The sequence below is a fragment of the Pedobacter cryoconitis genome, from assembly GCF_014207135.1.
In the GTDB taxonomy this organism is placed as follows: Bacteria; Bacteroidota; Bacteroidia; order Sphingobacteriales; family Sphingobacteriaceae; genus Pedobacter; species Pedobacter cryoconitis_D.
Genome location: NZ_JACHCC010000005.1, coordinates 57,672 through 115,342, shown reverse-complemented (window position 1 = coordinate 115,342; position 57,671 = coordinate 57,672). Strand labels below are relative to the sequence as shown.

General features: G+C 39.8%; 55 protein-coding genes, 1 tRNA gene and 1 other RNA gene (2 of these 57 cut by a window edge). 26 read left to right on the top strand and 31 right to left on the bottom strand.

Annotated features, from left to right (window positions below):
* Positions 1-807 carry the 5' portion of a DUF4236 domain-containing protein gene (locus tag HDF25_RS10205; protein ID WP_184624654.1) on the bottom strand. 564 nt of this gene lie to the left of the window's left edge, so 807 of the gene's 1,371 nt are visible here — the first part of the coding sequence; it begins with the start codon at positions 805-807; the stop codon falls past the left edge of the window.
* Between the two features lie 232 nt (positions 808-1,039).
* Between HDF25_RS10205 and HDF25_RS10200 the strand changes: the two genes are divergently transcribed.
* Positions 1,040-2,530 (top strand): serine hydrolase, encoded by a 1,491-nt coding sequence (locus HDF25_RS10200; RefSeq protein ID WP_184624653.1) that lies wholly within the window; start codon positions 1,040-1,042, stop codon positions 2,528-2,530.
* A 100-nt stretch (positions 2,531-2,630) separates the two neighbouring features.
* On the opposite strand, the gene HDF25_RS10195 is transcribed toward HDF25_RS10200, so the two are convergent.
* The 4 genes from HDF25_RS10195 to HDF25_RS10180 form a co-directional block, all read right to left on the bottom strand.
* On the bottom strand, positions 2,631-3,653 hold the full coding sequence (locus HDF25_RS10195) for a hypothetical protein (protein WP_184624652.1): 1,023 nt from the start codon (positions 3,651-3,653) through the stop codon (positions 2,631-2,633).
* Positions 3,654-3,758: 105 nt separating this feature from the next.
* Positions 3,759-4,496, bottom strand: coding sequence for a tetratricopeptide repeat protein (locus tag HDF25_RS10190; RefSeq protein ID WP_184624651.1), 738 nt, complete (start codon positions 4,494-4,496; stop codon positions 3,759-3,761).
* A 134-nt stretch (positions 4,497-4,630) separates the two neighbouring features.
* On the bottom strand, positions 4,631-5,329 hold the full coding sequence (locus HDF25_RS10185) for a LytR/AlgR family response regulator transcription factor (RefSeq protein WP_184624650.1): 699 nt from the start codon (positions 5,327-5,329) through the stop codon (positions 4,631-4,633).
* Positions 5,329-6,993: a histidine kinase gene (locus HDF25_RS10180; protein ID WP_184624649.1), complete on the bottom strand. Its 1,665-nt coding sequence runs from the start codon at positions 6,991-6,993 to the stop codon at positions 5,329-5,331. Before HDF25_RS10180 ends, HDF25_RS10185 begins: the two co-directional genes overlap by 1 nt.
* A gap of 110 nt (positions 6,994-7,103) precedes the next feature.
* Here HDF25_RS10180 and HDF25_RS10175 point away from each other — a divergent pair, with 110 nt between their 5' ends.
* A complete protein-coding gene (locus HDF25_RS10175; protein WP_184624648.1) occupies positions 7,104-9,482 on the top strand; it encodes an outer membrane beta-barrel family protein in 2,379 nt (792 codons plus the stop codon).
* Between the two features lie 134 nt (positions 9,483-9,616).
* Here HDF25_RS10175 and ssrA read toward each other — a convergent pair.
* Positions 9,617-9,982: a transfer-messenger RNA gene (gene ssrA, locus HDF25_RS10170) on the bottom strand.
* A gap of 353 nt (positions 9,983-10,335) precedes the next feature.
* On the opposite strand from ssrA, the gene HDF25_RS10165 reads away from it, so the two are divergent.
* Positions 10,336-11,829: a serine hydrolase domain-containing protein gene (locus tag HDF25_RS10165; protein ID WP_184624647.1), complete on the top strand. Its 1,494-nt coding sequence runs from the start codon at positions 10,336-10,338 to the stop codon at positions 11,827-11,829.
* A 49-nt stretch (positions 11,830-11,878) separates the two neighbouring features.
* Positions 11,879-12,439 (top strand): hypothetical protein, encoded by a 561-nt coding sequence (locus tag HDF25_RS10160; RefSeq protein ID WP_184624646.1) that lies wholly within the window; start codon positions 11,879-11,881, stop codon positions 12,437-12,439.
* 58 nt (positions 12,440-12,497) lie between these two features.
* Here HDF25_RS10160 and HDF25_RS10155 read toward each other — a convergent pair whose 3' ends face one another.
* A complete protein-coding gene (locus tag HDF25_RS10155; protein ID WP_184624645.1) occupies positions 12,498-12,926 on the bottom strand; it encodes an SRPBCC family protein in 429 nt (142 codons plus the stop codon).
* 1 nt (position 12,927) lies between these two features.
* Positions 12,928-13,275, bottom strand: a complete 348-nt coding sequence (locus HDF25_RS10150) for an ArsR/SmtB family transcription factor (RefSeq protein WP_184624644.1) — start codon at positions 13,273-13,275, stop codon at positions 12,928-12,930.
* Positions 13,276-13,412: 137 nt separating this feature from the next.
* Between HDF25_RS10150 and HDF25_RS10145 the strand changes: the two genes are divergently transcribed.
* Positions 13,413-14,762: an MFS transporter gene (locus HDF25_RS10145; protein ID WP_260409354.1), complete on the top strand. Its 1,350-nt coding sequence runs from the start codon at positions 13,413-13,415 to the stop codon at positions 14,760-14,762.
* Positions 14,763-14,827: 65 nt separating this feature from the next.
* On the opposite strand, the gene HDF25_RS10140 is transcribed toward HDF25_RS10145, so the two are convergent.
* Entirely contained in the window at positions 14,828-15,715 is an 888-nt protein-coding gene (locus tag HDF25_RS10140) for a DUF3078 domain-containing protein (protein WP_260409353.1), read from the bottom strand.
* Between the two features lie 253 nt (positions 15,716-15,968).
* On the opposite strand from HDF25_RS10140, the gene HDF25_RS10135 reads away from it, so the two are divergent.
* From HDF25_RS10135 to HDF25_RS10110, 6 genes are all read left to right on the top strand, one after another.
* Entirely contained in the window at positions 15,969-17,546 is a 1,578-nt protein-coding gene (locus HDF25_RS10135; protein WP_184624642.1) for a family 16 glycosylhydrolase, read from the top strand.
* A 224-nt stretch (positions 17,547-17,770) separates the two neighbouring features.
* A complete protein-coding gene (locus tag HDF25_RS10130) occupies positions 17,771-18,154 on the top strand; it encodes a hypothetical protein (RefSeq protein WP_184624641.1) in 384 nt (127 codons plus the stop codon).
* A gap of 51 nt (positions 18,155-18,205) precedes the next feature.
* The gene (locus tag HDF25_RS10125; protein ID WP_184624640.1) at positions 18,206-18,799 is read left to right on the top strand and encodes a penicillin-binding protein activator LpoB; all 594 of its coding nucleotides are present in this window, start codon (positions 18,206-18,208) and stop codon (positions 18,797-18,799) included.
* 60 nt (positions 18,800-18,859) lie between these two features.
* Entirely contained in the window at positions 18,860-20,287 is a 1,428-nt protein-coding gene (locus HDF25_RS10120) for a COG3014 family protein (RefSeq protein WP_184624639.1), read from the top strand.
* Between the two features lie 21 nt (positions 20,288-20,308).
* On the top strand, positions 20,309-20,707 hold the full coding sequence (locus HDF25_RS10115; RefSeq protein ID WP_184624638.1) for a hypothetical protein: 399 nt from the start codon (positions 20,309-20,311) through the stop codon (positions 20,705-20,707).
* A 92-nt stretch (positions 20,708-20,799) separates the two neighbouring features.
* On the top strand, positions 20,800-20,961 hold the full coding sequence (locus HDF25_RS10110) for a hypothetical protein (RefSeq protein ID WP_184624637.1): 162 nt from the start codon (positions 20,800-20,802) through the stop codon (positions 20,959-20,961).
* 1 nt (position 20,962) lies between these two features.
* Here the strand turns inward: HDF25_RS10110 and HDF25_RS10105 are convergent, their stop codons facing one another.
* Positions 20,963-21,625 carry an NAD-dependent epimerase/dehydratase family protein gene (locus tag HDF25_RS10105; protein ID WP_184624636.1) on the bottom strand — a complete coding sequence of 221 codons (663 nt, stop codon included), beginning with the start codon at positions 21,623-21,625 and terminating at the stop codon, positions 20,963-20,965.
* 48 nt (positions 21,626-21,673) lie between these two features.
* Between HDF25_RS10105 and HDF25_RS10100 the strand changes: the two genes are divergently transcribed.
* Positions 21,674-22,120 (top strand): GNAT family N-acetyltransferase, encoded by a 447-nt coding sequence (locus HDF25_RS10100; protein WP_184624635.1) that lies wholly within the window; start codon positions 21,674-21,676, stop codon positions 22,118-22,120.
* Between the two features lie 55 nt (positions 22,121-22,175).
* Here the strand turns inward: HDF25_RS10100 and HDF25_RS10095 are convergent, their stop codons facing one another.
* Entirely contained in the window at positions 22,176-23,375 is a 1,200-nt protein-coding gene (locus HDF25_RS10095; RefSeq protein WP_184624634.1) for a pyridoxal phosphate-dependent aminotransferase, read from the bottom strand.
* A gap of 66 nt (positions 23,376-23,441) precedes the next feature.
* A complete protein-coding gene (locus tag HDF25_RS10090; protein WP_184624633.1) occupies positions 23,442-23,828 on the bottom strand; it encodes a DUF1573 domain-containing protein in 387 nt (128 codons plus the stop codon).
* A gap of 217 nt (positions 23,829-24,045) precedes the next feature.
* On the opposite strand from HDF25_RS10090, the gene HDF25_RS10085 reads away from it, so the two are divergent.
* The 3 genes from HDF25_RS10085 (at position 24,046) to HDF25_RS10075 (ending at position 28,393) form a co-directional block, all read left to right on the top strand.
* Complete coding sequence (locus HDF25_RS10085) at positions 24,046-26,469, top strand: thiamine pyrophosphate-dependent enzyme (protein ID WP_184624632.1); 2,424 nt, start codon at positions 24,046-24,048, stop codon at positions 26,467-26,469.
* A 137-nt stretch (positions 26,470-26,606) separates the two neighbouring features.
* Positions 26,607-27,578, top strand: coding sequence for a GlxA family transcriptional regulator (locus tag HDF25_RS10080; protein WP_184624631.1), 972 nt, complete (start codon positions 26,607-26,609; stop codon positions 27,576-27,578).
* 101 nt (positions 27,579-27,679) lie between these two features.
* The gene (locus HDF25_RS10075) at positions 27,680-28,393 is read left to right on the top strand and encodes a DJ-1/PfpI family protein (protein WP_184624630.1); all 714 of its coding nucleotides are present in this window, start codon (positions 27,680-27,682) and stop codon (positions 28,391-28,393) included.
* Positions 28,394-28,606: 213 nt separating this feature from the next.
* On the opposite strand, the gene aroC is transcribed toward HDF25_RS10075, so the two are convergent.
* The 13 genes from aroC to HDF25_RS10010 all read right to left on the bottom strand — a co-directional run bounded on the left by aroC (position 28,607) and on the right by HDF25_RS10010 (position 42,145).
* The gene (aroC, locus tag HDF25_RS10070; RefSeq protein WP_184624629.1) at positions 28,607-29,698 is read right to left on the bottom strand and encodes a chorismate synthase; all 1,092 of its coding nucleotides are present in this window, start codon (positions 29,696-29,698) and stop codon (positions 28,607-28,609) included.
* 26 nt (positions 29,699-29,724) lie between these two features.
* Positions 29,725-30,987 (bottom strand): 3-phosphoshikimate 1-carboxyvinyltransferase, encoded by a 1,263-nt coding sequence (gene aroA, locus HDF25_RS10065; RefSeq protein ID WP_184624628.1) that lies wholly within the window; start codon positions 30,985-30,987, stop codon positions 29,725-29,727.
* A gap of 70 nt (positions 30,988-31,057) precedes the next feature.
* On the bottom strand, positions 31,058-32,194 hold the full coding sequence (locus HDF25_RS10060; protein WP_184624627.1) for a chorismate mutase: 1,137 nt from the start codon (positions 32,192-32,194) through the stop codon (positions 31,058-31,060).
* A gap of 50 nt (positions 32,195-32,244) precedes the next feature.
* Positions 32,245-33,078 (bottom strand): prephenate dehydratase, encoded by an 834-nt coding sequence (locus tag HDF25_RS10055; protein ID WP_184624626.1) that lies wholly within the window; start codon positions 33,076-33,078, stop codon positions 32,245-32,247.
* A gap of 371 nt (positions 33,079-33,449) precedes the next feature.
* Complete coding sequence (locus HDF25_RS10050) at positions 33,450-33,860, bottom strand: hypothetical protein (RefSeq protein ID WP_184624625.1); 411 nt, start codon at positions 33,858-33,860, stop codon at positions 33,450-33,452.
* Positions 33,860-35,335: a hypothetical protein gene (locus HDF25_RS10045; protein WP_184624624.1), complete on the bottom strand. Its 1,476-nt coding sequence runs from the start codon at positions 35,333-35,335 to the stop codon at positions 33,860-33,862. Before HDF25_RS10045 ends, HDF25_RS10050 begins: the two co-directional genes overlap by 1 nt.
* A 10-nt stretch (positions 35,336-35,345) precedes the next feature.
* Positions 35,346-36,287, bottom strand: a complete 942-nt coding sequence (locus tag HDF25_RS10040; RefSeq protein WP_184624623.1) for a hypothetical protein — start codon at positions 36,285-36,287, stop codon at positions 35,346-35,348.
* A gap of 12 nt (positions 36,288-36,299) precedes the next feature.
* Positions 36,300-38,057 carry a type VI secretion system Vgr family protein gene (locus HDF25_RS10035; protein ID WP_184624622.1) on the bottom strand — a complete coding sequence of 586 codons (1,758 nt, stop codon included), beginning with the start codon at positions 38,055-38,057 and terminating at the stop codon, positions 36,300-36,302.
* A 30-nt stretch (positions 38,058-38,087) separates the two neighbouring features.
* Positions 38,088-38,825, bottom strand: coding sequence for a hypothetical protein (locus tag HDF25_RS10030; protein WP_221450887.1), 738 nt, complete (start codon positions 38,823-38,825; stop codon positions 38,088-38,090).
* Between the two features lie 2 nt (positions 38,826-38,827).
* The gene (locus HDF25_RS10025; protein ID WP_184624620.1) at positions 38,828-39,436 is read right to left on the bottom strand and encodes a hypothetical protein; all 609 of its coding nucleotides are present in this window, start codon (positions 39,434-39,436) and stop codon (positions 38,828-38,830) included.
* A 534-nt stretch (positions 39,437-39,970) separates the two neighbouring features.
* Positions 39,971-40,882 carry a sterol desaturase family protein gene (locus HDF25_RS10020; protein WP_184624619.1) on the bottom strand — a complete coding sequence of 304 codons (912 nt, stop codon included), beginning with the start codon at positions 40,880-40,882 and terminating at the stop codon, positions 39,971-39,973.
* Positions 40,872-41,939, bottom strand: a complete 1,068-nt coding sequence (aroB, locus tag HDF25_RS10015; RefSeq protein WP_184624618.1) for a 3-dehydroquinate synthase — start codon at positions 41,937-41,939, stop codon at positions 40,872-40,874. Before aroB ends, HDF25_RS10020 begins: the two co-directional genes overlap by 11 nt.
* The gene (locus tag HDF25_RS10010; protein ID WP_184624617.1) at positions 41,939-42,145 is read right to left on the bottom strand and encodes an RNA-binding S4 domain-containing protein; all 207 of its coding nucleotides are present in this window, start codon (positions 42,143-42,145) and stop codon (positions 41,939-41,941) included. The genes aroB and HDF25_RS10010 overlap by 1 nt, the downstream gene beginning before the upstream one ends.
* Before the next feature lie 95 nt (positions 42,146-42,240).
* Here HDF25_RS10010 and HDF25_RS10005 point away from each other — a divergent pair, with 95 nt between their 5' ends.
* Entirely contained in the window at positions 42,241-43,425 is a 1,185-nt protein-coding gene (locus HDF25_RS10005) for a proline dehydrogenase family protein (protein WP_184624616.1), read from the top strand.
* An 86-nt stretch (positions 43,426-43,511) separates the two neighbouring features.
* Here the strand turns inward: HDF25_RS10005 and HDF25_RS10000 are convergent, their stop codons facing one another.
* From HDF25_RS10000 to HDF25_RS09990, 3 genes are all read right to left on the bottom strand, one after another.
* Positions 43,512-45,020, bottom strand: a complete 1,509-nt coding sequence (locus tag HDF25_RS10000; RefSeq protein WP_184624615.1) for a catalase — start codon at positions 45,018-45,020, stop codon at positions 43,512-43,514.
* Positions 45,021-45,136: 116 nt separating this feature from the next.
* Entirely contained in the window at positions 45,137-45,472 is a 336-nt protein-coding gene (locus tag HDF25_RS09995) for a DUF962 domain-containing protein (protein WP_260409352.1), read from the bottom strand.
* Complete coding sequence (locus tag HDF25_RS09990; protein WP_184624614.1) at positions 45,473-46,111, bottom strand: HAD family hydrolase; 639 nt, start codon at positions 46,109-46,111, stop codon at positions 45,473-45,475.
* Between the two features lie 68 nt (positions 46,112-46,179).
* Here HDF25_RS09990 and HDF25_RS09985 point away from each other — a divergent pair.
* The 5 genes from HDF25_RS09985 (at position 46,180) to HDF25_RS09965 (ending at position 50,476) form a co-directional block, all read left to right on the top strand.
* Positions 46,180-46,253: transfer RNA gene (locus HDF25_RS09985), tRNA-Ile, on the top strand.
* Between the two features lie 433 nt (positions 46,254-46,686).
* Positions 46,687-47,268 (top strand): TetR/AcrR family transcriptional regulator, encoded by a 582-nt coding sequence (locus HDF25_RS09980; protein WP_184624613.1) that lies wholly within the window; start codon positions 46,687-46,689, stop codon positions 47,266-47,268.
* Between the two features lie 48 nt (positions 47,269-47,316).
* Positions 47,317-48,108 (top strand): SDR family NAD(P)-dependent oxidoreductase, encoded by a 792-nt coding sequence (locus tag HDF25_RS09975; RefSeq protein ID WP_184624612.1) that lies wholly within the window; start codon positions 47,317-47,319, stop codon positions 48,106-48,108.
* A 688-nt stretch (positions 48,109-48,796) separates the two neighbouring features.
* Complete coding sequence (locus HDF25_RS09970) at positions 48,797-49,348, top strand: ferritin (protein WP_184624611.1); 552 nt, start codon at positions 48,797-48,799, stop codon at positions 49,346-49,348.
* 84 nt (positions 49,349-49,432) lie between these two features.
* Positions 49,433-50,476 carry an NAD(P)-dependent alcohol dehydrogenase gene (locus tag HDF25_RS09965; RefSeq protein ID WP_184624610.1) on the top strand — a complete coding sequence of 348 codons (1,044 nt, stop codon included), beginning with the start codon at positions 49,433-49,435 and terminating at the stop codon, positions 50,474-50,476.
* Between the two features lie 131 nt (positions 50,477-50,607).
* Here HDF25_RS09965 and HDF25_RS09960 read toward each other — a convergent pair whose 3' ends face one another.
* Positions 50,608-51,585, bottom strand: coding sequence for a GlxA family transcriptional regulator (locus HDF25_RS09960; protein ID WP_184624609.1), 978 nt, complete (start codon positions 51,583-51,585; stop codon positions 50,608-50,610).
* A 139-nt stretch (positions 51,586-51,724) separates the two neighbouring features.
* Between HDF25_RS09960 and HDF25_RS09955 the strand changes: the two genes are divergently transcribed.
* The 4 genes from HDF25_RS09955 to HDF25_RS09940 all read left to right on the top strand — a co-directional run bounded on the left by HDF25_RS09955 (position 51,725) and on the right by HDF25_RS09940 (position 55,163).
* Entirely contained in the window at positions 51,725-52,147 is a 423-nt protein-coding gene (locus HDF25_RS09955; protein ID WP_184624608.1) for an SRPBCC family protein, read from the top strand.
* Between the two features lie 79 nt (positions 52,148-52,226).
* Positions 52,227-52,598 (top strand): DoxX family protein, encoded by a 372-nt coding sequence (locus tag HDF25_RS09950; RefSeq protein ID WP_184624607.1) that lies wholly within the window; start codon positions 52,227-52,229, stop codon positions 52,596-52,598.
* An 11-nt stretch (positions 52,599-52,609) separates the two neighbouring features.
* The gene (locus HDF25_RS09945) at positions 52,610-53,011 is read left to right on the top strand and encodes a glyoxalase (protein ID WP_184624606.1); all 402 of its coding nucleotides are present in this window, start codon (positions 52,610-52,612) and stop codon (positions 53,009-53,011) included.
* 286 nt (positions 53,012-53,297) lie between these two features.
* Positions 53,298-55,163 carry a tetratricopeptide repeat-containing sensor histidine kinase gene (locus tag HDF25_RS09940; protein WP_184624605.1) on the top strand — a complete coding sequence of 622 codons (1,866 nt, stop codon included), beginning with the start codon at positions 53,298-53,300 and terminating at the stop codon, positions 55,161-55,163.
* 195 nt (positions 55,164-55,358) lie between these two features.
* Here the strand turns inward: HDF25_RS09940 and HDF25_RS09935 are convergent, their stop codons facing one another.
* Positions 55,359-55,745: a winged helix-turn-helix transcriptional regulator gene (locus tag HDF25_RS09935; RefSeq protein WP_221450886.1), complete on the bottom strand. Its 387-nt coding sequence runs from the start codon at positions 55,743-55,745 to the stop codon at positions 55,359-55,361.
* 67 nt (positions 55,746-55,812) lie between these two features.
* On the opposite strand from HDF25_RS09935, the gene HDF25_RS09930 reads away from it, so the two are divergent.
* Positions 55,813-56,667 carry an enoyl-CoA hydratase/isomerase family protein gene (locus HDF25_RS09930; protein WP_184624604.1) on the top strand — a complete coding sequence of 285 codons (855 nt, stop codon included), beginning with the start codon at positions 55,813-55,815 and terminating at the stop codon, positions 56,665-56,667.
* A gap of 232 nt (positions 56,668-56,899) precedes the next feature.
* On the opposite strand, the gene HDF25_RS09925 is transcribed toward HDF25_RS09930, so the two are convergent.
* On the bottom strand, positions 56,900-57,671 hold the 3' portion of the coding sequence (locus HDF25_RS09925) for an AraC family transcriptional regulator (protein WP_184624603.1). The gene runs 110 nt beyond the window's last position; 772 of the gene's 882 nt are visible here — the last part of the coding sequence; its start codon lies off the right edge, out of view; it ends in the stop codon at positions 56,900-56,902.

Sequence of the window (57,671 nt, the reverse complement as noted above, 5' to 3'; positions counted from 1 at the left end):
GTCATAGACCCCTTTGATGTTTTCATCCATTTCATAGTAAATTTCCATCTCAGATCTTTTCTTGTCTAAGCGGCCAGTCCATATATATAATATAATAAACCCTATAAACAGGAGTGCAGCCTGAATCCAGAAGTAATCATTGGAAATAGAGGTTTCTGTCTCGTCAATGCGGTCATTATGTATCTGACCAGTTACGGCCAGTTGCTTATTGATATAGCCTATAGTATCATGCATCTGGATCTTTAACCACTTACCATTGGATGAATCTAGCAGTGTAAATACCTCATCAACTTTTGCGGCTTTTACAACCTCACTTTTAGCTGTGGGTTCGCTTCGGATGTTTGCCCCAACGTAAGAAGTAATAGTAACTATTGATTTGTCTACAGCCGGCGATACAGGGGATGTCTTTGTACTGAATGAATTGAAAAAAAGCAATCCCAGTCCAATTAAAAAGGGGGCTGTAGCAAGCCAGAATTGTAGGGAATATTTCTGGGCCTTTTCTGTCAGCTCCCGGATAAAGTCTTTGGAATCTGTATCCGTGAGATTATCAATGTCGGCCGACGTTATCGTATGTACCCCGTTATAGATAGGTGGTAATTGTACTTGCGGAGATGGGTTCGGGGAAACTGTGGATGGTGCAATCTTTTTACGGTATTGGAGCCCATAGGCACTAAAGGTTACATAGGTGCCTCTTGGGCCGGTATTGATACGAGCGCCCTTAATACCTGTTGAATAACCTAGACCACTTTTAGAAATATTAACCCGAAAAAGACTATTCCCAAATGATTTTCTGAAGGAGAGTGCCATACTTGTTCTGAAGAATTTTGTTTGGCTAAAACTAGCAAATGGATATCAGGCCTCTTTACGGGTTTCCGTAATCAATAAAATGATATATTAAGGTTTTTAAATTTACTTCAGCCCCTGAAATATTTCGGCGGTTTTTTGTAGAACTTAGCGGGATAGAAGCGGGGTTTAACGGTGGTTTTTTGCTGTAACAAAATCTCGTGATGTTAATCTTATTGCTATAATTTCTATACACATGAACCTAAAGAACCTCTCAATAGCCATTCTTTTTCTTTGGCTGACACCTGAAATTTCTGTCGCTCAGGGATCAAATATGCCTGACAGAATAGATGTGTTTCTAAGAAATAAAATGCAGCAACTTCATATTCCTGCATTACAGATTGCAGTAGTCCGGGAAGGAAGAATTGTTAAGGATAATACCTACGGAATAGCAAACCTTGAAAATGGTATTAAGGCAACTAATGAAAGTATCTTTTCGGTAAATTCAATAACGAAGGCTTTTGTTGGGGTAGCAGTCATGCAATTAGTAGAGGAAGGTAAAGTTAAAATCACAGATCCTGTTTCTCTTTATATCGATAGCTTGCCAGTAACCTGGCAAAAAATCACTTTACAGCAAGTTTTAACACATACCTCAGGACTTCCGGACATAATGGATGCTGATGAGCAAGTTCTGGGACATGGGGATGAAAATCAGGCGATGCAAAAGGTAAAAGTGTTGCCTGTTGAGTTTAATGCAGGTGAAAAATTCAGTTATAATCAAACGGGTTATGTTTTACTTGGAAAAATAATCACCAAACTGAGTGGTATGCATTTTACTAAGTTTATAGAAGACAGACAATTTAAAGTCGCAGGAATGAAACTGACAAGGTTTGGTGACTCTTATGATGTAATACTTAATTATGCAGGTGCATATACCATGACCAAACAGGTTGGTGACCATTTCGTCAGAAATGGTACGCCAGGTGTTGGCTATATGCAGTTCCCCTTATTTTTCAGAACTGCTGCGGGTATATTATCTACCTCTACAGATATGGCTAACTGGGTTATTGCACTAAAAACCGGAAAGCTTTTAAAAGAGAAAACCAGTATTGAAACAATGTGGAGCCCGGCTGTATTAAATAATGGAAAAATAGGTGGCTTTAACAAGCTCACTAATGGTTACGCACTTGGATGGCCAACAGTCACCAGGGAACAACATCCTGCGGTTGGCCCGGTTGGTGGTGGTAGATCGGCATTATTCATTTATTTAAAGGATGATCTTTCCATCGTTATACTGACAAATCTGATGGGTGCTAATCCCGATAAATTCGTTGATGAAGTTGCTGGTTATTATATTCCTGAAATGCATGAGTCCAATGGGTTTGGTTTGCCGCTTTCCATCCAGAAATTGAGAGCTGAATTAATAAAGAAAGGCTTCGGTAAAGCAGGAATAGTAGTGGCTGGTTTAAAAAAGAAAGATCCATCTTTTAAGATCAATGAAAGTGAGCTTAATGGCTGGGGATATAATTTGTTAAGCCAAAAGAAGCTTTCTGAAGCATTATCAATTTTCAAACTTAACGTAGACTTATTTCCTGGAAGCGCAAATGCTTATGATAGTTTAGGAGAGATCCTTGAGCTCACTGATGACAAAGTAGCCGCACTACTGAATTATAAAAAATCATTGGAATTAAGTCCTGAAAATAAACATGCAGCGGATCGGGTGAGAATTCTGTCTGGAAATAATTAAAAACACTTTGTACAGGCTATATTGTAAATTCAACAAAACTTGATTAAAACACAGAAACCCGCTATTTTCATTTAGCGGGTTTCTGATTATTCAGCTATGATTATTTAACCGAAAGAAGTTTGGAGAACTGCTCTTTAAGTTCATTGATTTGCTGCTGCTGCTTTAGATTGTCCTTCTGTAAATTATCGAACTGTTTGTCTTTTTCGATCAGATATAAGGTCAATTCTTCAATTTTTTTAGTTTGCACTTTAACCATCTCGCCAAGATCTATGCCGTTTTTTGTGACTTCCTGTGCAGAAGGCAGCTCCGGTAAATGCTTGTTCTGATCAATGTAGTTTTTTAATTCAGGTAAAGAAATCAGTTCATACTTTGATTCAAAAACGTAATCAGGCCAGTTATTGGTTTCAACTTTTATCGAATGAGTTCTCATTGTACCATTAATAGCCAGTTTATAGCCTTTGGTGTTTGATGTACCAATACCTACATCTCCGCCTGGCGTTATAGTTAGTGCATTAACCTTTGCAGAATTAAGAAATGTGAATAGATTTAAAGACCCGGCAACCGCTCCTGTAGTCCCACTTCTCAATTGACTTTCAATGCCTCCGATTTTTTCTATTGTGCCACTATTTACTATATTTTTGAAGGTAATACCGGGACCTTCATCTCCAACTAAACTATTTCTGGAAATTATCAGCTGATCTCCATTTGACTGACCTGATACTTCTAATGCACCAGAAGGGGTTGCTGTTCCGATACCTACATTACCAGCTGGTAAGATAGATAAGGCATTAACCTTTTGAGAATTAAGAAATGTAAATAGATTTAAAGAACCTGCAACTGCTCCTGCACTTCCGCTTCTCAATTGACTTTCAATACCTGCAATCTTTTCGAGAGTGCCACCATTGATGATGTTTCTGAAAGTAATGCCCGGGCCTTCATTTGCTGCTAAGACATTTCTGGAAATTACCACCTGATCTCCATTATACTGACCCAATACTTCTAGTTTTCCTGTGGGATTGGCGGTGCCAATCCCTACATTACTACCGGCTTCAATTATGTTTCCCTGTGCATGAGATGTATAGGCGATTCCTATAATTGCAAGTGTTAAAAGCGTTTTCTTCATGAATGATATTTGTATGTTGTTTTTGATGAATCAGAGGATTTGATTTAACCTGTTGATTTATTTAATTAGTATCTATTGAGAAAAGAAGAAGGGAGGAACCTGAAATTATTGATTTCCGCAGCTTTTTTCAATTGCTTGAATGTATTCCTTAGTAAGTGGATTACCTCCAAGTTCTTTACATTCGTTATAATACTTTAACGCATTTTTACAATCTCTTTTCATCAAATAGACGGCTGATAGCTTAAATAGTGTATTTTGATTTTTTGGATCTATAGCGTAGGATTGAGTAAACAAATCTATAGCTGTTGATAATTCCTTTGGATCATTATGAGTTTGAAAAAGTACAAGATGAATTGTTGCTTTATCGGTAAGAATGTTTGAACTTTTGGGGTTTAGTTTAAGCCCCTCATTAAGTTGCTTCATCGCATTCTGAAAGTCTCCAAAATTGAAATATATACTGGCAAATCCCCAGAATGAATTTTCATTTTTTGGGTCCAGGACCCAGGCCTGATTAAATCTGTACATGGCAGTTTTAGGATCTCCCTGGTACAGGTACTGAAAACCAAGTTTCACAAGTACCTCAGAACCTTTATGACGGGTACCCTGTTGTTTTATATAATCCTCAATTAATTTTTGATCCGCTTCTTTTTGACCTTCATTTTTTACTGCGTCTCCAAATTTTGGGAAAAGCCTGATATTTGATTTGGCCTCTTCCTTCCACTCGTTATACGTGATTTTGTTATCAGGGGTATTAATATTAGGGGTAGTACTTTTTGTGTCTTGGGCATTACTGCATGAGGCTAATAAAGAGCAGAATAATATTATAAGAGAAGCGGATTTCATATTGAGATATGTTAAATGGGAATGGTTACAAAGTTTACAATAAACTTATTTTAACTCTGTAAATATACCCAAAATTTAGAGTATCCAGGGTTCTGGAATACTTAAACGAAACTTTATGTTCTACGTAGTTCGATTTAGATGGCTTTATTTTTAAGGTCTTTATATTTTGAACGACCCACTGGCAGCACTTCCCCTGTTTTGAGTAGCAGCCCATATCGGGTGCCGGGATTGATCACTATCTTTTCGGCCTGCTGAAGGTTAACCAGGTAAGACTTATGAATACGCTCAAATCCATCAGGTAGTAGCTGCTGTAGTAGTCCGAGTGATTTGTCGTGTAGTTCCTGCTGCCCGTTTTTGAGATGCAATTCGGTGTAAATTCCTGCCCCTTTGATATATATCACCTCAGTAATACTGATCAGGCGAACTTGTCCGGCTGTCTTTACAGTCAGGTATTTAATTCCTGCATCTGGTTTTACTGAAGGGTTGACAAACCTCGTCAAAGCCTGAAAAAGCCTATCCTGATCGAAAGGCTTTGGGACAAAGTCAAGTACACCATAGGCAAAAGCGTTAATGGCCTTATCAGTATTAGCCGAAACGATGATCGTATGAAAAGCTGCGGCAACCATCTGTTCCAATACCTGAAAACCATTGTCTCCGTTCAGATTGAGATCAAGCAGCAGGAGGTCGGGGACGTGGTCTGCAATATGTTCAAGCCCCTTTTGCAAGGAGTCGCAAATAGTAATCTGGGTTGGTTTATTCCCGAAAAAATCGGCCGTCATGCGCTGTAAACGCCTGGCGATCCTGGCTTCGTCCTCTATGATCAGTATATTCATTATCTTAAAATTTGAATGGTCGAAGTCCAGCCGGTTTCGGTAGCATGGGAATCAAATGTCCAGTTTTGCCTGTAGCTTTCGGTCAAACGTGCACGTATATATTTAAAACCATTTCCACCAGCCCGGTCTGTTAGTACCTGCCGGTTCTCTGCAATTGTTTCAAAAACATACTGATGGATCTCTTTTGATATGGAATAACGGAGTATGAATTTAATAGTGTTTCCTGCCAGCGGGGCACTGTGGGTAATGCCGTTTTCTAATAAAGTATGTATGATGGCAGGAGGTATCAGCTGTGTTTCATCTATAAAGGTCTGTTCCCATATATAATTGATCTCCTTGCGGAATCCCATTACGGACAAATGCTGCCGGCAGAGTTCCAGTTCCTTGCCTATAGGGATCAAGGTCATTTCAGAGATCTCGTTCATGATATCAAATTCCGAAGCTAAAGCCTGGATGAAGCGGGCTCCTTCTTTAGGCGATTCTTCTACCCAGTCCATCATAGAGGTTAGGGTATTCCTTAAAAAATGTGGTTGAATGTTCTTTTTGAGTAGTTCCAGTTGCAATCTTGAGGAAAGCAGTACCGCATTCTGATGTTCTGCCTCGATGACACTCGCCCGGATAGAATGCAGATAAAGCATGCAGAGCACGATCACGGTAAAACTGATGAACAGGCCATAATCATAGACCACTAACTTATTCACCAGGGTACTTACTAAGAGACCGGCCAGTACAATAAAGCCCCCCTTTTCCTTTTGAATAATCCCGTTGAGCACCACAATAAATGAGGTTATCAGCATAGCCAGGCTGTAAAGGCGGGCAGTGAGATCATAGTGCCCATAATTTAATCCATAAAGTAGTAGCAGTGTCAGGAGCAGAGCGGCCATTAACCATGCACCCCTTCTAAAATTAAATTGGATAATAAAATACCAGGGAACCAGCAGGGCATTGGCAAAGGTCAGCCAGCCGATGATCTCCAGTCGTATAAAAAAATCAGAATAGGGAATGATCACGTGGAACTTGAGATACTCCATGATCAGCAAAGTGAAAAACAGCAGGCATATGGTGCCAAAGATCAGGATGTCCCGCTGTCTGCGCCTGCTGTTCAGGTACAGAAAAAAATAATAAACAGATGCAGTTAAAAAGGCACCGGCCATCAGGTTCATATAGGACATGGTGATCAGTGGTCTGGTTAGCAGCGCCGTATACTCTTCTATTTTAAAACTGATGCTCCTTTGCATGCCGGGATGTGAAAATTGTGAAGTGCGCATCGCTACAGTATGAAGCCCGGGCGTGATAAGGCTATCAGGAATTCGATAATAACTGCTTTCTGTGCCTGGTAGTTCCGGTTTACCATTCTCCAGAACCCTTCCGTTTTTGCCGATTAGTACGCCGTCCCAGTATACCTCAAAGGCACCGAAAGATTCTATCTGAAGTCCAAGCGGGAGGAGTTCATTTTCCACCTGACGAAGGTCCAGATGCGTTCGTGACCAGAATACCTTGTCCGCGGTATTACCTCTGGTCTGCGACCAACTATTGTCTTTATAATTTTTGGCTGCCCAGGCTGGATCATCCCCAGTATGGTAAAGAGGTGAGGGGTCATCATTACGGATGACTGGTACGACCAGCCAGCCGAGCAGCGTGAATAAAAACAGGAGATTATGCATAAGGTAAATATACAAGGTGATTTGTGAATCCTCATGACCGTTTGAAAGTCTGTAGAGCCGTTCACATGTTTTTACTACTGGGCTGTTCGCGTAGCCACTAAACTTGTGCTATGAAAACAACCTTACTTATCTTTTTATATCTCATACTGACGGCATCCGCTTTTGCGCAAAATGTACGGCTAACAGGTTCGGTACAGGAAGGCCCGGCCTTACAGCCGTTCCCTTATGTAACGGTTACCCTGAAAGACACTACAGGTAAGCTGATCGCCGCAGCTATCACTAATGAAAAAGGCATTTTTCAATTAGATGGCATCCCGGCTGGTAAGTTCGTCCTCTTATATGGCTTTACGGGGTTCCAGTCAATCAGCAAAACGTTAGTAGTTAACCCCAATATGGCGGTTCACCTTGCTAATGTAGTTTTACAGCCTGACGCCAAACTATTAAGTGAAGTATCGGTAACTGCCGAACGTACATCGGTCAGTCTGAAACTGGATAAAAAGGTTTTTGAAGTAGGTAAAGACGTTCTCTCACAGTCGGGGGCGGTAACTGATCTACTGAACATAGTTCCTTCGGTCAGCGTCAGTCCGGCCGGCGTGATCAGCCTGCGCGGTAATAGCAATGTGCTGGTATTGATCGATGGGCGGCGCACAGGATTGACCCAGGGTAATGCGCTGGAACAAGTGCCAGCTGACCAGGTGGAGCGTGTAGAAGTGATCACTAATCCTTCTTCCAGGTATGATGCAGGCGGCTCGGCAGGGATTGTCAACATTATCCTGAAAAAGAACAAAAAAAGCGGTTTCAGCGGACAGTTACGTGTAGTTGGTGGCGTTCCGAATGAAACCCGTATCAGTCCCAGCCTGAATTACAAATCAAATAAACTCAATTTGTTTGCGACCTATGGATTGCGATTGTCAGATTATGTGGGTTTGTATACCATGCAGCAGGCTATCGGACTTTCAGGTACACCAGTTTACCTGAATCAGCGGCAGGACGAGAACAGGCATGATGACGCCAGACTATTTTATTTTGGCACGGACTACCAGATCAATAGCCACAATACTTTGACTGCGGCGTTCTTGCGCAACGCGACCAATGACCACGACAAAACCCGGCTCAACTATTTGTATTCCGGCAAAAGTGGGGGCATCGATAGCAGTCTGAACCGCCGTGGTGAGTCCTGGGAAAAACGGAGTTATAACCAGCTGGAATTTAATTATACCCGCAGTTTTGACCGTGCAGGCAAGAAGTTTACTGTGGATATGCAATACGATTTCTGGGACAGTGATAAGGACTGGAATCTGGTTACCAGCAGACTTTTACCCGTAGCCGTTGCCTTGCCGATGATCAGGACGGGGTCGATCGGTGCCAGTAAGGACCTGATGGTGAAAACTGATCTGGTACAGCCACTGGACAGTAGTTCCACGCTGGAGTTTGGTTTAAAAGCGGAGGACCGGAGGGTAATCAGTGACTTTATTGCTGAGCAGGAGAACGGAACTGGTTGGGAAATCATCGACCAGATCGATAACCACCTGTTGTATAAAGAATTGATTGGTAGCGCTTATATGCAGTTTTCAGGTAAGACAGGAGCTTTTAGTTACCAGGTAGGTTTGCGCGGAGAATTGACACAAATCGGCATTGAAGATCGTATGGGAAGCTACACTAATGACAAGCGTTATAACCGTCTGTTTCCAACGCTGAACATCAGTTACCGTTTTAACGCAGGTACGACCTTGCAGGGTAGTTATAGTAAACGGATCAACCGGCCATCATTGCGTATGATCTATCCGTTTAATGAATTGACCGACCTGACCACCCGCTACGTCGGTAATCCTGAGTTAAATCCGTCTTACGCCAATGTATATGAACTGGCCTTCCTTAAGAACTGGCAGTCGCTTACTTTTAATCCGTCGCTATATTATCAAAAAAACAACGGGGTGATCGAAGATTATACTTACCGGAATGCCGAAGGTTTGTTCATTACCATGCCTGTCAATATCAATCAGGAGACACGTTACGGCTTGGAATTGTCGCTGCTGTACAACCCGCTGAAATGGCTTCAGGTAAATACCGAATTCAATGTGTTTCGTTATGCTGAGCAAGGGAAATATCAGTCTCAGAGCTTTGACTATTCAGGTAATACACTCACCGCACGTATAAGTACTCAGGTAAAGCTGAAGAACAAACTTGCTTTTCAGGCGCTTTGTAATTTCAGGGGAGCTAACGCCACCGCCCAAACACGTTCAGATGCTTTGTATGGTATCGACTTCGGCAGCAGCAAAACATTCTTAAAGGACAAGGCTACGATCATGTTCGATGTGAGCAATCTGTTTGAACTGCGCAAGTTGAACAGCAGCACCACGGGTGCGGATTACCAGATCAAACAGACCAATATTCCCAATGCAGCCCGGTACCGGCTGACACTGGTCTACCGACTTAATCTGAAAGATAACCAGGCCATTCGGCAGGCCAAAAGTGGTAATAGAAATTAAGGGATTTACAAGTGTTTTGTGGAAAGGGCGATTAAATGTTTAAGCCTATTCCTGTTTTAGTGTAAAAGTGCCAGATAATGAGTGGTGAAATGTTATTTGTTTAAAAAAGGGATTTTCGATCGAAAATCCCTTTTTTGTGGAGCCGAAGGGGTTCGAACCCTTGTCCAGTTGCGTGGCAAATTATGCCTTCTACATGCTTATTTTCCACTTTGTTTTCGGGATCAGACGGGCCGGAAACCTACCTTGCCTTTCTCCTTAGGTATTTTATCTCACAACTGTACCATACCTTACAATTGCCAGCGTAATTATTTCGATGCCCCTGATTCCGGCCTAAAAACGCGGCAGCCAGAGGGACAAAAGCTATTTAATTCTAAATTAAGCAGCTAAGGCGTAGTTATTTTCGCCAATCAAAGTGTGAACGTTCACATTAAAGTGCTCTCCGTACAACGCACTGCATGCTAACATACGTACCTCCGCCCTGTCAAATCCAAAACGGCCCCAATACGTACAAGATGATGGAAGCTTAACAACTTCTTCCCGGTCATCCGTTACAAATTTACGAAATATTATGCCAATTTCTACATAAAAGAGTCATTTGAGCCTCAAATTGATGATCTGTTTAGTAATCAGTAATTTAAGAGTTCCATTTTGCGATATTCTCTTTACTTTTTTAATATTCAATAAAGTTTTAGATTAGTATAATGAAATCTAAAACCTTAGCTCTTAACACAATCCTATTTCTACCATTATTAATCTGATAAAATATTAATGAAGAAACCAACCATTAATATTTAGAGACAGACAAATAATGTCTCTGTTTAACCGAATTTGATTAATTGCCAATTTCAAAAAGATGAAAAATTATTATCTAAAGTTCTCATTATTATTTGTTGCGATTAACTTAATCGCAATTGGTTCAAAAGCTCAAGGTAAATCCGCATCTGATAGTATAGATCGTTTTATCGCTGTTAAGATGCAAAAACTACATATTCCGGCTCTTCAACTGGCGGTTATCCGCAGCGGGAATATTGTCAAATTGAACAGCTATGGCGTTGCCAATATAGAAAACAATGTACCTGCGACCGATGAAAGTGTTTTTTCAATTAATTCCTGTACTAAGGCCTTCGTTGGTGTGGCTATAATGCAATTACAGGAACAAGGAAAATTAAATATTAATGATCCTATATCATTATATATTGATAGTATTCCAACAACATGGCAAAGTCTTACTTTGAAGCAATTATTAACCAATTCATCGGGCCTTCCAAATATTATTGATGATACTGAACATGTACTGGGAGGGGGGATTGAAGCCGCTGCCTGGGCAAAAGTCAAAACATTACCTTTTGAATTCAATCCTGGCGATAAGTTCAGCTATAATCAAACTGGCTATGTAATTTTAGGTAAAATCATCACTAAATTAAGCGGACAACACTTTACTAAATTTATTGAAGATAACCAGTTTAAAGTTGTTGGTATGAAGGAAACCCGTTTTGGAGATTCATACGACATCATTCCCCATTCTGCCGGGGCATATTCTGTTGTTCAAAGTGTAAACGGTGCATGGGTTCAGGGTGAAAATCTAAGGGCTATTTTTGTGGAATTTCCCGTGTTTTTCAGAACCGCTACAGGTATCAATTCTACAGCCAAAGAAATTGCAGAATGGCTTATTGCATTACAAGGAGGGAAATTGTTAAAAAGTAAATCGAGTGTAACAACTCTTTGGAGCCCCGCTATATTAAATAACGGTCAGGTTGGTGGTTTTAATAACCTTGTAAATGGATATGCCCTTGGCTGGCCTACCGCTTCGCGTCAGGACCATCCCGCTGTTGGACCCGTTGGCGGAATGCGTTCTACTTTCTTTGTGTACCCTTCTGATGATCTTGCTATCGTTATTCTGACAAATTTACAAGGTGCAAACCCAGAATATTTTACAGATGAAATTGCGGGATATTACATTCCTGATATGCACGAAATCAATGGATTCGGTTTGTCACCATCTGTTAAGAAGCTGAGAAAAGAGTTAATTAAAACTGAGTTTGAGAATGCCTTCAAGATCTCACAAAGTTTAAAAAAGAAGAACCCAAATTTTGTCTTAGAGGAGAATGATATGAATGGCTACGGCTATCGGTTAATGGGCGAAGAAAAAAGGAAAGAGGCTTTATCAATTTTTAAATTAAATACCGAACTCTATCCAAACAGCGCTAATGCATTTGACAGTTATGCCGAAGCTCTCGCAGGATCAGGTAACAAAACAGCTGCTTTAAAAAACTATGAACGTTCGCTGCAACTGAATCCCCAAAACACAAATGCTGCAGACCAGATCAAAATATTAAAGACGAAATAAAAAATCTCAAGCCCATTCATCTGGGTAAAAGGTATAATGGATTCTTATAATGAAGTATATTAAACGTAAAAAGAGATATCCCAGACATCAACATCTCGACTTTCTAAGTCAGATTCTTTCCTGTTTTGCAATTGGCTCATTGTTTTTTTTAGCTATTGGAATGAAAGGAATTGACAATTATATGGATTGGTTTCTTTTTTCAGTTACGATGATTATAACAGGATTTTTGTTTGCAACAATTCTGTACATTATTTTAAGCTTTTTTATCCCTGATGTTAGAAGTTATAAGAACGCAAAGGGAATTGGGCTTCTTTTTCCTTTAGCCTTGGCATTTTCATTTATTTTCTTTGGTATTGGAAGTATAATTAATGAGTCTTCAAATAATAATTCAGAATGTAAAGAATACATCATTCACGACTTAGGAAGAGGCGGTTCAAGACAAAAAACCGATTTCGTACTTATAAATAATGGCAATAAAACCGAAAGACTTAGTTTTGGCAGTGATTTCAACAAAGTACATCATGTTGGTGATACGATTAATCTTTGTCTGATAACAGGCGGATTAGGATTTAAATACTATAAAATTAATACCAGCTTAACGGCATATTAGTAATGGAAGGGGGTGTGAATTGTTTGATTGCACCCCCTTCGGTATCATCAGCTATCAATTATACCTTTTCCACAAACTCTTTCAGTGACTTACCAATAATAGCAGTCCATCCGCCAGCAAAACTTTCTCTGGCAAAAGAAGGATTGCCCTGAGGGAAAGTCTCCAATCCTGTATGCGTCAGTTTTAATCTGGTCTGATCGCCTTCAGGAAACAACTCAAAAGTTACCACCGTATATCCCTCAAAATCCTGATATGCCCAGCTATAACTCAGTTTCTGATGAGGGATAACCTCCGTGATCTTACACAAATGTGTATACATTACATTTTTATCACCAGCGTCAAAAGTAAATTCAAAGCCCTTTTCAGGTTTAAACTCCGCAATGTCAAAATACCACTGCTTCATTTCATCTTTGTCCGTAATTGCTTTCCACACCTTTTCTACCGGTGCATTGTAAGTCCTTTCAATTACAAATGGTTCGTGTTTCATATTATTGCTTTTTAGTTTTAAATTCAGTTGGAGCCGGAGCAGAAGAATCTCTTGCCAGGAAGTCTCCCAGCGCATCTAACTTAGCCGTCCAGAATATCCGGTATTGTTCTACCCATTGAGAAACTTCATTGAGTTTTTCCAGTTTAGCCTCACAATATCTTTCCCGTCCCTGTTGTTTGATCTCAATTAAACCACATTCCGTTAATATTTTGATATGCTTGGAAATTGCAGGGCGACTGATCTCAAAATTATCTGCTACGGCATTTAAATTTAATGACTGATGCGCAATCATATTCAATATCTCTCTGCGGGTCGGATCGGCTATGGCCTGAAAAACGTCTCTTCTCATGGTATCCGGTTAATTATGTAACCGTTCGATTACAAATGTAAATGAAACCTTTTGGTTACGCAAATATTTTGTTTATTTTTCCTTTTGTTGCAATCAGAGCGTGTTTATAATTACTTTTAGTAAGAGTACCTGAACAGATGAAAAGAGAGACTGAGTTAGCAGACGCTATCAAACAAATGACTGGTGAAGATCAGGTATCTCCGAAAATCTCCAGACAAAGGTTAAGAGCCATTTTCGGAGGTTCTGTGGGTAACCTGGTAGAATGGTATGACTGGTATGCTTATTCTGCATTTGCCTTATATTTTTCTTCTTCCTTTTTCCCTAAAGGGGATGCGACCGCACAATTACTGAATACTGCCGGGGTTTTTGCACTGGGTTTTCTGATGCGCCCAATTGGCGGATGGATGTTTGGCCGGATTGCAGACAAGGCAGGCCGTAAACAAAGTATGACGCTTTCAGTATTACTGATGTCTTTAGGCTCTTTACTGATTGCGCTAACCCCAGCTTATAAAACGATAGGGATAGTTGCTCCTGTATTGTTATTAGTGGCCAGGTTGTTACAGGGCTTGAGTGTAGGTGGGGAATATGGTGTTTCAGCTACTTACCTCAGCGAAATGGCTACTAAAAATCGCCGTGGATTTTATTCCAGTTTCCAATACGTTACCCTGATTGGCGGGCAGCTGATTGCTTTAGGGATACAGATCGTACTTCAGCGGATATTGACAGAAGAACAATTAATTTCCTGGGGATGGCGCATTCCATTTGTAATAGGAGCAATATTATCGATTGTAGCCTTGTATCTGCGTAAAAGCTTACATGAAACCAAAGCATTTGAAGCTCAGAAAAGTAAAAAGGATGATAAAAACGGGACGATCAAGGAACTGCTCAGACACCCTAAGGCGATATTAACAGTTATCGGGCTTACACTGGGAGGTACCCTGGCATTTTATACTTATACCACATACATGCAGAAATTCCTGGTTAATACAGTGCACCTGACAAAAGGAGAATCTACATTGATTTCTTTCTGTTCTCTTTTCCTGTTTGCCATGTTACAGCCTCTGTTTGGCAGCCTTTCCGATCGGATAGGCCGTAAACCATTGCTTATCGGTTTTGGCGTACTGGGAACGATATTTACAGTGCCTTTGTTAACTACTTTAAGCCATACAACTTCACATTGGGGGGCATTTTTTCTTTTACTGGCAGGTTTAGTTATTGTGAGCGGATATACCAGTATTAATGCTATTGTTAAAGCAGAGCTTTTTCCTGCGCAGATTAGAGCATTGGGTGTAGGTTTACCTTACGGGATTACCGTAGCCATATTTGGAGGAACAGTTGAATATTTAGCCTTATGGTTTAAAAACATAGGACATGAGCCTTATTTTTACTGGTATATAACCGGATGTATATTCATGTCGCTGATAGTCTATGTTTTTATGGAGGATTCGAAAGAGACTTCAAAACTCAACAAAGAACTGGATGGATAAGCTGAAAAATTAATTATAAAAAATTGCCCTGCAAAACAGGGCAATTTTTTATGATTGGATAAAACTTAGAATTTATAAGTCACTCCGGCTCCGAATATTTGTTTTACCTGTAACGCTGCATGTGTAGCACCAGATCCGTCATTTTTAAGGATTTTGGTTCTATCATCATAAATCAGTTGTACACCTGCATTAACTGTTACAAACTTGTTTACTTTCATGAAAAGATTTGCTGTATAATCGGTGTAGATATTGCCGGGTTTATCAAGATAATCTGAATATAGTTTCAGCGTATTTTCCAGGCTGATGTTCTCAATCAGGTTGACTTTGTAATAGGCATCTAATGAGGCGCCAAATTGAAACTTGCTTTTTTTGTCAGGATCAACACCAAAAGCACCCTGGTGAGAAAGACTGTCATTCTGAACAATAATAATACGTGCAGCCGCAGGCGAAATATTAATCCTGAAATTATCTGAACGTTTATAGGCAAAACCAGGCCCGAAAGTTAAGTAAGCAGGGGCAAAAGCACTTGAGATTAAAGTCTGGTTAGTCCCGTCATATTTATAACCTTTAGCAAACTGAGACTGAAAGTTCATATAAAAAGTATACATCCAGTATTTAGATGCCTGACGACCTAACAAACTATTGAGAATAATCCTGTCATCATTTTTACGTGTACCAATACCTTGCTGTTTACTTAATCCGTAACCAAGAATTACTTTATTATCCCAACTCCATACGGCTTTTTTATAATTGAAATCATAGTTGAGCAAGATGTTGCCAGCTACCGAATTTACCCCACCAGAAGCCCAGTTGGAAAAGGAACTCTGGTTAATCAGAAATGTATTTTCTCCGTGGATCGTCCAGATTTTGGTTGTATCTGTTTTGGGGGTGGTCTGTGCATAACCCATCAGGCTGATGCCGGCCATTAAGAGTATTAAAGTAAGTTTTTTCATAAGCATAAATGTGTTTTGATAATATTCTTTTATTAATAGATAGGTTAAATATCACAATTTATTATTATTTCTCCCAATTTGCGGCGTATTGGCTGTTTTTTAATAGCTAAATCGAAGTATTACCACAGGACGTGGGTATTTACAATTTTGAATAAGATATTGCCTGATACTTTTATTTCCTGTTAAAATCTGCTAGATTGCTTGTAAATAACCATTTAAATTAAAATTCTCCCCGATTTTTAGTCAAAAACACATGAAATTTTTAGCCGTTTTCTCATTATCTATCTTTTTTGCTTATACAACTTATGCTCAGTCAGAGCCCTTACACTTAAAAACACTAGGTACCAGAAGTTGGGTCAGATTATCCTGGAATGCAATATCAGATGCTACCGAATATCAGATCTACTGGTCGGCAAAGAGCACTCAGCCTGGAAAGGCTAATGCCATTGTGAAGTCTCCCGGAACCAGTTATTATATACAGGGAGTAAAACCTGAAACTCTCTATGATGTCTGGCTGAAACCGGTCGGTAAATCAGGTTCTGCCCGGACAATTCATACTAAAGTATTTACCTCTAAAAAATGGGAAATAGATCAGCAGGAGGCACTTCATCTTTCTATTCCTTCCTCTGCGGCGGTTCCCGAAGGAATGAAACTATTCTGGCAGGATGAATTTAATGATGAGCTGCTCAATAGAAATAAGTGGTCAACACAGTATTATTCAAATCTGGACTTTGTGGAAAAATATAACTGGGCGGAATTTAAGGCCGGCATGTTACCCGAACCAGGACTGATCCTTACCGGAAGTACACTGCATCTGGTCACGAATGATTCCGTACCTGTGAAACCTTTCATGACATCGGGTCGTAAAATCTCTTCTATACAGACTTATGACTGGAATAGTAACGAGAATCTGCTGGACAATAAACGCGGAGGGTATTTCGAAGTCAGGGTAAAAAGAAAATCTTCCGGAAAAGCAGAGTTGGTCAATACGGCATATTGGTTTGATTCTCCGGGGCCTGAGCCGGCATATTATATTGAAGATGGTGACCATGCCTTAGGATTGACAGGCAAGAGACCACATGGGCAAGTGTTTGAAATTGATGTATTTGAAAACCTGAACTCCGAGATCGTTTTACATGGTAATGTTGATTCGACAGGCAAGTTTTTACATAATATTGGTCAGTATGATGTTAAGGGAGTCGACTTTGTTGATCATTGGGTAACGCATGGTTTGCTGTGGACAGCTGCGGGACTGAAGTTTTATGTCAATGGTGAGTTGAAAAAAGAATGGAGTGATCCGGCAGCTATCAAATCTCCTGACCATTTTATGAACCTGCTTTTAGGTACCTATGGTAAAAACGGAGCGGTGGATATGGAAGTAGATTATGCCCGGGGATATCAGTGGCCGGTTGAAAAAGGCAATGAACTGGCAAATCCTTCTTTTGAATTTAAACAGTTATTTCCCTGGACAGGAACGGCACAGTTGACTACTTTAACCAAAAGAACCGGTAAAAACGGAGTGGTTATCGCTCCCGGACAATCTCTTGTTCAGTATTTGTATTTAGATCCTGACAAGGCCTATCAGTTGACTTATTGGAGTAAAGGCAGGGGAAGTATTACTGTAAATGCAGATAATCTTGTCCCAGTGAGCGGTCAGGTGGAGAAAGGCTATCAGTCAATAGACAAAGCAGGACAGGATTTCACCAGCCATCAAATGAACTTCTCTACGGCCCATACCAAACCAGGTCATATGAAAACTATCCGGATTGGTTTTCTGAATCAAAGTACGGCCGACGTAATTATAGATGATATCAATTTACAACAAAAATAGAACGGTTTCCTGAACTGAGATATTAATTTATTTATAAGTTTATACTAATTTTCTTTTACGGGAAATCTGGTGCTGAAATTGAATATTGTAATATAATGCTTCTGCGATGGCCGGAACTGGTTTATCATGTTTTCGTTAAAAAACGTTAAATTAACTGGGCCTGACTTTGAAAAGATACGTCTGATTCAAATTTTACTTATTTTTGTTGTAATTAATTTAAGGCCATGAAAAGGAATTTAATAGTTATTTCCAGCTTATTGTTAGGTAGTTTTTATGCTGGGACAGCAAATGCACAGCAATCTGGTTTAGCTCCGGATCAAAACCCGAGATATAGAGAAAGTCAGGAAAAATATTTCAAAGTTGCAGACTCGCTGATCAGTCAGCATGGAACTACCATTCAGAATACTTACAAGGCTTATGACTGGTATGAGGCCAAAATGGAACGTCGCCGTCAGAACCGTGAATGGAGACACCAGGAACGGATGAATGGTTATTATGACTATCCATACCTGAGTATCGGTGCAGATTTCTCTCCCTTCAGCAGATATGGTGGATATAACTATGGAAACTACTACGGCGGACGCAATAGTTTCTGGTTTGGCTGGTAACAATTCCCGGAAATAAGATCTAACAATTATAATATAACCCGAATAACACAGATGAGACTAAATAAACTTTTAACAGTTACTGCGTTTGCAGCTTCAGGAATACTGATTTCTTCATGCTCCAGACAGGTAACACGCGTAAGTACAGATCAGACTATAGATATCAGTGGTTCATGGAATAACAGTGATTCCAGAATGGTAGCTGATGAACTGACCAAAAACATTTTGAATGCAAACTGGATTACCAGCCATCAGGATGATCAGCAAGGTAAAAAACCTGTGGTTATCGTAGGTTTTGTACAGAACAAAAGCCATGAGCATATTGATGCGGAAACTTTTGTGAAAGATATTGAAAGTGCTTTTGTACAGACACAAAGAGTTCGTTTAGTACAAGGTGGTAAAAAACGTGAAGAATTACGTGCTGAAAAAGCAGATCAGCAAACCAATGCTTCTAATTCAACGATCAAGAAATTCGGTCTGGAGAATGGAGCAGATTATATTCTGCAAGGCTCTATCAATTCTATCGTAGATGCACATAAACGTCAGAAAGTTGTTTACTACCAGGTGAATCTTGAACTGACTAATATTCAGACCAATGAAGTTGTCTGGATCGGCGAAAAGAAAATAGCCAAATACGTTAAAAACTAATCCGGTAATTTCCCATTGCCCTGAAATCATTGCGATGATTTCAGGGCATATACAAAGCAAATGACAAGCATTCGTATGCATATTCTTCGGGCATCATCTGTTGCAGGATTGATGCTTTTTTTATTTGGTTGCGCAAGTTATAACGACCGGATCATTCCTTATTACCAGAATATTTCGGCAGGAAATTATGCGACGGCGGAAAAGGAACTGGATAAAAACAGCCTGATCCAGAAACCCAGAAACAAGCTCCTTTTCCTGATGGAAAAAGGGAGGGTCAGCCATTTACTTGGAGAATACGAGAACAGTAACAAATATTTTAATGAAGCTGACCAGTTACTGGAAACAGGTTTGACCGGTACGATGGATGCTACTGTGGGAATTCTGGTTAACCCGATGACCCAGCGTTATAAAGGAGAGGACTTTGAGAAGTTCATGATCCATTATTATAAGGCGCTTAACTACCTGTATCTTCATAATACGGAGGATGCAGTTGTAGAAGCCAGGCGGATCAGTCTGCAAACACAGGAACAGGGTGACAAATTCAATAATAAAGATAAACGCTATTCGCAGGATGCATTCTCTTTAATGCTCCAGGGCATGATTTACGAAAGTAACAATGATGTAAACAATGCTTTTATCTCTTACCGGAATGCGGTTGAGATCTATCAGAAAAGCCCTGATCAAACTTATTATGGTACCCAGTTGCCTTTGGGTCTGGAGAAAGATGTGATCAGAACAGCTTATTTAAATGGATTTACCTCAGAAGCGGTCCAATTTGAGACTGCATTCGGGATCAAATACAAGGCAGAGAAAGCCCCCGAGGGGGGTGAACTGATTTTCTTCTGGGAGAATGGTTTAGCACCGGTTAAAAAACAGGAAGATTTATTTTTTACACTGACCAGGGGAGATGGTGGAAATCTCTTCTTCAGTAATGCAGCTGGCGGTTTACTAATCCCTTTCAATTATAGCGGAGACAGGGATAAACTAAATATTAATGCGATTGAGAGTTTAAGAGCTGCGTTTCCAAAATATGTAGCCCAGCCATCTTATTATTCAACCGGTACAATTAATAGCCCTCAGGGCGATATAACGCTGGAAAAAGCAGAAGATATTAATGTGCTTGCTTTCAGGACGCTCCAGCAGCGTACATTAAACGAAATGGGGAAGGTGCTTTCCAGACTGGCAGTGAAGAAAATTGCTGAATATACCTTAAGAGAAAGCGCTAAAAGGGATAACCAGAAAAATAATTCGCTACTGGAAGGTCTTGGTTATGGAATGCAGCTTTATAGTTTGCTTTCTGAGAAGGCTGATACCCGTAACTGGCAATCTTTACCCGCCACCATATCTTATGCACGTATCCCTTTGAAAATGGGAGAAAATGAAATTAACCTCAATTTAAGGAATAGTCAGGGGGTTGATGAAATAAAAACGATCAAGGTGAACGGAACCGGCAGAATTCAGTTTTATAATTATGCTACCCTTCGGTAATTAATTCATTATCTTTGGTTTATGACTGTGTTTAAACTTGTGGATCTTAAAAGGCAATTGTCGCAGGGCATTGGGGTACTTTTAGTATTGATTAGTTTATTCACTGTTTCGGGTGGCATTACCCCATCAGTAATTAACAGGGAGAAAGTTTTAACGACAGGATCTGCTGTAAATTACCAGAGTGTTTACCGGACAAGGATCTTTTACCGGAGTTTTCTGCAACATGCCCAGGGCGATCTTTTGCAGTATATCTATCTGCCTTTCTCATTTAACCTGTTTGTGTCAGCAAAAGACACGCTGGTTCAAACGCAATTTCAAATCAGACAATACCTTGGGCTTTTGATCAATCGTCTGAATAATCAGTTACTGACCAAAATGCCTTCCTTTTTCTCTTCCTGTGCGGGTGAATCTTTCGGGTAGTCCAAAGGACTGTTAAAATCACCAATTCACTAATTTTTCAGGAATGGCTGGTGCTGAAAAGCTCTGGCCCTATAATTTTTGCTATGATACGCATGAAGAGAATATTGCGTCTGGCCGGTATGGTTATACTGATCGGGCTCGCCTGTTTTGGCGTTGGTCTTAGTGGAACACCACCTGTTCCTCCGCCCAGACAAAAACATCCCACAGAAAATGTGGAAACAAAAGAAGAAAAAGATGATGAACTGAAACCCTGATCTATTTAGCCAGGGCGATGATGTCTTTACCGAGGATGACTCGTTGAGGATAACCCTGATTTACACTATGGATCATTGCTGCTGCAAGCTCCTGTAGTGTGCTGAAACCGGTCGGATAGATTGCACGTCCGATAGGATAGAGCCAGGAGATATATTTGTAAAGTTTATGGGTTTTAGTCAAACCATCAATGGCTTTTATAAATCCTGGTCTGAAAGCAAAAACCTGTTTAAAGGGTAGTTTCATCAGGTCGTTTTCTGTTTTACCTTTCACACCGGCCCAGCCATTGCTTTTTTCGGTAGAGTCTGTTCCTGCTCCTGAAATATAACAGAAGGTCATCTCAGGATTTAACCTGCTCAGTGTAGTGGCAATGTGCAGGGTCAGTGTATAAGTTATTTTGTAATATTCTTCTTTTGTGATCCCTACAGAAGTAATTCCGAGGCAGAAGAAGCAGGCGTTATATCCTTTAAGCTGATTTTCTATGGAAGAGAAATCATAGAAGTCTGCATGTATGATCTCAGTTAGTTTGGGATGTGTATAACCCGAAGCTTTTCTGTTAATGATTAAAACGGCCTCTATAGCTGGATTTTGCAGACATTCGTGCAATACACCCTCGCCGACCATTCCTGTAGTTCCTGTAATAATAGCTCTTATGGATGCTTTCATAATTTCAGATATGAGCTAATATAACATTTTTCTTAATTTTGATATGCTATGGGTACCTTATATAAATTAGAAATTCCTGAAGAAGCAGAGTTTCCGGCAATGGCCGAAGTGTGGGAAGCGGCTGTCCGGGCTACGCACCACTTTTTAAAAGAGGAGGATATACAGTTTTTTAAATCTTTGCTACTGAACGAATATTTTAAAATGGTTGACTTGTTCTGTGTCAGAAATCCGGAAGGTGATATCCTGGGGTTTATGGGCGTAGAAAGTGACAAACTGGAAATGTTATTTATCCATCCGTCAGTGATGGGAAAGGGAATAGGGAAGGAAATGCTGAGTTACGCGGTGGATGACCTTAAGGTAAACAAAGTTGATGTGAATGAAGATAATCAGCAGGCTGTTGGATTTTATGAGAAGATGGGGTTCAGAACCATTGAACGGTCTGCTTTAGACGGGATGGGAAAACCTTTCCCTATCCTGCATATGATGCTTCTTTAAACAAAGAGTCCCCTTAAGACCAGTCTTAGGGGGGCTCTTTGACGATGTTGAACGCTTAGTTCGTTTTACCCGGATATTGTTTCAGGGCTAAGGTTAAGCAGTCCATTGCTTTATTTAGATCGTCAGTGTTTAGGACATAGGCCATTCTCACTTCATTTTTACCAGAGCCCGGGCTCGAGTAAAAACCTGTAGCAGGAGCCATCATCACAGTTTCACCATTATTGTCAAAACTCTCCAGCATCCATTGACAGAATACATCTGCATCATCAATAGGGAATTTGGCAACTACGTAAAAAGCACCGCCCGGATTAGGACAGAAAACGCCGTCAATAGCATTCAATCTCGAAACTAATGTGTCTCTGCGTAAAGTATATTCTTTATTAACTTCTTCAAAATAGCTGTCAGGGGTGTCAACGGCTGCTGTTCCAGCAATCTGTTCAACCATTCCAGGACTTAATCTTGCCTGTGCAAATTTTAACCCTGATTTGATTACTTCTTTGTTTTTGGTAATCAGACAGCCTAAACGCGCACCACAGGCACTGTATCTTTTAGAAACAGTATCCATGATCACTACATTTTCTTCTAAACCATCCAGGTGCATCGGAGAAATAAACTCTCTTCCATCATAGCAGAACTCACGGTAAGCTTCATCAGAGAATAAGAATAAATCATATTTCAGACATAACTCTTTTAAGGCCTGTAGTTCTTCTCTTGAATAAAGATATCCTGTCGGGTTATTTGGGTTACAGATAATGATCGCTTTGGTTTTATCCGTGATCAGTTTCTCAAACTCAGCAATCGCCGGTAAGGCAAACCCATTCTCAATAAAAGATAAGATAGGTTTTACAACTACATTACTCATGCAGGCAAATCCATTGTAGTTGGCATAAAAAGGTTCAGGAATAATAATTTCATCACCTTCATTTACACAGGTTTGCATAGCAATAGTAATCGCTTCTGACCCGCCTACAGTCACTAATATATCTTCGGGAGTAATGTTATAACCCAGTTTATTGTAATATTCAGTCAGTTTAGTCCGGTAACTTAAGGTCCCTTCTGACGGTGTATAAGCCCAGACATTAAAATCAATATTTTTAATTGCATTTAACATGCCCTCTGGCGTGGCAATGTCCGGCTGGCCGATATTTAAATGATAAACTTTTTTACCGTCCTTTTTTGCTTTATCTGCAAATGGAGTTAGTTTTCTAATAGGCGATGCGGGCATTTGTATCCCTTTTTCTGAAATATGTGGCATGGGTCAAAAATAAAAAAACCTCGTTGATTAACGAGGTCTTATTTGGAATAATATTTTTTTTACAAATTATTTACCTGCAGTGGTTTCTCCTTTGATGTATAACACTTTAATAGGTGTTTTTGCATTGGAATTGATTGTGATACTTTTGCTGAAAGGTAATGGTGAACCAGCTGGAGTATAAGTTACTTTAATCAAACCTGATTCTCCTTTTTTGATAGGTGTTTGTGTGTATGTTGGTACTGTACATCCACAAGTTGTTTCTACTTTAGTCAGGATCAAAGGCTCATCACCAACGTTTACAAATTTAAATTCTACTGAAACAGGGCTTGTCAAAGGAATTTTTCCAAAGTCATGCGTTTCTTTGTCAAATTTAAATTCTGCTGGTTTGCTTTGCGCAAATGAAGTAACTGTAACGCCTAAAGCAAAGGTTAATAATAAAATTAGCTTTTTCATTGTGTATATGTTTTTTAAAATTTTTAATAAAAGCTGCATGAATCTTATTTTATAAGACCGTGATTTGTAGTCTTATGAGCGTTTCATGTTTGAATCTTTTGAACAAATTTAATGTTTTCATTCACATTTCAAAGTCATAAGCTAATATATATATTACATACTGTTAAGGGACGTAATTTAGAAAATGTCTATATTTGCCCAATAAACTTTTGTGCTTATGATGCTAAATAACAAACTTACGACGAACCCCATCGATGCCTCAGAATTAAGTTTTGACGACTTCAAGACTATAGTAATAGACGATTATAGAATTGCTTTCGAAAGCAGACAGGCTAGTTTACTAGGCCGTAAGGAGGTTTTAACAGGTAAGGCTAAGTTTGGCATTTTTGGCGATGGGAAGGAACTTCCTCAGATTGCAATGGCTAAAGCTTTTAAAAATGGTGACTGGCGTTCGGGATATTACCGCGATCAGACTTTCGCTTTTGCTACAGGTATCTGTACGATTAAAGAGTTTTTTGCCCAGTTATATGCAAATCCAAGTGTAGAAGCAGATCCGGCTTCTGCAGGACGTCAGATGAACTGCCATTTTTCCACCCGCTCCCTGAATGAGGACGGCTCCTGGAAAGACTTAACAGAGATGAAGAACTCTTCTTCTGATATTGCACCTACCGGCGGCCAGATGGCACGTTTGGTTGGTTTAGCCTATGCTTCCAAATTATACAGACAGAACCCTGATTTAAATTATCTGAAAAACTTCTCTGTTGGTGGAAATGAAGTAGCTTTTGGAACGATCGGAAATGCTTCGACTTCTGAAGGGGTATTCTTTGAAGCGATCAATGCTGCGGGAGTTTTACAGATCCCTATGGCAATGTCGGTATGGGATGATGCTTACGGAATTTCGGTTCCGGCAAAATATCAGACTACTAAAGAGGATATTTCAGAGATCCTGAAAGGTTTCCAGCGGGATGAAAATAATGCTGGTTATGAGATCTATAAAGTAAGAGGCTGGGATTATCCTGCTTTGTGTGAAACTTATCAGCAGGCCATTCAGGTTTGCCGTGAGGAACATGTGCCTGTACTGATCCATGTAACCGAAGTTACACAGCCTCAGGGACATTCTACTTCAGGTTCGCACGAACGTTATAAAGATAAGGCCAGACTGGAATGGGAGAAAGAATTTGACTGTATCCGTCAGATGCGTCTGTGGATGCTGGAATCGGCTATCGTTACAGAAGAAGAGCTGGTTGAATTAGAAGATATAGCTAAAAAACTGGTTCGTGAAGCACAGAAAGAAGCATGGAATGAATTCCTGGCTGATATTAAGGTAGAAAAAGATGAAGCTATTCAGCTGATTAATAATCTTTCTGACACCAATGGTGCTTTATCAAAAATTACAGGTACGCTTTCGGGCACGCCTGATGCACAGCGTAAAGAAGTTATTTCTTCTGCCAGAAGAGCACTTCGTTTAACTTTAAACGAGCCTTCTGAAGAAAGGACCCAGTTATTGAACTGGTATAAAAAAGAGAAAGAAAACAATGCGGAAAGATATAATTCCAAATTGTTTACCGACGGAAAAGAAAGTCCGTTTTTAATAGATATAGAACCTGCTGTTTATCATGAAAGCAGTAAAATGGTTGATGGGCGTGAGCTACTGAATGCTTGTTTTGATGCCAATTTTGCCCGTGATCAGCGTTTGGTTGCTTTTGGTGAAGATCTGGGAAATATCGGTGATGTGAACCAGGGATTTGCAGGCCTGCAGGCTAAATATGGTGAACTGAGGATTACAGATACCGGCATCAGGGAAATGACCATTGTAGGACAGGGTATTGGTCTGGCACTGCGTGGTTTAAAACCTATTGCTGAGATTCAGTATCTGGATTACCTGTTATATGCCCTGAATATCTTAAGTGATGACCTGGCAAGCTTATCGTACCGTACTAAAGGGGGACAAAAAGCACCGGTAATTATCAGGACCCGCGGACATCGTTTAGAAGGCGTATGGCATTCAGGATCACCTATTGGGATGATCTTAGGTTCCTTACGTGGCTTACACCTTTGTGTTCCCCGTAATATGACCCAGGCTGCCGGAATGTACAATACTTTATTCAGAGCAGATGAACCTGCACTGATGATCGAATGTCTGAACGGATATCGCCTGAAAGAAATGCTGCCTGATAATGTAGGCGAATATACAGTGCCTTTAGGTAAAGCTGAAGTGATCAGACAGGGAACAGATATTACTGTTGTTTCTTATGGTTCTACTTTGAGAATCGTGGAAGAAGCAGCTGCGGAACTTGCAGCTTATGGGATTTCGGTAGAAATTATTGATCCGCAGACCCTGCTTCCATTTGATACCGATCATTTGTGTGCAGCTTCTTTACAGAAAACCAATAAATTATTGGTAGTGGATGAGGATGTACCGGGTGGTGGAACTGCTTATATCTTACAGCAGATCTTAGAGGTTCAGGGTGGATATTATCACCTGGATGCACAACCGCAAACATTATCTGCGAAAGCACACCGTCCTCCTTATGGTTCTGACGGAGATTACTTCACTAAACCATCTGTGGATGATGTAGTGGAAACAATCTATCAGATGATGAACATACATAATGAAGCAAAATATCCTTCGATTTTTTAATTCATTTCAGCTACATTTTTAAGATAAGGCATGGTCAACAAGATCATGCCTTATTTTTTTGTCCGTAATTGGCGGATTATTGTCATTGCAGACAAAATGATTTAACAATACTTTTGATTCGTAAATAAAAAATGGAAATGGAGCAGAAGTTAATTGTTTTAGTCGCGATTCCTGATTCTTTGTCACTTGACCTGATAGGGGCAGCGGATGTCTTTAGCTGTGCGAATCACTTTCATAAAGATCCTGTCAGTAATTACAAGATAGTTATTGCATCTGCAACTAAAGAGTTGACCATGACTATGACTAACGGACTGAATATTCATTGTTCCTGTAGCATTTATGAAATTAAAGATCAAATAGATACACTCATTATTGCTGGTTTTTCGGCCGATGAGCGATGGAACAAATTTCCGCAGCTGGTGGAATGGCTAAAGACCTGTTCAGCTGGTATCAGAAGAGTGGCATCGGTTTGTGTAGGGGCATTTATTTTGGCTGAAGCTGGATTATTAAATGGAAAAAGGGCGACCACGCACTGGAGACATTGTAAAGAACTAAATGATAAATACGAGGGGATTGTCGTTGACCCTGATCCGATCTTTGTGAAAGATGGTCATATATATACTTCTGCCGGCGCATCAGCGGGTATTGATCTGGCATTAGCCATGGTTGAAGAAGATTATGATTGTAACCTGTCTATAGAAGTTGCCCGCTGGCTGGTATTATACCTCCGCAGACCAGGTAATCAATCGCAGTTCAGTAGTTTATTATCTCAGCAATTATCAAGTAAAAAGCCCATCAAAGAATTGCAGCAATGGATTGCCAGTCACCTGAAAGAAGATTTGTCGGTGACTGTTTTAGCAGAGCGGATCGCGATGAGTCCTAGAAACTTTTCACGTGTTTTTACTGCAGAAACAGGATTTACACCGGCCAGGTATATTGAAAGGTTACGCGTTGAATCAGGGAGAAGGTACATTGAAGAAACAAAATACTCCTTAGATGAGATCTCCATGGAATGTGGATTTGGAAGTGCAGATACGATGCGTAAAGTCTTTTTGCGAAATCTAAAGATCAGCCCTTTTGATTACCGCAGTTTATTCGGGTCCGGATAAACTATAAATAAAACAATGATTTTATGAAAATGAATAACGGTGTTTTTTCACCGTGATGAACATGTATTGCCCATAATTTTTAACTATCAATAAATACAATAATGAAAATAACAACGACAAGTGTATCCGGAAACGGACAAATTCTACCGGATAACCCATTCCAGATTGAGAGCGGGAAAATAATAAATGTAGCTTTCTTAATCTATAACGAAGTTGAAGCAATGGACTTAAACTGTCCGCTGGATATATTATCCAAAGCAAATTTTAAGGAAGGGGATTTCTTTGTAAAAGAGAAAATCTACAACATTTTTACCGTTGCGGCTTCCACTAAAAAGATAGTGCACTCGGAGGGCGGAGCCGTCAATATGGTTCCTGCCTATTCCTATGAAAATGCTCCACAGGCTGATATATTGGTTGTACCTGGTGCTGATCCTCTTACGATTGCTAAACTGTGCCAAAACGAGCCGGAAATGTTCGAGTGGATAATTCAGCAGAATGAAACTACAAAAGTGACGATGTCTGTTTGTTCAGGATCATTGTTGTTATCCAGAGCAGGTATTTTAGATGGTAAAAAAGCTACGACTCACTATTTAGTGATTGACGAGCTAAAAGCAAACCCGGCGATAGAGGTTATTGAAAATGTACGGTTTGTATGGGATGGTAAGTTTATCACGACAGCCGGGGTGACCTCCGGAATAGACGGGGCTTTATTTTTAGTTGAGTTAATTCATGGTAAAGCCAAAGCGGATGGTATCGCCCGTGCGCTGATTTATAACCGGAGTGAAGATATGAGTTTTATGAATGATGTGGTTTAATCAGAACCTGGTCAGGTGTGTATTTCATTCGAAGTTTGTTCGGTTCTGTTCGAAGCATTTTCGAACGATCTCCGAACAAAGTCCGAACAATCTCCGAACCAAAGTACTATTATTCCATACTGTCTTTCGCAAAAAGACAAGAGCATCCTCAGTTGTCAGCTAAGGATGCTCTTATTTAAAAAATCTATTGCCGGACGACTCAGTTGCCGGCAATTATAACTTACTTGTTTTATTTCTGAGTAACTGATCGGCAAGGACTAAAGCTGCCATTGCTTCTACAATCACAACCGCTCTGGGTACTACACAAGGATCATGTCTTCCTTTTCCTTTGATTTCTGCTGCCTCACCAGCAGCATTGACTGTTTGCTGATTGTGCATGATGGTAGCTACAGGTTTAAAAGCAACAGTGAAGTTGATTTCCATTCCATTGGAAATTCCGCCCTGTATCCCGCCCGAGAAATTGGTCAGTGTTTTTGGTGCTTCATCTCCATTGGTCAGAAAAATATCGTTATGTGCTGATCCTCTCATCTCACTTCCTGAGAATCCAGAACCATATTCAAACCCATGTACAGCATTGATACTTAACATAGCTTTACCCAGGTCAGCATGCAGTTTGTCAAAAACTGGTTCTCCCAAACCCGGAGGACAGTTATGAATAATGCAGCTTACTTTTCCACCTACGGTATCGCCATCTTTTCTGACGCTGTCAATAAACTCGATCATTTGCTTGGCTGTCGCCGGATCGGCACATCTTACGATATTGTCTTCCCGCTGTGCCAATAACTCGGCTACAGGCAGGTTTTCTAAATTAGGTGCATTAATTGTCCCTACAGCAGATACATGGGCAAAAATACTGATGCCGTAGTGCTGAAGTAATAATTTGGCAATAGCACCTGCGGCTACACGCGCAGCTGTTTCTCTTGCAGAGGAACGGCCACCTCCACGGTGATCGCGGATGCCATATTTAGCATCATAAGTATAATCTGCATGTGAAGGACGGTAAACGGTCTTATTATGCTCGTAATCTTTGGAACGGTGATCTTCGTTTGGAATCAAAAGTGCAATTGGCGTTCCTGTACTTTTTCCTTCAAAAATACCTGATAAGATCTGCACGGTATCGCTTTCCTTACGCTGGGTAGTGATTTTTGATTGTCCAGGACGACGTTTATCTAATTCTGACTGGATAAACTCCATGTCAATGGTCAGTCCGGCAGGACAGCCGTCTACGATTACGCCTATAGCTTCACCATGTGACTCCCCGAAGGTTGATATTCTGAATAAGTGTCCGAAGGTATTCCCAGCCATGTTTTTGATTTAAAGATATTAATATATTAGTCTATTTCTTCAACGGTAAAACCCGCTTTTTGCAAGTGTTTCCAAAAATCAGGATATGATTTTTCTACCACCTGGAAATCTTCAATTTCTACTTCTCTGATCAGCAGGCTCAATGGAGCAAAAGCCATAGCCATCCGGTGATCATCATAAGTGGCAAAACATACTTTTTCAGGGAAGTTCAGTCCTTCACAATCTAAAGTATAGACTTCATTGTCTTCATTTAAAAGTACACCAATTTTAGCCAGTTCCTGCTGTAGGGCAAGAATACGGTTGGTCTCTTTGATCTTCAGTGTTTCCAGACCTGTAAAAGAGAGGTTTAATCCTTTTGCTGCTGCACAGACAATAATGGTTTGTGCCAGGTCTGGACAGTCTTTTAAATTCAGAATTTCTTGTGTTTGTGGTTCAGTCTGGTTAGTGCTCAGGGAAATGCCGTCAGCTGTACGTTGTGTACTGACACCCAGTTTATTCATGATTTCCTGTATCCTGCTGTCTCCCTGTAAGCTTTTTTCTTTCAGGTTAGGCAATTCAATAGTAGCCTTATCAACTAAAGCAGCAATACTGTACCAGTAAGAAGCTGCACTCCAGTCGGGTTCGACGGTTAGTGTAGCAGCCTGATATTGTTGTGGGCCTATATAGATATTATCGCCTTTCCAGGTATGTGAAATCCCGGCTTCAGCTAATAAAGCTAAAGTCATTTCAACATAGGGCCGGGAAGTTAAACCACCTTCAATATTTAAGGAAAGACCAGCAAGTAGTTTAGGGGCAATAATCAGCAGTGCCGATAAATACTGACTGCTTACATTTCCTTTGATAGAAACTTCGGCGCGTACATTATTTAAACCGCCATTGATCAGCAGGGGAGGGAAACCCTCGTTTTTTCCATAGGAAATATTTGCACCAAGGGTTTTTAAAGCATCTACGAGGATTCCGATAGGACGTTCCTGCATCCTGGCCGAACCAGTCAGCAGAAATTGCTGCGGGATGGTAGACAGGTAAGCAGTCAGAAAACGCATGGCAGTACCAGCATGGCCTACGTCTACTATTCTTCTGGGTTCTGTGGTTGGGGTACTGATCTCGGCAAGAATCCTGTTTAATGTGACTGTATCGGCAGCATCTGACAGGTTATCGACTTTGACCACGCCTTTGCTGATAGCCGCAATAACCAATGCCCTGTTGCTCTCACTTTTAGAACCCGTCAGGTTAATGGTTGCACGGATATCCTTTTGTCCCTTAAAGGAAACAACTGCATTCTTCTTCATTAATATGTTTCGTTTTATTCAGGATTTGCAGGAGTCTGTCTTTTTTGAAAGCTCCTGCAAATACTAAGGATTATGATTTTACAGCTGCTGTTGCTTCAACTATTTCTGCTTCAGTTTTACCTTCATTCATAATCTCAGTCTGTTTTCTGATTGATTCACCGTGAACCAGCTCTAAAAACTTCTCAGTGAAAGTAAGGTCTAATTTAAGGGCTTTAGCAAAAGCAGTCCCTTTTTTCAGGATTTCATCCCATCGGTTTACCTGAAGGATGGTTACTTTACTATCTCTTTTATACTGTCCGATTTTTTCAACGATGGCCATACGCTCACTCAGTTTCTGAAGCATCACATCATCGATCTTGTCAATTTGTTTACGCAATTCTGCTAATTTATCAGCGAAAGCTTCATTGCTTGATTCAGGATCACGCAGACTTAATCTGCCAACTAATTCTTCTAAAGCAGCAGGGGTAACCTGTTGTTTAGCATCAGTCCATGCTACAGAAGGGTCTATATGTGACTCGATCATTAGTCCCTGCATATCAAGATCCAGTGCTTTTTGTGCAATGTAAGGGATCAGTTCGCGGTTTCCGCAGATATGTGACGGATCGTTGATGATCGGTAATTCAGGACAAAGTGTTTTTAACTGGATAGCCAGTTCCCACATTGGTTCGTTACGGAAAGAGCTTTTCTCATAAGAAGAGAAACCACGGTGTATAGCACCTAATTTAGTGATTCCTGCGTTGTTGATACGCTCTAAAGCACCAATCCATAAAGAGATATCAGGGTTTACCGGGTTTTTAACTAATACAGGGATGTCAACACCTTTTAAAGCGTCAGCAATTTCCTGTACAGTGAAAGGGTTTGCAGTTGATCTTGCACCGATCCACAGGATATCTACGCCTGCTGCCAATGCTTCTTCAACGTGTTTTGCATTAGCTACTTCTACTGCTGTAGGTAAGCCGGTTTCAGCTTTAGCTTTTTTCAACCATTCTAAACCGATGCTTCCGATTCCTTCGAATTCTCCCGGACGGGTACGTGGTTTCCAGATTCCTGCTCTCAGTACAGATACTTTGCCTGTTGCTGCCAGTAAATGTGCTGTAGATAGTAATTGATCTTCAGTTTCAGCACTGCATGGTCCAGAGATAATCAGTGGTTCGTTTTTCAGGGTGATCCAGCTCTCTAAAGGCTGAATGTTTAAATTTAATTTCATTTTGAGGGGGATTTTATGTGTGGTATATTGTTAAATATTTTGTTCTTGATTTATACGATATCGTTTTTCAGATATTCGCCCATTATATTAAAATTGACAGTGTATTTCAGTGCTTTACGGATAGCAATGTCATATTTTTCGTTTTCTGACCATTCCATATCCACATAGAAATAATACTCGTTTCTCTTGCCCAAAACCGGCATTGACTGGATCTTGCTTAAGTTTACATTTTGTTCTGCGAAGATGTTGAGCACTTTGGATAATGCCCCAACATGGTTGCTAACCTGAAAGCAGATAGAAGCTTTATTGATATTAGTCATGTCTTCAGTTTTTTCTCTTTGAAGGATCAGGAAACGGGTGAAATTCTTTTTATTGGATTCAATTCTTCTCTCGATAATATTCAGTCCGTAAAGTTCGGCAGCAAGTGTGTTGGCAACGGCAACAGTATCAGTTAATTGCTCATCTCTGATCTTTTTAGCACAAGCCGCAGTATCTACGCTTTCGACTACTTTCAAATGAGGGAATTCATCAAAAAAATCAATGCACTGACGGATAGCGATAGGATGGGAGGTCACAAATTTCACGTCTTCCAGTTTCACGCCTGGCAAGGCCATCAGGTGTAATTGTATAGGAAGATAAACTTCTCCGGTTACCGCGAAATTATATTCTCTGATCAAAGTGTAGTTGGGTAATAGGCTGCCGGCAATTGAATTTTCAATAGCCATCACTACATAGTCAACTTCTTTTGCCTCAAGCACTTCGCATGTTTGCTTAAAGGAATTACATTCAACAGTCTGAATGTCTGTGCCAAAAAATTTAAATGCAGCTTCTTCGTGAAAGGAGGCCTTGATACCCTGGATCGCTACTTTTGTTGCTTTTTTCATTTTAATAATCTTCTGCTTTAATTTTTGCTTTAAACAAAAAAAGTCCCGGCGTGCTGCCGGGACTTTTTATATACAATTTATGTTTTTATTTTTGATTGCATATCAGTCCCGGCTCTTACTAAAGAAGTAAAAGTAGCTAAACCAATATGTAGTGATATTTCTCATTTTTCTGTAGCGGAATCTGAAATCAGAATCCTTTCTCTTTTGTTATTTGTTTTTTTCAAATGTAGCAACAAAATTTAATTTGTCAAATTTAAAATAAAAAAAATTATTTATTGCGCCCTGAAGCTATTCAAATGCCATACCGAACAATAACAATGGGGCATAGGGCCTTAATTTACAGGGGACAAAGGTAAAATATTTGGCTGACTCTAGAAAATAAGTACGTTTCTAATGTTACCCAGGAAGAGCTTTTCATCAGATAACTGGATTTTATTATCGGCATACCTGTAGAGCTGTGCGAAACTATATCCGTTATCTTCTTCATCTCCATAAATGTTCATGACAATAGCAGCTTCTTTGCCATCTTTGAGTTTGATCTCATCCTGATAAGCATAGACTACGGCTGATGAATTATCGTCAATTTCTTCAATAAATTCAATGGCCTGCTCTAAAGCATCGTCGTCCGAATCTGTGATAAAGCGCTCCAGTTTGTTCTTTTTTTCGCCATAGATAACAAATGAATGAAATTTTTCTGTCTTTGTTTTTAATATATCCAATGCGATATCAATCGCTTTTTCAGCGGTCTCTTTTAATTCAGGTGTCAGGTTGTTATATTCCATTATTTTATAATTTTAATTTTGATTGGAGGAGGTGATTTCAATGCTGTTTCTAAAGGCTTAGAAGGACCTTTGTCCGTAAATACCCATTCTACATCCCATCCTTTTTTTACAAGTTCTTTATCATAAGCAACTTCAGCTTGTATGTCTTTATCAAAGGGAACATTTTTGCTGGAATAATCTTTTACTTCTACCGCTTTTTTAGCGTCTACATCTGCAATATCTAATTTTCTGATTATTTTTCCATCTGCATCTCTCATGGAAACCTCTCTCTTGCCCCAACCGATTTCTTTTTTATAGGCGTCAGCTGCACTATTTCCCTTGTTAGCGTTTTTCATATTAGCGTCGTATTTATTACTCCACTCTTGATAACTAGTCTCGCTATTAGGGTTTTTCTTCTGGAAGTCCTCCCATCTTTGCGCCTTATGCTCAGGAGATCCCGCCTTTAATTTTTCTTTTTTAGCTCCTTTACCTTTCTCATAAGCTTTTCCATCTTTTCCTTTGGGTTTTTCTTTAGGAGCTTCGGTATTTTCTACTGGTTTAGCTTCTTCTTTTGGTTTGGCTTCCTCTTTCGGTTTTACTTCTTCATTAGGTTTTGTACTTTCTGGTTTAGGAGCTGTACCACCTTTATTTGGTACGCGTAAATTTAGAAGATATAATAATAACATTGCATCCATCGGCTCGGGCTGACCGCTCGCAATCCGCTTGATGCTTCCCCATTCGGGAAAAGCTGCATTACCAAATGCAGCATCTCTTTCATCGCGGTTGTTGATATCTATTTCGCCTAAAGCCTGTTGATTTGATACGGCATTCAACCCAAAATAAGCCCTGGCAGCCATCCCCCAGCCAGTTACGGAACCTAGCAAATTCATTCCGACACTGCCAAGAGTAGGCAGGGATAAAGCAGCAGCGCCAGAAAACAGCGCACCGCCCACACCAATTAATGCCCCACCCAAAGCACCAAAAATTACGGTTTCTCCAAAATTGCCAATGCCAACTCTCAAAGCATCCCACCAGTTTTTGACATTTGGTGCATGTACAATCTGGGAACCAAAGACAGGACATTTCATGATACTTCCTGTAGTCAGCGTTTTCTGCCCCGCAATGATCAGGTCATTTTTCTCGCCAAGCCATGTTCTTGCAATCGCGGCTTTTTGCCCGCATACCAAACCGCCGATTATACTTCCAAATGCTGCTCCTGCTGCTCCCGCGGCTGCTCCTGCTGCAACCAGTACGCCTAAAGCGGCTCCGCCAGTAGCTACAACCAGTACGACAACGACTGCTGTAATCAAAGCCATAATCAGCATCACCCATTTACACATAAAATCGCCGATAGATGCAGTTGCTGTATCAGTTTTCATCAGAAACTTTTTATCATCTTTTTGCAGAACTTTTAATTGTACAGTTTGCATTTGAGCAGGCATTATACCTCCCGTACACATCCAGTAATCTTCTTCTGTTGCTATTTTATTTCCCATCTGCGTAGTTTTAATCCATTATAAATGAACCTGAGCGTGTATCCGGTTGAACGGAATCTGTTTTAACTTTTGTTTCAGGTTGTTGTGGTGTGGCTACCGGATTGTCAGCAATGATATAATACTCCATTTTAGCCTTCAGAAAATCTTCATGGACAATTTCTTCTTTAGTCAGCCGTCCTTCCAGTAATCTGCCGCTTGATTTATCTATTTTGTATTTGGCCTGATCCCAGACCTGAGGTTTCCGGTTAGCAATTTCAGTGATCGGAAAACTTCCATAGGCTCTCTTTAACCAACTTTTATCAAAATCCTGATTGGGTTTGCCAATTACATTAATGATCAGCTCATCTGCCTGGTGTGCAGTAGAATTGATCTCATATTTCCAGTTAATAAAGTCCTGTGCAAACAGACTTTTCTTTTTTAGATTTTTATTTCCGGGCAGATCGACCCCCATAAATACATTGAAAAAGATCTCGAAGAATTCATTGCCCTTAACTGCCTCAGTGATATTGGATACATTGTTAAACAGCTCATCATTCAGAGCGATCATACCGCGCATATTATCATGTTTGGTTTGTATGGCTTCCATCTCTGCCTTTACCTGTGCCCATTTACGTTGAATTGTTTCAATATTATTGATCCTGATCAATTCTCCCTGGTGGTTGATGATCATATTCAATTCACTGTACATCCTTTTAAAAGCATTATTAAATGCACTTAAATCCCTCATATTAGGATTATTTGTTTCGAGTAAGACGTTATCCAGGCTAAGTAGTTCAATATTATAATACTGGTCATCAGTTTTGAGTATACGAACATCCCAGCGCCACTCGGTCACGGTTCTGATCACCAGACTACTCATCGTTATTTCAGAGGTTTGTTCTACGCGATAACGTTCTGTAAATGGTTTTTTAAACTCAAGACGGCGTAAGCTTTTATCAGGGTTCCAAAACATATCTTTTTATGATTAATTTATAAATACGTCACCCATATCTATGGTTGTGTCTCCACCAGTGATATAGTTTTTTCCGGAAATGGTATTATTGGTGGAAGTGATCACCATATCTTCTGTATTGATATTGGTTGCAGTTCCATTAATGTCAATCTTACTTGATTTACCACCGTTTTTCTGGGCGATTTCAATCTGATCAGCATGAATGGTAATTTTATCATTCTGAAGTGTAATTGCAGAAGTGCCATTAGATAAAATAATTGTCTGTGTAGAGGTGACCGTAACCTTATTCTCACCATCCACTATAATATGGTTCCCGCCTGTTTTATCTTTGATAGTAATCCCGCCGCCATCATTGAGCTGCACGGTATGTCCGCTTTTAGAAGTAATGCTTTTACTATTGTTGCTCGCACTTCCACCACTTCCGCTTTTACCATGAAAAACACTTCCCATGACTATAGGACGGGCAATATTTCCTTCTTCGAAGGCCACTACAACCTGATCACCGATTTCGGGGATAAAAACGAAACCTCTGTTTTTACTTACTTTTTCTGAACTTCCCGCGTCGGGTGTTAATACTCTGAGCCATTCAGTGACATCATTGCAGCCACATTCCCATTTAAATTTGACTTTAACGCGTCCGTGACCAGAAGGGTCATTGTTATCTATGACATTAGCGAGCTGTATGTCGGGTTGGGGTTTTTGTGCAGGGTTGACTGGAACACGTTCGGTATCGGCAGAAACAGCTTCGAATGAATTCTGATAATGTCCTACACCATCTATATGGTGATAAACAGAAGTGACAAGGAATTTTCCAAAATCTTCAATCGAGAAATCATTAAGTTTACGGGTACTCATACTGATATCGACGATATTACCCAGGGCTACCTGAGGATTATCACCGGTACCATTAATATGTAAAAGACCTGAGATCAAAGAAGCTTGTTCGTTTTTGACAAATACATCGATCTCCATCTTATTATCTGCGCGGGTTACCAGTGGTTGATTAAAGGCTTTACTATACACGGTATTGGAAGCCGCTATAGCATGTGCCATATCTGGTGGCCCCGAACTCTGGCCTTCACCATTGGCGGAGAGCAATTCATCCTGCGCTGGGTTGTAAGCAAATTTTTTATACTTTAACGGGGCAATTTGTATACCGTACTGTATATTACTTAAGTCACGCCCGTAAATCAGTTTTACCTCTTTCAGCTCATCAGGTTTTCCGAAAACAAGAGCTGTACCATCATAGAAAAACCACTCGTGGTATTGTGCTGCAAGCCGGTTGATGAATTCGAAGTCACTTTCCCGGTATTGAATGAGATAGTCAACAGGGGAAGTACGACTCGGTTTGACCTTCATATATAAGTCATTTGCCGGGACTTCTTTAGTGGCCTGGTCAATGATGGTCTTAAGACTCTTACCGAGATAAGATCCGAGATCCGGACCTCTGTCAATCAGGATAGTAGGACTAAAGCCGGTCAGGATGATATCACCCATCAGGCCATGTGATTGTGCAATCTCTACCTTGGTAATAATCCCTGAAAAACGGTTTCCAGGGGCAGGCTGGGCACCAAACTCTATGCTGATACTCTTGCCGATAAAATCTTTTGACCTGTTCAGGGAAATCGGACCTGGTAATTCAATCTGATCCTGGTTAAAACGGAGCTCAAAAGTATGATGCTCATTAAAACGCTGGTATAAATTGAAACTGGAGAAAGCTGGAATGGGTTTGCCTTCTATATTAATTTCTGCTTTTACTTTGTTTTCCATAATGATTGAATTGGAAATGCTATAAAATATTTAATTCTTCTGGCTCACCCGGTAGATCGCGATCTTAAATATCCCGGGATAAAAATGTACTTCAAATGGTGGTCTGGCAATACTTCTGGTCAGATTGACAGGGATAGTTTTTTCTGCATAACTATGAACCTCTATGGTATTTCCCTTTTTCAGATAACCATTGCCAATCATGGTATCTATGTCGAGTGGTTTGACATGGATACAACCGTGGGATTCGGAAAGTGAGATTTGGTCTGCTTTTTTTATACTGGTGAGGCGTTCATCAGGAGGTGTGGTATGGATGAAATCGCCCATGATCTGTTCTTTCCCATCCATTCTCCAATTGTGATTGGTGTCTTTAAAGTACTTGACAGAGGTATGTCCAAAATCATTGAACACCCAATGATCAGGGAAATTTGACAATCCATAATCCTCCAGGTATCTTTGTTTTATCATTCCGGTAAGGTACTTCTGATTGTCTTTATATTTTCCCCATTGCGGATTGACATCGGTAAGCCTGATCCATATGCCATAATTTTTAACCATTGTTATTTCACCTGTTAGCCTCATTTCTGTTCCCCAGGCTACCCCAGACCAGTAGGCGTATTTACCATAACTCACATGTTTTCCGATACTATTGATCACGTAACGCCCTTCACGGGTAGAGGTTTGCATCTGGCCGTCCCCTCCTAATTTTTGGTTAGACGGGCCACCGTGAGCATCATACTGGTTGATCTTAATAAGCATATACGATCCCATATCTATTTTTCTTTAGATTTGACAATACGGATATAGACAATCTGGTTAGTTTGTGCCTCCGGATAATCAGAAGCTGTAATATTCAGGGAAAGTGGAAGATGTCGGTTTTTGAAATGATTTTTTAAATCAATAATAGCTGGCAGTGGCATTTTTCCAGGTGGTACCATGGGGTCTCTTGGTGTAACCGGACCGAAATAAGCGGTTATTTTTTTGAAACTAAGTTTAGATCCAATAGCGTATGGGAGGGACAGGGAAACTTCATCCTGCTGGTTGATATCATTACTTTGCCGCAGATCAACGGAAATTACACTATCCACAACCGATTGCCCGCTTTGATCATATTTCAGGGGGAAATAGCGGGAAAAACTATCGGTTAACAGCTTCAACTTTCCGGCATTAAATTTCTGATCTGCGAATTTACTTGCAATACTATCTAAGTATATGATCAGCTGATCATCTGCCGAACGTTTAACAAGCTCAGGTTTTTGCTTATCATTTGACCCGCTGATCTTAGGTTGTGTGCAGGCATAGGTCATACTCATGCATAGTATAAACCCAAGTATTTTCAGGCCAGTGGTCTGAATACTGTGTTTGTTTTCTCTATCATCCATGTTTGTAGGTTGTTAAGCAACAAAAACTGATGATCTGAAATGGATGGAAGATAACTGCTCCTTTCAGACCAAAATTTCTTTTGCGGTCAGAAATATGAAATGCGCCTCATATAGCAAATTGCTATCGCTGGCTTTGCAGATCAAATCAGGTAAGAACCAGGAAACAGAACCAGTTAATCGGCTGGTACGGATGAAAATTCTGCTTTGAAAGCCATAAGTTTAAAATTAAAGGTTGAATAATCGGGAATACAATTCGATTCCTGAATTGTCAAACTACAAATATGGCGCCAATAATGATCTATTTATCAGTGGTATACGTTTTATATGTACACTTATTGGAAATATAATGTCGTAAATAGCGGTTGAATAATGATTGGGGCAGGGTGGGAGAAACTGAGATTCAAATATTTTTTTTTCTTCTGGAAAGAGGGAAGGTGAAGGAAGAAATAAAATGAGTACAGCATGTATAGTTGTGTACAGAGAACTAAACAGTAAACCCGCTGTATATCAGATATACAACGGGTTTATGCGGTTTTAACCAGGGAGAATCTCCTGACGCTCTTCGGTTTCTTTGAGTTCGCGCTGCATGACTTTAGCAACCTGTGTACTGCCGTCATGGCTCCATCCCGGAGGATAAAGCATATATTTTAGTTTGTTTTTTAAGCCTGGTGCGCGTTTCATATCGGCCGTCATGGCCTTAAATTCATGAAATACAATATTTACCGGACCTGTATCATCTGGTTGATGTGTCAGGCCATATACAATTTCATCTTTAGGCAGTTCTGCCTGGAAAGTACCGAACAGTCTGTCCCAGATAATCAGGACCATACCCATGTTTTTATCAAGATAACGCACATTGCTGGCATGGTGCACCCGGTGATGGGAGGGGGTAACCATGATATATTCAATGATCGGGTGTAATTTTCCAACCGCCTGGGTATGTACCATGTTTCCGTAGAGCTGGGTAACCAGGTAAGCAAAAAGGATATCAATCGCTGAGAAACCCATAAATGCCAGTGGTAAGTAAAAGAACACCCTGTATAGTGGTTCAAACACAGTGGAACGGAACCCGGTAGTCAGGTTAAACAACGGAGAAGAGTGATGCGTGACATGCATTGCCCAGAAAAACCGGATGTAATGACCTGAAGTATGGAGTATCCAGTATAATAAATCCTGGGCAAGAATTAATACCACCCAGTAAACAAAGACATTTTTAATTTCGAACAGCCTGAACTGATAACAATAATCCAGCAAAAAAAATGTTGCTGTTTTAGTGGACAGGTTAATTAAAAAGGCCAGTCCCATCAGGTATACATTAGTCCAGGTATCCTTTTTTGCATATAGTTTCCTGTCGTGCATGTAACTGATATACATTTCCACCAGGGAGATGACTATCAGTAAAACAAACAACAGGGAAAGCATTATATTTCTGGGATCATTTAGCATAAGTTAAGTTGTAATATTTCAAACTCTCGACAATGTCGCTTTCTGAAACCCTACAGTTATAGGTGCAATCTCCTATGCTTTGCAATAGTGAAAATAACACATTCCCATGTTCATTTTTCTTATCGCTCTGCATTAAAACAGAAAGTTGGTCGAACGATTTTTCTTTGATTGTATAAGCAGGATAAACGCTGGAAATATACTGACGTATTTCTTCGAGTTCTTCTGCGGTCAGTGTACTGTTTTTATGTGAAAGATAAGCCTCACAAACCATTCCGATAGCAATAGCTTCTCCATGTGTCAATGGTTTTTTATCTTTGCTCAGTGAATAACTTTCAACGGCATGACCGATAGTATGACCAAAGTTTAAGATCTTACGCAGCCCTTTTTCCTGTGGGTCTGCTGTCACTACTTCATTTTTGATCTCTACAGAACGGTGGATGTCAGCTGTAGTGATGTTTTTATAATCAGCAGCTTTTAACTTCTGATAGTATTCCTTGTCAACGATCAGTCCGTGTTTAATCATTTCTGCAAATCCGGAAAGCAGTTCGCGCTGTGGAACTGTCTTCAGAAATTCAGCTTCGATAAATACTGCCTGTGGTAAACTGAAAGTACCGACCATGTTTTTTACATTGTCTATATCAATACCAGTTTTTCCACCTACAGAAGCATCGACCTGTGAAAGCAGGGTAGTAGGGATATTGATGAAATCAACCCCACGTTTATAGGTAGAGGCAACAAAACCGCCCATATCTGTAATTACACCACCTCCTAAATTAATCACCAGGCATTTGCGGTCTGCTCCGAAATCAAGTAAAGTCTTCCAGATGCCAATACAAAAATCGATGTTTTTATTTTCTTCACCCGGATCAGTTTCAATCAGGTCAAATCCGCTGAAATCATCGAGCATCTCTCTGAATACAGGTAAACAAAGCTCTGCAGTGTTTCTGTCAGCGAAAACAAATACGTTGCTGTATTTTCCGTTTTCGATGATTTCGGCTAAAGGGGCTAACCTGGTATCAAAATATATGTTGTGACCAGCACTTTCGAGTTTATTCATTATACTACTTTAATTTGCTGGCCCATAAAATCAACATGGTCACCGATACGCACTTTAAGCCGTTTACGGTAATCTACGTTGCCATTATATTTGACCAGACCATCTTCAACTACAGTTTGAGCTTCTCCGCCACTTTGAACAAGTCCGGTAGCTTTTAGCAAAGAAATAAGGGGAATGAATTCGCCTTCTAATTTAAATTCTATCATTGTTCTGCAAATTTACAATTATTTATAAACGGTTTTGCTAATGATAGTCCCGGAATTTATATTTTTGCCTCCGTTTGACTAATTTATCAATCCAAATGCAAATGTCCCCAGGGAAAAAACTAAATTTTGACAATACGGAGATCGCTTTCCGCAATAAATCGAAATCAGAACTGAACAGCGCTTACTGGTTATTCAAAATAATGAGTAGCAATTTCTTGACTCAGGTAGGCCCACCTGTAACAAATTTATTTTTAAACATCGGCTTGCCGATCCAGGGAATTATTAAATCTACAATTTTCAAACAGTTCTGCGGTGGTGAAACTATTGCGGAATGTGAGCGTACGATTGCTCAGCTTGGAGAGAGTAAGGTTGGTACTATTCTGGATTATTCTGTGGAGGGTGAAGAAGAGGAGCATGTATTTGATTTTACCTGTGCGGAAATTATCAGAACGATAGACCGTGCTGAGGGAGATAAACGTGTCCCGATTACTGTATTCAAAATCACAGGTATAGGGCGTTTTGCTTTACTGGAGAAACTGGATGCCAAAGCTGAGCTTTCGGCCGACGAACAGGTAGAGTTTCATAAGGTTAAACACCGTTGTGAGCGTATTTGCAGAACAGCATTTGAGAAAAATGTGCCTATCATGATCGATGCCGAAGAAACCTGGATTCAGGATACTATCGATGCATTGGCTCTGGATATGATGATTTTGTTTAACAAAGAAAAACTGATCGTTTATAATACTTATCAATTGTACCGTCACGATAAACTGGCTCATTTAAAGGCAGATCATCTGGTAGCTGCAGAGGCAGGATTTATTTTAGGTGCCAAGGTCGTGCGTGGTGCTTATATGGAAAAGGAACGTAAAAGGGCTGCCGAAAAAGGTTATCCTTCACCAATTCAGCCTGATAAAGAGACTACAGACAGGGATTACAATGAGGCGATTACTTATTGTGCAAATCATGTAGAGCAGATCGGGGTAGTTTGTGGAACGCATAACGAAGCGAGCTGCAGAGTTCTGGCAGAATTGCTGGATACAAACAAAATTGCACATGATCATCCTCATGTTTATTTTGCGCAGTTACTGGGAATGAGTGATAACCTGAGTTTTAATTTATCTGATGCAGGTTATAATGTGGCAAAATATGTACCATACGGACCGGTTAAAGCAGTTATGCCGTATCTGTTCAGAAGAGCGCAGGAAAACACATCTGTTGCCGGACAAACGAGCAGAGAGCTTGACCTGATTGCAAGAGAGAAAAAAAGAAGAGGCATTTAGGCCTAAGAAAATAATAAAAACCCCTGCTTGTTTTTAACAAACAGGGGTTAGAAAAAAAACTAATTAAGTATATCTGGTGGTTTTTTTTAGTGTTTCTGCTGTTGCATTGCTTGTGCTGCATCAATGCCCAGACCGCTGGCTATAGCCATGCCTAAACCTATATCAGCTCTGAACCAATGGCAAAGCTGCAGATTGATGATCTGCTCTTTCCTCGGGCCGCTAATACCGCTCATTGCGCCAACAATATTGCTCACCAGGTTTTTGCGGTCCTGCTCGCTCAGGACTTTGCGGTATAAGTCACCTGGCTGTGTATAGTGATCATTATCTCCTTCACCTTCATTCCTGTCGTACCAGTCTGCCACATTAGATTCTAATTCCCATGCTGGCTCTTTATAGCTCTCATCGGGAATTACATCGCCAAAACTGTTTGGATAGTAATTAGGATCGTCATTTCCATTGTCATCTATACGCATTTGTCCGTCACGGTGATAGTTATTGACCATGAAAGGACAGGCGTTTACAGGGATCTGTTCGTAATTTACACCCAGACGGTGACGGTGTGCATCTGCATAGGACAGGATTCTGCCCTGCAGCATTTTATCTGGTGAGAAACCTATTCCGTCAATGAGGTTGGAAGGAGCAAATGCTGCCTGCTCAACATGTGCGAAATAGTTTCTTGGTACCTGGTTTAATTCAATTTCTCCTACTTCAATCAGTGGAAACTCAGCATGTGGCCAGACTTTAGAAAGATCAAAGGGATTCCATCTGAAGGTTTTAGCTTCTTCCTCTGTCATCACCTGGATTTTCATAGTCCATTTAGGGAAATCTTTATTGTCAATGGCTTCCACTAAATCACGTTGTGAATGGTCCATATCATGAGTACGCATCGCATCGGCTTCCGGACCCGTGAAGTTTTTAATCCCCTGCTGGGTTTTAAAATGGAATTTTACCCATACGCGCTCATTGTCTGCATTGATCATTGAGTAGGTATGGCTGCCAAATCCGTCCATATGGCGATAAGAGAATGGTGTACCTCTGTCACTCATCAGGATCATGACTTGGTGCAGGCTTTCAGGATTTAAGGACCAGAAATCCCACATCATAGTCGGACTTTTCAGGTTAGTCCTTGGTTCGCGTTTTTGGGTATGAATGAAATCACTGAATTTTTTAGGGTCTTTGATAAAGAAAACAGGGGTGTTGTTACCTACTAAGTCCCAGTTACCATCTTCGGTGTAAAATTTAAGGGCAAAACCTCGTGGATCTCTCTCCGAATCGGCGCTTCCTTTTTCGCCACCTACTGTAGAAAAGCGTAAAAATAGTTTACTGGTATTACCTATTTTGCTGAAGATTTTTGCTTTAGTGTACTTTGAGATATCATGGGTTACAGTCAATGTACCATATGCGCCTGTTCCTTTAGCATGTACCACTCTTTCGGGGATACGTTCGCGGTTAAAATGAGCCATTTTCTCATGTAAGACAAAGTCTTGTAATAATAAAGGGCCTCTTCTGCCTACTGACTGCGTATTTTCATGCTCAGCGTAAGGTCTTCCGGATGCTGTCGTTAATTTGCGTGCTGGTTTGTTCTTTTCTTCCATCGTTATTTCGTTTTGCTGCTATAAAAGTAGATACTATAAAGAGGTTATCCCAACACCTAATTTCTATATCAATATAGAGTATGTCTATCAGATTTTATAAGTATTATCAATATCAGCTATTTAACTTTGAAAGGTTGACGTCCCATCATCAGGTCTCCGAATAACATAAAATCACTTGCAAGACTAAACAGGGGGTATTTAAAAGTAGCGGGTTTGTTTTTCTCAAAAAAGAAATGACCTGTCCAGGCAAATCCATATCCTACAACGGGTATCAGTGCAAAGAAAATGAAGTTATGGAAAAGCATAGCAGTAATAAAGCAAAGGCCTAAAAGGGCGGTGCCTGTGAAGTGTAATATCCTGTTGGTTGTGTTCTGGTGTTCCTGCAGGTAAAAAGGGTAAAATTCCTTTAACGTTTTGTATTTCTTTTCTTGCATTGGTGTGTTATTGCTCATCTATACTAATATACCATTACTTTTTAAGAAGGTACCGAGATTTTTAGGGTTTTCTGTCATGAGCAAGGTTTGTAATCCTGCTTTTTTAGCACCTTCAAGGTGATGTGGGGTGTCGTCTATAAATAACGTCTCTGCGGGATTAAGATTATTTTCCCTGATCACTTGTTCGAAAATTTCTACATGGGGTTTACGGAGCTTCATTAGCTGTGAATAGTAAGCTTTTTCAAAAAGATGGTCATTGTTTTCTACACCATGTTCTTTTTTAAGATAATCCATGATAAAATCATAATGGATCTGGTTAGTGTTGCTCAGCAGAAAAGTTCTGTAGTTTTTCTTTGCTTCGAGTAGTACATCGTGGGTATTTGGATGCACACCGATGAGTAAACTGTTCCATGCAGCATCAATTTGTTCATCTGTGAGTGCCGGATTTTGTGCTTTTTCCCTGATTCCGTCCCTGAATTGGGCTGGAGTGATCAATCCTGTCTCTAAATCATTAAATAAATTATCATGTCCTTTATGGCCGAAAAATGTTTCTATATTTGGGATACCAATTTGTGCCAGAGAGTTTTGTGTGATTCTGAAATCAATTTCAAAGATGACATTTCCGTAGTCGAAGATTATATTTTTAATTTTTTGCATCAAAGTGTTTTTAAAATTCGATACAAATATGTAACATTGCACTCGCAAAATCTAATACAGATTTTTCAGGGCCATTAGCTCAGTTGGTTAGAGTAGAAGACTCATAATCTTTTGGTCGATGGTTCGAGCCCATCATGGCCCACTGCTTAAAAAGCCGTTTCTAGATGATAGAAGCGGCTTTTTTGTTTTTAAAAGTAAGCTTTTAGTCTTACAGCACTGACTTTGGTTACGTCCAAATGGCGGGTTCAGCAGGATTTTCTGTTCAACTTCACGCAATGGCTTGATTGAACAAAGAGAATCAAAGCTGATGCTTGGCCAACAGATATTACAGAGTTCAAGGTTAAAGATAAGAAAGTCTATCTTTCTCCTATTATAGAATTGTTTAATGGTAAGATCATTATCGCTGCGAATGTCATTGTTTGCAAAAATCCCGATTCCATATACCCAATTCATAGGTTATCTCGCTTAACATTTTGTTTATTTCGGTCTTAAAACAGAGTTTACAGCCGGTGGGATTTTCGAGTATAAGATGTTTTTATTACTTTTGTATTGATCAATACAAAAATTAAATTGCAATGAAGGGAAGACCAACATTATTTGAGAACAAGGAGCTAGTTAGTCGGGCTCAGAGCGTATTCTGGGAAAAGGGGTATACTGCGACATCCCTAAATGATCTGTTAGAGGTTACGGGAATAGGTTCTGGTAGTTTTTATAATAGTTTCAAGGGAGGTAAAAAAGAAGTTTTTAAAGCGGCAATCTTACAGCGCAGGGAGTCATTTAATAATTTCAGAAAGGAATTGGAAATAAGCATAACACCATTAGAGTTAATTAAAGATTTTTTTAGGGGAATTGCGAAATCATCCAAGGAAGAAAACCTCAGGGGCTGTATTATTGCTAATACGGTTGTTGAAATGACCTTTTTAGATGATGAATTGGAAGCAGAGGCGGTCCATATCTTGAAGGATGTTGAAAAGATGTTTACTGATGTTCTTGTAAAGGAGAAACTTAATGGTAATCTCAGCAATCCCTTATCTGAGCAAGTGCTAGGAAGATATTTGGTAACCTTCTGGTGTGGTTTGAATACACTAAGAAGGATTTACCCTGACCGGAAGGTACTTGCCGAACAAATAGAAATGCAGCTGGACATACTTCGTTAATTTTTTTTGAACAATTATGTATTGATCATTACAAAAATTAAAAATAGAATGGATTTAAAATTAAAAGGAAAAAGAGCATTTATAAGTGGCTCTACTCAGGGAATCGGATTCGCCATAGCACAGCAATTGTTAGCTGAGGCTGTTGATGTTATCATAAACGGGCGGGATCAGGTAAAGTTGGACAATTCGCTGGCGACGCTAAAAAAAGAGTTTCCAGATGCCAATGTTTCAGGAATAACTGCTGACTTTTCAGATAAGCAACAAGTAACAGAACTGTTGGATCGGTTGGATGATATAGATATCCTGATCAATAATGTCGGTATATTTGAGCTCAAGGATTTTACAGCGCTTACAGATGAAGACTGGTACAGGATTTTCGAGATCAATGTAATGAGCAGTGTTAGTCTATCGAGGAAATTACTTCCACAGATGTTGAAAAAGAATTGGGGCAGAGTTGTTTTTATTAGTAGTGAATCGGGTATTAATATCCCTGAAAATATGATTCATTATGGAATGACAAAATCCGCAATGATGGCAGTTAGTAACGGATTATCAAAATTAACCAAGGGGACGGAGGTAACTGTAAACACTATTTTGGGTGGTCCTACTTATTCTGATGGAGTTGCTAACACTATTGAGTATTTTGCAAATGTTCAAAACCTAAGTGTTGAGCAGCTGAAAATTGGAATTATGCAACAGACAAACCCTCATTCACTAATAGGACGTTTTATTAACCCAGCCGAGATCGCTCACTTAGCAACATATCTTTCGAGTCCACTTTCTTTGGCCACAAATGGCACCAGTATAAGGGCAGATGGTGGCGTTTTAAAAACAGTTTGATCTAAAATGTACTATATACTTAATTAATTTTGATTCTTCTTATGGTACTTTTTAAGTGATGTTAAACTTTGTTATTTCTCGGGCCAAATCTGCGATTAAACTCAAATCAGCCATGAAATGGTTCGAGAAACGCCCAGTTGGGCCCAAGCTTAAAAATCCGTTTTTCGATAAGAAGAACGGATTTTTTTGTGTCTAATTTTTGAAGGGAAGGTTTATATTGTGGATATTGAAGATGGACGTTCTGTTTTACAAGTGGCACACCACCAGTATTCTAGCTCATCATCTTTTAAAAACATTTCAGTCTTATTATTACATGTCGAGCATATTCTTTCCAGTGTTTCATCTTCATATGCGATGTACTCACAATTATAACAACCCCATATTGTTAAAGGAGATTTTTCCTCATCAAGATATTAAGTAAAACTATCTTCTCTGCAAAAGGCAATTCTAAAAAATCTGTCCCTTCTGTCATGCGTGCGCCAGGGGTAAAACCTCTAGTTGTAACAATCCGGTTGCGAAACAAGAAGTCTGTTTTTGTTAAAATATTTTACTTTTTTTATTGCAAGATTTTCTTGTTGCTTGCCGTAAGGATAGAAAACAATTGGTCTGGATTCCTGTTAATAGCTTAGGCGTTAACAATGCTACTGTTGTTGATACCTTAAAAGAATATTTAACAGAATTTAGAATTATGGATACGAACAGACTTTCAAAAACATTAGCTGCCGGGCTAAATACTCAAATGACTAAAGAGGCTGCTGCGGCACAAATTTATCTTTCCTATGCTTCGTGGGCAAGCAGTGAAGGTTATGATGGAATCTCAAATTTTCTATTCAGACATGCAAATGAAGAGCGCAGTCACATGATGAAAATTCTCGAGTATATTCTGCAACGTGGAGCTAAAGTGAAAATTGAGGCCATACCTGCTCCACCGGAAGATCCGACTAATGTACAGGATTGTTTTAGTAAAGTGTTCGAATCTGAAATCGATAATACAAAGGCGATTTATAAATTGGTGAAAATGAGTTTGGAGGAAGAAGATTGGGCAACCTGGAATTTTATGCAATGGTTTGTGAAAGAACAAACGGAAGAAGAAACCATGGCCATGAACTTATTGGATAAAATCAAAATTGCTGGCGGAGTAAAAGCCAGTGGTGATGCACTCTATGAACTAGATCGGGATCTGAAAGATACACCAGATGACGCTACGCTTGCAGAAACAAAAACGACCGAAAATCCCTAGTAGTGTATCCTCTATCATCGTCACAGTAAATTCAAATATTTGAATCGCTGTTAGCATACTTTAACAATTATCTACATTTATAATATGATAAAAACAAAAGGATACGCAGCGCAAAGCGTAGATACAGATTTAGCTCCATGGGCTTTTGAACGCCGTGAAGTTGGCCCGCATGATGTACAGTTTGATATCTTATTTTGTGGCGTTTGTCACTCAGATCTACATCAGATTAAAAACGACTGGTTTCCAGGTATATTCCCAATGGTTCCCGGACATGAGATTGTTGGCCGTGTAATTAAAGTTGGCGACCATGTGAAAAATTTCAAAGTAGGTGACCTTGCCGGTACTGGATGTATGGTCGATTCTTGCCAGGTTTGTGAAAACTGTAAGAAAGACTTGGAACAGTATTGCTTAGAAGGTAATACGGGTACCTATAACAGTTTAGAGAGAGACGGTAAAACACCAACCTATGGTGGTTATTCCAATACCATAGTGGTTAGGGAAGAATTTGTACTGCATATATCAGACAAATTAAACTTGGCTGCGGTAGCGCCTCTATTGTGTGCCGGTATTACTACCTATTCCCCTTTAAGGCATTGGAAAGTTGGTAAAGGTCATAAGCTTGCCGTATTAGGCCTTGGTGGATTGGGCCATATGGCTGTTAAATTTGGCGTAGCCTTTGGCGCTGAAGTAACTGTGCTAAGCACCTCATCTAAAAAAGAAGAAGATGCAAAAAAATTGGGTGCCCACAATTTTGTAGTTACTACAGATGAGGCACAGGTTAAGGCCGCAATGGGCACATTTGACTTTATCCTGGATACTGTTTCAGCAGAGCACGATTTTAAAATGTACTTATCTTTATTGAGAACCGATGGTACGCTTATCTGTGTGGGTGTTCCATCTAAACCAGCAGAAATCCCAGCTTTTAGTTTATTGGGTGGCAGGAAGAGTGTTGCAGGTTCTGGTATTGGTGGTATTGCTGAAACTCAGGAAATGCTTGATTTTTGTGCGGAGCATAATATTGTTTCTGAGATAGAAATGATTGATATGAAAGATATTCATACTGCTTATGAGCGCATGGAAAAAGGTGATGTACGCTACAGGTTTGTAATTGATATGGCAACGTTATAATTTGATTATTAATTTGTAACAAGTGGTTTGAGCCCGGTTGGGTCCAAGCTTAAAAAGCCGATTTTAGATGATAAAATTGGCTTTTTTCGTTTTTAAATTAGTCTGTAATCTAGGACAAGAGATTGCAAGGGTTACACTTCGTTAGTTACCCTGGCAAACTTATTTCTATACTCAATTGGAGTAAGTCCAGTAATTTTTTTAAATATATCTCTAAATGCTTTTGTATCCGTATAGCCTACATCAAACATTATTTCTGATATGTTTTTTCTTGATGCTTCAAAAGATTTTTTGGCCGCTTCTATTCTTACTCTTTGTATATACTCTATGGATGTATTGTTGGTAGCTTCTTTAAATCTTCTTTCGAATGTTCTACGGCTTATATTAATTAGTGTTGCCAGCGATTCTATTGTTATTTTACTTTCATAGTGTTTTTCAATATGATCCTGTACTTTTTGAATTTCCACATCACCATGGTTTCTTTGTCCCTTGAACATTGCGAATTGAGATTGGCTGTCTCTGCCAATATCTAAAGCAAAGTATTTAGAAATCATAACCGCTGTTTCTCTATCAGCAAACTTTTCGATAAGATATAATATTAAATTCCATAAACTACTTGCTCCGCCACTACTGTAAATATTATCATGTTCTGTTATTATAGCTCCATCTTCTACCTCCACCTCCGGATATCTTTCTCTGAATTCATTTATATGAGCCCAATGTGTAGAGCATTTTTTACCATTGAGCAAACCTGTCTCAGCCAATAAAAAAGCACCTATACACAAGCTGGCAAGACTTGAACCATTCTTATATAGCTTTTTAAAATAGGGTATGGCTTCTGCATTGGCTTCAATTCCTTTAATGGTATTGCCAAATGTAGGGGGGATAATCAGCAAGTCTGTTTCAGTAACATCTTTGAGCAACCTATCGGTTTTAATAATGTACTCACCATTGTTCGCCGGCACATGCTCGTTTAAGCCTACATATTCTACCTCAAAAATTGGTTTTTTACCGAACGTGATTAAAAACTCATTGGCAGTATGGAAGCTTCTATAGGGGGGAGTAACGGCTTCAATTACCCCATACTCAGGTACAAAGACTGAAATTCGCATATTAGTTATCCATTAAGCTACTAAGCTACAAAAATAGTTTTGTCACAATTCACCCTGAAGATTGTCATTTTCACAATAGGCCTGGTTTGATGAGCCGATGTATCTTTGAATAGTAAAATTTAACAAACAAAAAATAATTATGGCACAAGAAACAAGAATTACTGTAGGAGCAACAGCAAATGTTCCTGTAGCGAAAGTTTGGGAAGCGTGGAATACTCCAGACGACATTATCCAATGGAATACTCCAGACTCAAGCTGGCATACCCCGAGCAGTGAAAATAATCTGACTGTTGGAGGTAAATTTAAGCATAGAATGGAAGCCAAAGACGGTAGCTTCGGTTTTGACTTTGAGGGTATTTATGACGAAGTCGAATTACATAAGGAAATTGCGTATACTCTGGGTGACGAAAGAAAGGTCGTTACTTTGTTTGCGGAAGAAGATGGCAAAACCACTATAACAACCACATTTGATGCTGAAACAGAAAATGACCCTGAATTTCAGAAGCAAGGATGGCAAGCTATCCTGAACAATTTTGTGAAATATGTTGAATCAACGAATTAATCCAACACTAATTATTTTAACATGATGGCTTCATCACCGTTAAAATCTTAAACACCACGAAAAAAACAATTATATTCCAATGAAAAAGAATAAAATAATTTTTTGGCTGGCAACTGGTATCATAATACTTTGGGAGGGCATAATGCCGCTGGCTACTATGCTATTTGCACCCGGGTATGTGAATGCAGGCACGAAGCCACTGGGCTATCCAGATTATTTTGCCTATACACTTATCATCTGTAAAGTACTCGGCATTTTTGCTATTTCTTATTCTAAAACACCGGCTAAGTTAAGAGAATGGGCCTATGCAGGTCTTACATTTAATTTAATCTTTGCTTTCATCAGTCATGCCTGTGTAGATAAAAATATTTGGTTTATGCTACTGCCACTCGTAGTACTTGGTGTACTTGCCGTTTCTTATGTCTATAGAGATAAAATTTCTGCTGCTTAATTTATGAAACTATGATTGAGTGTAACCATGATAAATTTAGAAGTGCGGTCTTCATAACGTTTTCTGGGAATTGTAAAAAAGCGCTCAGTTTCTATCAAAGTTGTTTTGGAGGACTATTGCAAATTGAAACTTTTGAAAAAAAACTATCTGGTTACATTGAAATGCCTGTTGTTAGCGGATCATTGGTTTCTGATAGGATAATTATTCATGGTTCGGACCTGGTACATAACGAAGGACGAAAATTAGGGAATTATATTTCTATTTTTTTTTACTGTAAAAACACCAATGAAAGGAAAGAGCTAATCAAAAAAATGGGATCTGATAAAAGGAGTTTTTCTGTAAATAATGATGATGACCAAAAACTAATTGAATTAACTGATGATTTTGATGTGAGGTGGATACTAAGCGTTTAGCAGGAAGTATTTAATAATTCAGGCAAAAAAAATGGTTCGAGATGCACCCAGTTGAGCCCACAAACCCTCTTTATAGTCCGTAAAGAGGGTTTTGTTTAAACGGGAAATTTTATATGCCTTAATTTTAGTATAAAGGCTGTTTTATGATTCGGGCCCACTTGGTTTTTTTCGGTTAATAAATCCGTCAATTGCTGACATCAACAGCTGATAGTACTGGCAGAAATTGATACAATTCTGGTGTTTTTTAATTATTATTACAGAACCTGCATGCTTAAAGTTACGGCTTATGAGAAAAGTACTACTATCAATTTTGGCTATGGCCTTGATACAAATAGTATGCTATGGTCAATCCTCTGAACTTAATCAGCTACAATCATCTCTTCCTCATATAACTGATAGTTTGCGTTATACAGATGCGCTCAACAGAATGGCAATGTTACTTTATGAGAAAAATCTTGACAGTACATTTTTTTATACTGTACGTGCAAGAGGGATTGCTAACCGCATCAACTACAGCAAGGGGAAGGCAGATGCCTTGAATAATCTGGGCGTATTCTTTGATCTTAAAGGCAATTTGCAATTGGCATTACGCTATTACAATGAGGCCTACCATTTGTACACAGAACTTAAAGATACATCAAATCGTGTACAAACACTGATGAATATGGCAATGGTTTATCAGGAAAGCGGTAAAGATAAACGGGCGCTGGCGCAATATCAGCATGCATTTAGTCTGGGTGAGAAATTGAAAAAAGATTCAATTATGTCGCTTGCTATTTACAATTACCTCTTACAATATCCTTCCCTTATCCGCCATGATTCTGTCACTATTTATATAGATAAAGCCAGGAAAATCGCTACAAAGTACCGCGATGAACGCACCCTTTTAGCACTCGATCAATTGGTAGCAAACGATCTTTTGTCGAACCAACATTACAATGAGGGTATAACACTCTTAAAAAAAACTATCGATTCTGCACTTAGTAAAAAGCTTTACTATGTAACTATGGACATGCTGGCCGGCTTAGCCGATCAGCTTGCCAAAACAGATCCCGCAGCCGCAATTGCGAGCTACAAACAGGGACTGGAAATTGCGGGGAGGAATGGCTATCTTATTTCCAGCATAACCATGTCACGGAGATTATTTGAACTGTATACCCAGCTTGGCGATATGAAAAATGCAAATATGTATAGCCTCCAGCTGGTGAAATTCAGTGATGAACATGAACAACTGAACAATAAGTCAGGTGTCGATTATTTGGACTATGCCATAAAAGAGCAACAGTTAAGCGCGTTAACAACCAAATCAAATTACCAGACGGCGCTCATTATTCTGTTCGTTGTAATCTGCGTCCTGACTACAGCAGTAATCCTGTCCATCCGGCAGAATTTGAATAAGAGCAAATTACTTAACAAAAGAATGACTATGCAGAATGCCCAGTTGAAACTGGCATTTGGCGCATTAGAGCAAAGTCATGCTGACAATACCCGGATGATGCAGATTGTAGCACATGACTTGCGCAATCCATTAGGTAGTGTGCATTCGTTGGCGGATTTGTTGCTGAGTAATAGTAGCTACGGCAATGACGACCGTCAGATGCTGGAAATGATTAAAACCTCTGTGGGGCATTCACTGGAACTTGTGAGCGACCTTTTACAGGTTAACCACGGTACTGGCGATATAAAGAACGATCCTATACAGATAGATGAAATGCTGCGCTATTGCGTTTCGTTATCGATGAACAAGGCAGAGCTGAAAAAGCAAAATATCAAGTTACAGACCAAACCATTAATCATAGCAGCGAGCAGGGAGAAGTTGTGGAGGGTAATCAGTAACCTTATCGGTAATGCCATTAAATTTAGTCCTGAAGCTACGGAAATTGAAGTGAATATGGAGCTTTCTGCGGAAAGTGTTATCATTTCAATTAAAGACGAAGGGATAGGTATACCTGCAGATCTGCAAGATCAAATCTTTGAGATGTTTACCAAGGCAAAACGACAAGGTACCGCAGGGGAGCAGGCTTTCGGCTTGGGACTGGCGATTTCGAGGCAAATAGTAGAGGCTCATGATGGAAAAATATGGTTTGTCAGCAATCAGGGCAAGGGTACAACGTTTTATGTTGAGCTGCCGCTAACGCAGGGAATTAGGTAGATGCATTTTTCAAATGATACTATCAGAATCTCGTGGCGATTAAACGTAAATCAGATAGGAAATGGTTCGGGAAGCGCCCACTTGGGGCCACAAACCCTCTTTACAGTCCGTAAAGAGGGTTTTGTTTTTTACTGGACTTTCGAAGGGGTTCTTAACGATATGGTCGTTTATTTGAGACGAAAAATACTGCCAGTTTTAAATTGCAATCACCCTCCTGTGTTGCTTTCCCCAATCAATTAAGCTTTCAATAAGCGGATAAAGTGACTGGCAATAGGCTGACAGAGTATACTTTACATCCTTAGAAAAATCGGGATCCTCTGTTCGTATAATTAGTTTATTAAGTTCCATTGATTCCAATTCTCTGGAAAGCATAGCGAAAGTAATTCCAGATATATTTTTGGCAATTTCCCTATAACGATGGTGACCATTGTAAATAGCAACGATCACATACATACGCCATTTCCCGCTGAGAACATATAAAGTATCTGTAGCATATTTAATATCTTCCTTATCCTTATAAGTGCACAGATACGGTTTAATGATTTTGTTTTCTTCCATAGTATGTGCTGTGCTATGATGCATTATAGCATCTCCGGTATTGATGACTTATCGCTCTACATTTGAAGTAAAATTAAACATAAATTTCATTATGACACAGATTGAAAATATAGAATTTAAAGGTAAAAGCTATAGGACATTACACATAAATGTATCAAACAGCGTAGTCAATGTCTCTTTGGACAACGCACCGGTAAATGCTTTAAGCGGTAAGATGATGAAGGAACTGCAACAATTACTTAAAGATCTTTCTGAGGATGCTTTGATCAAAGTAATTGTATTTGAGAGCAAAAACTCTGATTTTTTCATTGCACACGTAGATATCAATATTCTCAACGAGAAGGATGTCTTAGAGGATTTGGCCAATGATGCGGCCGAAGGGTTAAACATTTTCCAGAATTTGGGCGAAGTGCTCAGAAATCAACCACAGATTACTATTGTAAAGTTAAAAGGCATTGCAAGGGGCGGGGGTGCTGAATTCGTTGCAGCTGCAGATATGAGTTTTGCATCTCTTGAAAAGGGGAAAATTTCCCAGTGCGAAGCACTCATGGGTATAATTCCTGGAGGTGGCGCCACACAGTATCTTTCATCTAAAATGCCTCGCGGACGCGTGCTCGAAATTATTTTGGGCTCGGATCTTTTTGACGCAGAGACTGCCGAACGTTATGGCTGGATAAACCGAGCAATAAAAGATTCAGAAATAGATGCATTCGTTTCCCGACTGGCTGAAAATATTGCCTCCTTACCTGAGGATGTAATGCAAACTGTGAAAGCTGTATTACCCCCTGAGCGTTTTACGACGGGTTTTAAAACTGAGAACGATGGCTGGGCCAAATTAGCATTTACCGCCAAAGTGGCCAACATCATGAGTCTCGCAATGCAAAATGGAGCGCAGACGATTGATGGGGAATTGAAAATTGAGGAAATATTGCGGCGATTAGTCTGATAGGAAATGATTCGAGAAGCGCCCAGTATGGTTCACAAACCCTCTTTACAGTCCGTAAAGAGGGTTTTGTTTTTTCACTTGAAAATTAATCGGCCTTAATAGTTGTGTAAAGGCTGTTTTTTGATTCGAGCCCAATGAGGTTTTTGTTCCGATAGCCTGGTCAAAACGACCGTTTTTTGAGTAACAAGGTCATATTTATGGAAAGTAATAAGTGCAGAATTTTACTGTAAAGTTAGGTTGCCAAATATATAGATGTCTCACTTTTTTTTCTGAAAGCTCCCGGGGAAACTCCAATGATTTTGCTGAACAGGCGATTGAAGTAATGCGAATCTTCAAAACCCAAAATATTGGCTATTTCTTTTACTGTAAGCGCTGAATAGCGTAATAAACGTTGGGCCTCCCTCATTAATTCCTTTTGAATGAAGTAGGTTACAGGAAATCCAGTCACAGATCTGACCGTATCATTTAAATGGCTCACTGAAATATTCATTTTGGCAGCGAAAGCGGATGGTCTTTTCATTGATTTGAAATTACGACGAAGCATCTGCTTGAAGGTCTTCGTTATTTCGATACTGCGAGCGGAATATTTGACAAGAGTCAACCGCTCCACAGACAGGTATGCCGATGTAAGTTGATAGACTAAGGCAGTTACCGTTGATTGTGTGATGGTCTGGCGGAATAACTGTTTCTGATCAATATAAATGGCGTATAAATGATTTATAAATGAGGAAAAAACTGAAGTTTGTTCGCCGAGTAATGGCACGAGAATCACTTGCGAGAGACATTGATCGAGGATGTTTTTCAACTGCTCATCAAGTATAGAAGGATCGAATGCCAAAAACCAACCTTTCTTCATCCGGGCGGACTTGATCTGATGGATTTGTCCTGGATAAGATAGCAATAGAGTTTGGTCAGTAATTACAACGTTTTCAAAGTCAACTTCAAGTTCCATTTCACCCACTTCCGACAATATGCAATAGTAGAAATCATGTCGATGAGGCTGG

Bases quoted from the DNA above. Each gene is read 5' to 3' on its own strand.
- HDF25_RS10200 (WP_184624653.1), top strand. From the start codon at position 1,040: ATGAACCTAAAGAACCTCTCAATAGCCATTCTTTTTCTTTGGCTGACA.
- HDF25_RS10195 (WP_184624652.1), bottom strand. From the start codon at position 3,653: ATGAAGAAAACGCTTTTAACACTTGCAATTATAGGAATCGCCTATACA.
- HDF25_RS10190 (WP_184624651.1), bottom strand. From the start codon at position 4,496: ATGAAATCCGCTTCTCTTATAATATTATTCTGCTCTTTATTAGCCTCA.
- HDF25_RS10185 (WP_184624650.1), bottom strand. From the start codon at position 5,329: ATGAATATACTGATCATAGAGGACGAAGCCAGGATCGCCAGGCGTTTA.
- HDF25_RS10180 (WP_184624649.1), bottom strand. From the start codon at position 6,993: ATGCATAATCTCCTGTTTTTATTCACGCTGCTCGGCTGGCTGGTCGTA.
- HDF25_RS10175 (WP_184624648.1), top strand. From the start codon at position 7,104: ATGAAAACAACCTTACTTATCTTTTTATATCTCATACTGACGGCATCC.
- HDF25_RS10165 (WP_184624647.1), top strand. From the start codon at position 10,336: ATGAAAAATTATTATCTAAAGTTCTCATTATTATTTGTTGCGATTAAC.
- HDF25_RS10160 (WP_184624646.1), top strand. From the start codon at position 11,879: ATGAAGTATATTAAACGTAAAAAGAGATATCCCAGACATCAACATCTC.
- HDF25_RS10155 (WP_184624645.1), bottom strand. From the start codon at position 12,926: ATGAAACACGAACCATTTGTAATTGAAAGGACTTACAATGCACCGGTA.
- HDF25_RS10150 (WP_184624644.1), bottom strand. From the start codon at position 13,275: ATGAGAAGAGACGTTTTTCAGGCCATAGCCGATCCGACCCGCAGAGAG.
- HDF25_RS10145 (WP_260409354.1), top strand. From the start codon at position 13,413: ATGAAAAGAGAGACTGAGTTAGCAGACGCTATCAAACAAATGACTGGT.
- HDF25_RS10140 (WP_260409353.1), bottom strand. From the start codon at position 15,715: ATGAAAAAACTTACTTTAATACTCTTAATGGCCGGCATCAGCCTGATG.
- HDF25_RS10135 (WP_184624642.1), top strand. From the start codon at position 15,969: ATGAAATTTTTAGCCGTTTTCTCATTATCTATCTTTTTTGCTTATACA.
- HDF25_RS10130 (WP_184624641.1), top strand. From the start codon at position 17,771: ATGAAAAGGAATTTAATAGTTATTTCCAGCTTATTGTTAGGTAGTTTT.
- HDF25_RS10125 (WP_184624640.1), top strand. From the start codon at position 18,206: ATGAGACTAAATAAACTTTTAACAGTTACTGCGTTTGCAGCTTCAGGA.
- HDF25_RS10120 (WP_184624639.1), top strand. From the start codon at position 18,860: ATGACAAGCATTCGTATGCATATTCTTCGGGCATCATCTGTTGCAGGA.
- HDF25_RS10115 (WP_184624638.1), top strand. From the start codon at position 20,309: ATGACTGTGTTTAAACTTGTGGATCTTAAAAGGCAATTGTCGCAGGGC.
- HDF25_RS10110 (WP_184624637.1), top strand. From the start codon at position 20,800: ATGAAGAGAATATTGCGTCTGGCCGGTATGGTTATACTGATCGGGCTC.
- HDF25_RS10105 (WP_184624636.1), bottom strand. From the start codon at position 21,625: ATGAAAGCATCCATAAGAGCTATTATTACAGGAACTACAGGAATGGTC.
- HDF25_RS10100 (WP_184624635.1), top strand. From the start codon at position 21,674: ATGGGTACCTTATATAAATTAGAAATTCCTGAAGAAGCAGAGTTTCCG.
- HDF25_RS10095 (WP_184624634.1), bottom strand. From the start codon at position 23,375: ATGCCACATATTTCAGAAAAAGGGATACAAATGCCCGCATCGCCTATT.
- HDF25_RS10090 (WP_184624633.1), bottom strand. From the start codon at position 23,828: ATGAAAAAGCTAATTTTATTATTAACCTTTGCTTTAGGCGTTACAGTT.
- HDF25_RS10085 (WP_184624632.1), top strand. From the start codon at position 24,046: ATGATGCTAAATAACAAACTTACGACGAACCCCATCGATGCCTCAGAA.
- HDF25_RS10080 (WP_184624631.1), top strand. From the start codon at position 26,607: ATGGAGCAGAAGTTAATTGTTTTAGTCGCGATTCCTGATTCTTTGTCA.
- HDF25_RS10075 (WP_184624630.1), top strand. From the start codon at position 27,680: ATGAAAATAACAACGACAAGTGTATCCGGAAACGGACAAATTCTACCG.
- aroC (WP_184624629.1), bottom strand. From the start codon at position 29,698: ATGGCTGGGAATACCTTCGGACACTTATTCAGAATATCAACCTTCGGG.
- aroA (WP_184624628.1), bottom strand. From the start codon at position 30,987: ATGAAGAAGAATGCAGTTGTTTCCTTTAAGGGACAAAAGGATATCCGT.
- HDF25_RS10060 (WP_184624627.1), bottom strand. From the start codon at position 32,194: ATGAAATTAAATTTAAACATTCAGCCTTTAGAGAGCTGGATCACCCTG.
- HDF25_RS10055 (WP_184624626.1), bottom strand. From the start codon at position 33,078: ATGAAAAAAGCAACAAAAGTAGCGATCCAGGGTATCAAGGCCTCCTTT.
- HDF25_RS10050 (WP_184624625.1), bottom strand. From the start codon at position 33,860: ATGGAATATAACAACCTGACACCTGAATTAAAAGAGACCGCTGAAAAA.
- HDF25_RS10045 (WP_184624624.1), bottom strand. From the start codon at position 35,335: ATGGGAAATAAAATAGCAACAGAAGAAGATTACTGGATGTGTACGGGA.
- HDF25_RS10040 (WP_184624623.1), bottom strand. From the start codon at position 36,287: ATGTTTTGGAACCCTGATAAAAGCTTACGCCGTCTTGAGTTTAAAAAA.
- HDF25_RS10035 (WP_184624622.1), bottom strand. From the start codon at position 38,057: ATGGAAAACAAAGTAAAAGCAGAAATTAATATAGAAGGCAAACCCATT.
- HDF25_RS10030 (WP_221450887.1), bottom strand. From the start codon at position 38,825: ATGGGATCGTATATGCTTATTAAGATCAACCAGTATGATGCTCACGGT.
- HDF25_RS10025 (WP_184624620.1), bottom strand. From the start codon at position 39,436: ATGGATGATAGAGAAAACAAACACAGTATTCAGACCACTGGCCTGAAA.
- HDF25_RS10020 (WP_184624619.1), bottom strand. From the start codon at position 40,882: ATGCTAAATGATCCCAGAAATATAATGCTTTCCCTGTTGTTTGTTTTA.
- aroB (WP_184624618.1), bottom strand. From the start codon at position 41,939: ATGAATAAACTCGAAAGTGCTGGTCACAACATATATTTTGATACCAGG.
- HDF25_RS10010 (WP_184624617.1), bottom strand. From the start codon at position 42,145: ATGATAGAATTTAAATTAGAAGGCGAATTCATTCCCCTTATTTCTTTG.
- HDF25_RS10005 (WP_184624616.1), top strand. From the start codon at position 42,241: ATGCAAATGTCCCCAGGGAAAAAACTAAATTTTGACAATACGGAGATC.
- HDF25_RS10000 (WP_184624615.1), bottom strand. From the start codon at position 45,020: ATGGAAGAAAAGAACAAACCAGCACGCAAATTAACGACAGCATCCGGA.
- HDF25_RS09995 (WP_260409352.1), bottom strand. From the start codon at position 45,472: ATGAGCAATAACACACCAATGCAAGAAAAGAAATACAAAACGTTAAAG.
- HDF25_RS09990 (WP_184624614.1), bottom strand. From the start codon at position 46,111: ATGCAAAAAATTAAAAATATAATCTTCGACTACGGAAATGTCATCTTT.
- HDF25_RS09980 (WP_184624613.1), top strand. From the start codon at position 46,687: ATGAAGGGAAGACCAACATTATTTGAGAACAAGGAGCTAGTTAGTCGG.
- HDF25_RS09975 (WP_184624612.1), top strand. From the start codon at position 47,317: ATGGATTTAAAATTAAAAGGAAAAAGAGCATTTATAAGTGGCTCTACT.
- HDF25_RS09970 (WP_184624611.1), top strand. From the start codon at position 48,797: ATGGATACGAACAGACTTTCAAAAACATTAGCTGCCGGGCTAAATACT.
- HDF25_RS09965 (WP_184624610.1), top strand. From the start codon at position 49,433: ATGATAAAAACAAAAGGATACGCAGCGCAAAGCGTAGATACAGATTTA.
- HDF25_RS09960 (WP_184624609.1), bottom strand. From the start codon at position 51,585: ATGCGAATTTCAGTCTTTGTACCTGAGTATGGGGTAATTGAAGCCGTT.
- HDF25_RS09955 (WP_184624608.1), top strand. From the start codon at position 51,725: ATGGCACAAGAAACAAGAATTACTGTAGGAGCAACAGCAAATGTTCCT.
- HDF25_RS09950 (WP_184624607.1), top strand. From the start codon at position 52,227: ATGAAAAAGAATAAAATAATTTTTTGGCTGGCAACTGGTATCATAATA.
- HDF25_RS09945 (WP_184624606.1), top strand. From the start codon at position 52,610: ATGATTGAGTGTAACCATGATAAATTTAGAAGTGCGGTCTTCATAACG.
- HDF25_RS09940 (WP_184624605.1), top strand. From the start codon at position 53,298: ATGAGAAAAGTACTACTATCAATTTTGGCTATGGCCTTGATACAAATA.
- HDF25_RS09935 (WP_221450886.1), bottom strand. From the start codon at position 55,745: ATGCATCATAGCACAGCACATACTATGGAAGAAAACAAAATCATTAAA.
- HDF25_RS09930 (WP_184624604.1), top strand. From the start codon at position 55,813: ATGACACAGATTGAAAATATAGAATTTAAAGGTAAAAGCTATAGGACA.